Raw genomic sequence first — 57,671 nt, forward strand, 5'->3', positions numbered from 1 at the left:
CTCCTTCCAACTTCCTTATATATAATCTACCCAAAAGCAGGCAGTACTCCTTCAAACTCTATCACGTAACGGATTAAGACAGCAAGAAGAACAACAATCGTTCCTTAATCCCCCCAACACATATCTTTAGAAAGGAATATTCATTATTTTCTAACCTTATCGTTCCATAATTCTGAATCTCTTTTTCTTATAAAATAAAATCCTTCAGATAAAATAGGTCTAAATATACTAAATCTTTCAATAATTATTCAACAATAACTTTACAACTACATCTACTAGTAGGTATAATAATTTTTATAGTTTTGAATGTTCACTAGATAGATAATATTCAGAATTAAACAACATAAACAGGGGGAATACTTCATGAAACGAAAAAATTGGTTATTACTTCTCACGTTTGCATTTGTGCTAAGTGTATTAGCTGCATGCTCTGGCGATAATACCGACGTTTCTACCGACTCAAAGGATAAGGACGGTAAATCAGACGAAAAAGTCCTTAACTTTATAAATCCAGAGGCAATTCCGTCAATGGACCCAGCATTAGCTACAGATGAATCTTCATTTGTTTATCTTGGTGCTACAATGGAAGGGCTTTACCGTTTAGATAAAGATACACAGCCATCACCAGGTATTGCAACTGATCACAAAGTTAGTGATGATGGATTAACTTGGACGTTTACATTAAGAGAAGATGCTAAATGGTCAAATGGTGACCCAGTTACAGCAAACGACTTTGTGTATGCATGGCAACGCGCTGTTAATCCGGACACTAAATCGGAATATGGTCCTTATATGATGAACGGTGTCATTAAAAATGCTGCTGCTATCAGTTCTGGGGAACTAGCTGTTGATCAATTAGGTGTGAAGGCGGACGGTGATTATACACTTGTTGTAGAATTAGAAAACCCAACACCTTATTTTGAGACATTAACTACTTTTGGTACATTCTTGCCATTAAACCAAAAGTTTGTGGAAGAAAAAGGAGATAAATTTGCAACAAGTTCAGAGAACTTATTAGCAAACGGGCCTTATAGCATTACTGAGTGGGATAGTACAGGTACTTCATGGGTTCTTGCAAAAAATGATAGTTATTGGGATGCAAGCACCGTTAAAATGGATAAATTGACATTTGAAGTAGTAAAAGACCCACAAACAGCTCTTGGTTTATATGAAAAAGGAACAGTCGATCGCATGGATCTTACATCTGATTTAGTTGACCAGTATTCAACTGATGAGAATTATAATGTTTCAGCAGACACATTTGTGTATTTCCTTAAATTTAACCAAACAAAATCAGAAGCTTTAGCAAACAAAAATATTCGTTTAGCTCTTAGCCGTGCATTTGACAAAGATGCTTTAGTTAATGAAATCTTAAATAACGGTTCTATCGTAGCAAATGGACTTGTCCCAGCTGACTTTACTCCAATGCCAGAAACTGGTGAGGACTTCCGCAAAGTTAGTGGAGATCTTGTTACTTATGATTTAAAAGCAGCAAAAGATTACTGGGCAAAAGGCTTAAAAGAATTAGGTACAGATAATGTTTCGCTAGAGTTTTTAGCAGATGATGATGCAACAACAAAAACTTTAGTTGAATATGTGGCTAACCAGTTATCTACAAACTTAGAAGGCTTGAATGTTAAAATTAAACAAGTTCCAAAAGAGCAACGACTTGATCTAGATTCTAGCATGGATTATGAGCTGCAACTTTCTAGATGGGGCCCTGACTTCCTTGATCCATTCACATACATGAATTTGTGGATTACAGATGGAGGAAACAATAAAACAGGCTATTCTAATAAAGAATATGATCAATTAGTTGGCGATACAGCAACTAAACTTGCAACTGATAACGTTGCTCGTTATGATAACTTCTTAAAAGCTGAAAAGCTATTATTTGAAGATGCTCCAATTGCACCTGTTTACCAAGCATCAAGAGCACAATTGATTTCACCAAAAGTAAAGAATGTATTTGTAAATCCATTCGGAGCAACTTATGAATATAAGTGGGCAGATGTAGGAGAATAAGAATTAACTTAAAAAGCGGGAGTATACCTATATCGGTAAACCCCCGCTCTTTACTTTCTAACCATCATGCTTCCTTCATTATGCGGATAAATTCCTCATACATACTTGCCTTTAATATTTTATGAACACTTGTGTGGTCCTCAATAAATTTACCGAGGACATCATACATTTCCTGCAAATCCTCTTGACTGTTCTTTTTTACACATAGCAAAAAGATAATCTGAACCGAGTTATTATTCCAATCGATAGGTTTTTCTAAGGTGCATACACATACAAATGTTTTTTCTGTTTGGGGCGTAATCGGATGCGGGATAGCAACCAAGTTCCCATAAGCGGTTGGCGCTACCTTTTCTCTTTCATATACCGCGTCTAAAAATGGTTTTCCCACTAAACCTTTCTTCATTAACTGTGTATGTAAAAAGGTTAAAACCTCTTCTTGGGAATGGAATGTTTTCTTTAAAAAAATAAGATCTTGGCGAAAAAAGGATTCGATTGGCTGATGATTACTTTGGTTTAGAATAAATTTTTCAATTGCCTTTAAATCACTTTCCTTCAATATTGCATTTACCTCAATGACTGGAATGTCAAAGCTCTCCTTAAACGGAATAGAACTAACGATAAAATCAACTTCATTTAAATTATATTGATCGAGCATATAATATTCTGTCGTCCCAACCACATCTAAATTACTGCCAAAATAAGATTTAAGACGATAATAAATTAACTGGGCGGTTCCAAGCCCAGAAGCACATACAACTAAACAGCGTTTTGGACCTGAACGTAATTTAGTTCTTTCCATTGCTGCACCAATATGAAGCGCTAAATAACCAACTTCATTTTCATCCATTTCGATTCCTGTGTATTCTTTAATGGCCAGTCCTGCAATAATCCCTGCCTCATAGGCAAGTGGATAGTTATTTTTAATTTCTTGCAACATGGGGTTCCTTATATTCATTCCATATTTAATGCGGTTAACTGCAGGCTTTAAATGCATACTCATTCCAAAGATAAGTTCTTCATCCTTTTCAATGCCTAAGTCTAATTTTTCTTCTATTTTGGACAAAACAAAATGAACCAGCTGAAGAATATCATCCTCAATTACATGATCAATATGACCCTTTTTCTGGGTAACTAACTTTGTTCCAAGTAAATGCATGGCAATATAGGCAATCTCCGCCTGTGGAAACTTAATTTGATATAGATCTTCTACTTCCTTCACTATTTCATTTGCTACATGATATTCCCTTTGTTGTTCAATTTCATCCAAATCGGCATGAAATATTGCTACATAATGACCACTAACAATCCGCTTTTGGGCGATTACAATATGAATCAATAAATTATTAATAGCGATATCCGATAAAGTAATTTGATACTTTTTTATTTGTCTTAAAATAATTTCTTGGATATTATCCATTTTCTCTTCATTAAAAATAGAAGGATGAGGACTATCTATTGTACTGATTGTTTGTTTTTTACGGTCAAGTACATACTCTGATAAACAAAAGCGAACTTTAATTTCATCCCCAATTGCTTTAAGTCCATAATTCGGTCGTGCTTCTAATATAATGTCATACTTTTGGAGGCTTTCTTTCACATGCTTAATGTCTTGTTGAATAGTAGACTTACTGACAAACAGTTCATCTGCGAGATCATCTAATTTAAGGTATTGATCATTTAATAAAAACCGGATAATAATATAAGTTACTCTGTCTTCTGGTGTTTTAGGGATACCAGTATGAGAAAGTGAGTTTTCTACAAATATAGAATGTAAATACTGTTGAAATACAGCTTTATCCCAAATCTCCAACGTGTAGCCTTTTGAGATAACGGAAATTATTTTTGCACCATGATTATTTAATATAGCATCTAGGTTTTTAATATCTTCTCTTGTTGTTCGCGCTGTCACATGATTAACAGTAGCTAAATATTCACCTGTTACTGGTGTATCCGCTGCCAATAATTCACTTAATACTTGTTTCATTCGGGAGCTTAACAAAATAAAGTCTCCTTCCATTCATTTTTTACTATTTTATCCATATACATTTTTACTCAAAAAGGTTCTGATCTTAACTCTTGATCAGAACCTATCTTGATATCTAGAAAGATTATATCAGAAACATTCATGGTTGTTCCTAAAATCCATTATTGGCTGCTACATTTTTAAACCAGTAAGCACTTTTCTTTGGTGTTCTTGTCTGTGTTTTTAGATCTACTGAAATGAAACCGTAGCGATTTTTATAAGCATTGGACCATGACCAGTTATCCATGAATGTCCATAGATGATATCCTTTAACATTACAGCCTTCTTCAATAGACTTATGCAGCCATTGTAAATGTCCTTCAATAAATTCAATACGATAATCATCTTGAATTTGTCCATCTTTCAAGAAACGCTCTTCATCTTGTACTCCCATGCCATTTTCGGAAATAAAGGATTCCACATTCCCATAGTTTTCCTTTAAATTCACCATGATATCGTAAATACCTTTTTCGTAAATTTCCCAGCCGCGATAAGGGTTCATTTTTCTGCCTGGCATCTCATAGGGATCAAAGAACCATTCTGGCATAAAAGGGCTATAAGGATTGGGTAAATGCTCTTTTGCCTTTACTCGGCGGGGCTGATAATAGTTGACACCAAGAATATCAACTGTATTTTCTTTAATTAGTTCTAAATCTCCTTGCTCACTATTCGGTAGTTGTCCATGTTCACGTAATATTTCTACTAATTCCTCTGGATATTCACCAAGAACAGCAGGATCTAAGAAACTTCTATTAAAGAATAAATCACAAATATTCGCAGCTTTTAAATCATATGGATTCTGGCTTCTTGGGTAGGATGGTGTTAAATTTAAAACAATCCCTATTTTTGTATCTTTGTCTTGACTCCATCCTCGAAAAGCTTGAACAGCTTTCGCATGTGCTAAAACTGTATGATAGGCTACTTGTGCAGCCTTCTTAAAATCTACGATATTCGGATAATGAAAATCATATAAATATCCACCTTCTACCGGAACAATCGGTTCATTGAACGTAAACCATTTTTTCACACGATCACCGAATAGCTGGAAGGATTGCAAAGCATAGGCTTGGTAAGCATCTACAACTTCACGATTTTCCCAGCCACCGATTTTCTGCATCTCTAGCGGCATATCAAAATGATACAGGGTAACGAATGGTTCGATTCCATTAGCTAGTAGCTCATTAATTACATTATTGTAAAAAGTTACAGCTTCTGGGTTCACTTCTCCCCGTCCGTTTGGAATTAATCTAGACCAAGAAATAGATAAGCGGAAAGAATTATGCCCAATTTCCTTCATCAATTGAATATCCTCTTTATATTGATAGTAGAAATTAGAAGTAGTTTCTGGCCCTACATTGTTAAAAAAGCGATTTGGTTCTGCCTCATACCAATGGTCCCAAATGTTTTTTCCTTTTTCTGCTTCATTCGCTGCTCCCTCTATCTGTGTTGCAGATGTGGCACTTCCCCACCAAAAACCTTTAGGAAATTTGTATTGAACAGTCATTTTAAGAAACCTCCAAAATTATTTATTACGATAAATCTCAATTATTTCAGTAGCTAAATCACGAACAGTAATAGCTGTCATCAAATGATCTTGAGAATGAACTAAAATCACATTCACACCCGCACCATTTCCGCTCGCTTCCTCTTGGAGTAGTCTCGTTTGAAAACCATGCGCTTTACCAAGTTCGGAACTTGATTCTTCTAGTAATCGATCCGCTTCTTCAAAGTTTCCTTCTTTTGCTTCTTGTATTGCTTCCATTGCACATGAACGTCCATTTCCAGCAAAAAGAATTATTTGAAAAGCTATTTCTGTCATTTTGTTATCTGTTTCCATCCCTGTCACTCCATTTCTAAAACTAAAGGGGGTTTACACTTAAGGTTAACTAAGGTAAATCCCCTTCCTCTTAATGTAAAACTTATTTCTATCTTGCTGACTGCTTATCCTTTTTTCTCTGTTTCATAATAATTTTTGTCTAGAACTTTTAGGAATGGCCACCAAATCACCATCACAACAAGTAAGTTAAAGATTTGCAGTGCTGCCCCTCTCCAATCATTACCAGTTGCTAAGAATCCACTAATACCAATCGGTGTTGTCCACGGAACAATGATACCTGCTGGTTTCGGAACGATACCTGCTGACATTGTCAGATACGTAATGATTGTTACTACTACTGGCGCTAATAACCACGGAATAAGAACTAATGGGTTCATAATGATTGGTAAACCAAAGATAATTGGTTCATTTACGTTGAAAATTCCAGCTGGTCCACCTAGTTTTCCAAGTTCTTTTGTTTGTCTGCTCTTACCGATTAAGAAGATAAGAATAACAACCCCCAATGTCATCCCAGTACCACCCATACCTACTAGGAACGTATCCATAAATTGTTTTGTGATAACGTTTGGAAGCTCTGTTCCTGCTTGGAAAGCAGTAAAGTTTTGGTCATTCAATGCATACCAGATTGGGTCAAGGACAGAGTTCATAATAATTTGTCCGTGTAAACCGAAGAACCAGAATAATTGAATTAATAATACCACTACGATTGTTGCTGGAAGACTACTACCTAGAGCAGTTAATGGCTCTTGAATAATTGTATAAATAAAGTTTTGTACTGTTTCAAATGGTGTAAAGCTGAAAAGAATACGAATGATTAAAAAGAATGTTAATGTTAGTGTAATGGGAATCAATGCACTAAAGGATCTAGATACAGAGTCCGGTACACCTGGCGGCATTTTAATCGTCCAATTTTTCTTCACAAAGAAGCGATATAGCTCTGCGGAAATAAATGCTGTGAAAATCCCCAAGAACATACCTTGTGCGCCAAGAATAACTGTTGGGATAACCCCAGTTACTTCCCCTAATTCTTGTGGGTTTAAAATAAGGAATGATGCAACCCCTACAACAGCTCCATAAATTGCTTCAAGACCATAATGCTGTGTCAGCTTATATCCAATTCCCATTATGACAAAGAGTCCCATAATACTTAGCGTTGCTGCGGATGCTGGACCTAATGCATTTTGATAAGCTGCATAAGCATCTTCGCTTATCATCTTATCTAGGAAAGGAAAGTTTGCAATTACAACAAAAATTGATCCAAAAATGATTAGCGGCAAGGCAACCATAAATCCATCACGTAATGCTGCTAAATAACGATTGTTGTTCAATTTCTCAGCAATTGGCAATAGAATATTTTCCAAAACCTCCATAAATTTATTCATAAGGTTTTTCCTCTCTTCCTTCTTTTAGTAAATGCTTTCATTTGGAAATAAACGATTACTTGTTATTCTCGATTAATTCTAACGCTTTGTTTAAAACAGCCAATCCATCAATTCGTCCATAAGCAACTGGATCAATAACATCTAATGGAATTCCAACTGATTCTGCTTGAGTAGCTAGTTTCTTTTTTAAAAAGCGCATTTGCGGACCAATTAAAAGGACATCTGCACGTTCCATATCTGTCTGTGCTTTATCTTGAGCAACAGCCCAAATTTCTGCTTCAATGCCTTTTTCCTTTGCAGCGTCTTTCATTTTAGAAACTAATAGACTAGTAGACATTCCTGAAGAACAAGCTAATAATATTCTTTTCAATTTAATGACCTCCGAGTAATTTATTTTAAGTAAATTATTTATGATGATTACTACGCTTTTATCTTACAATGAAAACTCTTACAACTTAACATATTGTTTTTCCGTCTAAAGGGGGAAATGAAATGTTAGCACTTTCATTTTACTTCCGCATATATAAGAGAATATTATGTGCTAGAAAAGGAAAAAAATAAAAACCCAGGAGCTAATTTCCTGGGTTTTACCATTATTCATTTTCTTGATAGCGGAAATATTTAAAGTCTGCTGGTATATTTTGACCACTTGTATCTTGACATTGTATTCCTACAAATGCTCCAGTAAAGAAACCGCCACCGCGAATATAGTCATCAGATAGTTTTTTTGATTCAAATACTATATCTAGTGTATTCCACTCTACTTTATCAAATGAGTAAGAGTAGTAGTAGTATTCATTTTCGACTGTGACTCTTAAGTAAATATATTCTATTTCGGTTGGAACAATTATTTTCTCCTTCAATGGTTGAGAGAAAGAAAAGTTGTCATTAACCATTAAATCAAGGATGCGTCCAAGATTTTCATCATATGTCACTTGCAATGCTGTCCAGTTTTCAGTGTTATAGTAATTTACTAAACCTGCAGCCTGCTGTATATTCTCTGGCGTAAAAGCTACGGCTGTTTCCGCTTCAAATTGAAGGCTTTGCCAACGTCTAGCAACAAAAGATTGTGTAAAGGTTGATGTTAATGATTCTTGGCCAAATAAGCGTAAATGATGAGGTCTTTCTGATAAAGAACCTAATTTCTCTGTAAAAGGAATGCGCAATGTTTGGAAATTGATATTGAGCTTATCTTCCTCAAATTCATCGACAACTGGATAAGTTGGAGGAAATTTTGTTTCTGGAATCTTTGGAGCTTCTACTTCCAAGCTCCCTTCTTTTCCGCCAACTACATATGGCCAGCCATCTCTCCATTCCAGCTTCTGAATCGCTGTTTCCCTTCCTAAAGGACAATATCCCCTTTGTTGGATTATAGAATCATCATCTGGATGAATAGGACGGCCAGTTAAATGAGCTAAATACCATTCATCCGTATGGGTGTGAACAATAGAAGCATGCCCACATTTTTGCAATGGATTTCTAGGATCATGCCAGGAAGTTAAAAGTGGGTTATCCGGATGAACCTCATAAGGTCCTTCTATATTTTTGGAGCGTGCAATTGTTGCAGCATGCTCATATTTCGTTCCGCCTTCTGCTGTTAATAAATAATAGTATTCACCAATATGATAAAGATGCGGCGCTTCTGTTAATTTAATATCCGTGCCTTTAAAAATTATTTGCGGCTTATTAATTAGCCTTTTCTGCTTGGTAGAGTATTCCTGCATAACAATTCCGCCGAAAGGATGACGGCCAATACGCTGATCCCACAGCATATTTAATAAATATTTCTTGCCATCCGCGTCATGAAACAAGGAAGCATCAAAACCAGAGCTATTTAATTTAATCGGCTCTCCCCAATCCCCATCTACCGTTTCGGAAGTAACCAAATAATTGTGACAATCTTTCCAAGCGCCATCCACTACTTTTACATCAGTATAAATAAGCCAAAACTTCCCGTCGCTATAGCTTAAGCAAGGAGCCCAAACACCACCAGAGTTAGGATTTCCTTTCATATCTAGTTGAGAAACTCTTTGTAATGGGTGTGCAACTAATTCCCAATTCACCAAATCCTTTGAATGATGTATTTGTACTCCTGGAAACCACTCAAAGGTAGATACTGCGATATAGTAGTCTTCACCGACTCTGCAAATGCTTGGGTCTGGATTAAATCCTTTCAGTACAGGGTTGATAATTTTCATTTAAAAAATCCTCCTTATGAATAATGATTTAAATAGACTAGTATTTTTCTAATTTGCAATTTTTCAAAATTCCCTCCAACTTTCAAACTTACCCAGCTAATAATTTGTAATCCAAAAGTTAGTTTGTTTGTTGTATAAACAAAGTTAACCATTTTTTGAAAGCGCTTGTCAATCATTTCGCAAAATTTAAATCATTTTTCTATACATATAGAAAAAACATAGGAATAGCGAAGCTTCTATCGGTTTCTCCAAAAGAAAAACTTCCATCCCATGATGAAAGTTTTTTTAAATAAATGTATCTGATTTTGTATTACTTGTTCGAAAAAAATTTTTTCTCTCCTAGTTGAATGTATTAACAATCTAATTTCGATTAGTGATGAATAGGGCTTTTTTCAGACAATCGCAATGTTTCTGCTGTTAATGTATGAACGTCATGCAATAGCTGGGGGTTTTCTTTTAGGGATAATCCATACGATGGGATCATTTCCTTTAATTTCGGCTGCCATTCTGGCATTTTTTCTGTAAAACATTTCTGGATTACTTTCAGCATAACGTGAACAGCAGTAGAGGCACCAGGTGAGGCACCAAGCAATGCTGCTATAGAGCCATCTGCCGCACTTACAACCTCTGTTCCAAATTGAAGTGTCCCTTTTCCGCCAGCTTCTGTATCCTTTATTACTTGGACACGCTGCCCAGCTACCACAAGATCCCAATCCTCCGCTTTGGCATTCGGGATAAATTCACGTAATTCTTCTATTCGCTTTTCTTTTGAAAGCATAAGCTGCTGGATTAAATAACTTGTTAAGGACATATTTTTTGCACCAGCTGCCAGCATCGTTAACAAATTATCTGGCTTAACAGATGTAATTAAATCAAACATGGAGCCTGTCTTCAAAAACTTAGGTGAAAAACCAGCAAAAGGGCCAAAAAGCAATGATTTCTGATTATCGATGAATCGTGTATCTAAATGGGGAACAGACATGGGTGGTGCTCCGACCTTTGCTTTACCATACACCTTTGCATGATGTTTTTCGATTATTTCTTGATTTTTGCAGACTAAAAATATACCACTGACTGGGAACCCACCCATATGTTTACCTTCAGGAATACCAGATTTCTGCAGTAAATGTAAACTGCCGCCGCCGCCGCCAATAAAGACGAATTTAGCAGCATGTGTTTCCATTGTGCCACTATTTAAATTTTGTACCTTTGCTTCCCATAAACCATCTTTCGTTCGTTTTAAATCATTTACACTGTGCTTGTAGTTAATTTCTACCCCCTTTTTCAATAAATCAGCAAACAGCAAGCGTGTTAAGGCACCAAAATTCACATCTGTTCCAGAATCAATCTTTGTCGCGGCTATCGGCTCTTTTAATTCGCGATCTTGCATAATGAGAGGTATCCATTCTTTTAGTTTTTCAGGATCCTTTGAAAATTCCATTCCTTTAAATAGCGGATTACTTACCATTGCCTCAAAACGTTTTTGTAAAAATGCTACATTTTTTCCCCCTAGCACTAAACTCATATGTGGCAATGGTCTAATAAAATCTTGTGGATTATGTAATACTTGATTATTTACAAGATGAGACCAAAATTGCAAGGAAACTTGAAACTGTTCGTTAATTTCTACCGCTTTACTTATGTCTACAGAGCCATCTGGTTTTTCTACTGTGTAGTTCAATTCGCATAGTGCCGCATGACCTGTTCCCGCATTATTCCATTCATTCGAGCTTTCTTCACCTGCACTAGCCAATTTTTCAAACACTGTAATTTTCAAATCTGGGTCTAATTCTTTTAAAAGCGTTCCTAGAGTTGCACTCATAATCCCGGCACCAATTAAAATAACGTCTGTTTTCGTCTCTCGTCTGCTCATTTTAACCTTCCTTATACTTTTATTTTCAGAAAGAATGTAAGCGTTCCCTTTTTGATGCATTAAAGTAACCAAGGAATTATTTAAGCTATCATCTTTTCTGGATCAAGCATCACCTTGTTACAGCCCAACTTATTTTCAAAAAATTTTAAATAGTTACCTATAATTATACGCTAATTATTCATTTTTTTAAAGCCAGAATTTCCCCAAAAAGAAAGCCCTATCCTTATAAATAGTTAGGATAAGGCATTGATATGCTATTTATCAGTGAAATATGACTGTCTTTAGACAACCTCTTATTTAAAATGCAGGAATGGCTGTTTCGTCATATTTTTTCTCTAAAAATTTACGAACCTCTGGACTAGTCATTGCTTCCGCTAGCTTTTGAATAGGTTCCCAATCTGCATTATCTTTACGAGCAACTAATGTAATCGCAAAATCATTTTCTACCCCTTCTACTAACAAGGCATCACTTTTTGGTGTTAAGCCAAGTGGGGAAGCATAAGCTGGTGTCATCACGACTAGATCGGCATCATCATACATTCTTGCAAGCATTAATAAATCAACTTCTTCAAACTTATAGTTTTTCGGATTTTCGATAATATCCGCTTTGGTGTAATAAGGACCCGTTTTCTCTTTTAGCTTAATGACATCATGTTGAGCCAATAATGCCAAAGAACGGTCTACATTGGATACATCATTAGCAATTGCGATTACAGCACCTTCTGGCACATCATCCATAGAATCATATTGTTTTGAATAAACACCATAATTTGCAAAATAAATAGCTTTTACTGGCACTAATTCAGCGTTATTACTTCGGTTAAACTCTTCCATGTAGGGGACATGCTGGAAGAAGTTTGCATCCACTTCTCCTGCCGCAAGTGCCGTATTCGGCTGTACATTATCACTTAATACTTTAACATCAAGGTTAATACCTTCCTCTGCTAATGTTGGTTTTACTAACTCAAGGATTTCCGTCATTGGTGGTATTAAAGACGCTACTTTTAGCGTTACTTCTTCTTTTTCCTTGGTATTCGTTTGCTTTTTATCTGTTTCTGTCTTTTCTTTTCCGCAAGCTGCTAACAGAAATAGGCCTATTATCATTAAAAATAATATTTTTTTCATTTTCTTATCTCCTCATTTATCTTTTATCAATTACTTTTGCTATTGCTGTACCAGTAAACTGAATAGCCTGTACTAATATGACCATAATAATAATCATATAAATCATTAAATCTGTTTTAAATTGTTGATATCCATAACGAATCGCAAAATCTCCAATACCGCCGCCGCCAACAACTCCCATAATGGTTGAATAAGAAATAAAGCTGATAATCGAAGTTGTTAGTCCTAGCACAAGTCCAGAACGAGCTTCTACGTAAAGAAATTTGAAGATAACTTCCCTGACAGATGCTCCCATCGAAATGGCTGCTTCTATTACGCCTTTTGGCACTTCTAGTAATGATTGCTCCACTAAACGAGCATAATGAGCGATGGCAATAATCGATAATGGGACCGTTGCAGCTGCTGTACCCATAGCCGTTCCAATGATGATTCTCGTAAATGGAATAAGAAAGACTACTAATAATAAAAATGGAAAAGAACGAATAATATTTACTATTAAGTTCAGTGTAGAAAAAATTATTCGATTTTCGAGCATCTTTCCTTTTCTACTTAAGAAAAGCAATGTTCCGACTGGCAGTCCGATGATAATCGCTGCTAGGATAGACATGCCTACCATTATAAAAGTCTCCCCAATAGATTGCCAAATTTCCAATCTATATTGAATTAATATCTCAGGCATGGTCTACTTCACCATCCTTTTTCAGCTGTTCTACTAACCTTTTGGAGGTGTTATTTATTTGTTGAATTCCTTTTGGCTGGATTGCAACGGTATCATAAATTTCTCCATCTTCCAAAACTGTCACACGGTTACAGATGCTTTTGATTACCTCCATCTCATGACTGACGATTACAATCGTTACCCCTAGACGCTTATTAACGTCCTCTAGAACATGCAAGATTTCCCCTGTCGTTTTTGGATCAAGGGAAGAGGTTGGTTCATCACATAATAATACTTGCGGATTATTCGCAATTGCGCGTGCTATCGCTACACGCTGCTTCTGACCTCCGCTTAATTGTGCAGGATATTTATCCATAAAGCTATCCAATCCAACAAATCGGAGACACTCTATTACTCGATTTCGTCTGTCCTTTCTTGAATAGTTAGCCAATTCTAAAGACACTAGCACATTATCATAAACGGTCTTATTTGCAGCAAGATTGAAATGTTGAAATATCATCCCAATTGATTGACGGGCTTGTCGAAGTTCTTTATAGTTAATACTGGTCAGCTCTCGGCCGTCCACTAGCACTTCTCCTGCTTCCGGAACTTCTAATAAATTCATTAACCGCAGCAACGTGGATTTACCAGCACCACTCGCTCCAATAATTCCGAAAATTTCTCCTTTATGTATCGCTAAAGAAATAGACTTAATGACTTCATCATCCGCAAAACGTTTACTAACATTACGCAATTGAATCATTACATAACCCCCTTTTTCATTTGAAGGGCACTTACAGCCCTCTCATTATAGCGAAATATAAAGGAGATGTCATTCTGAATGCCCAAAGCGGGATGTCATTTTAAGATTATTAGATTTAGACCTAAATAAAGTGCCATCGCCCAAATAATAACTGCTGATACTTGGTTAATGCGTTTAATCAGCTTTCCACGCCCGGTGATTTGTCCAATCTTTCTCCCTGCTATTGCCAATAAACAAAACCAAATCCAAGATACACTTATACAAGCAGCAGTAAACAAGATTTTCTCCTCTCCAGTATAGGCTAAGGAGCTTGTGCCAATCACGCCGATTGTGTCGAGAATAGCATGTGGATTTAATAGAGAAACAGACGCAGCAAATGCTATTTGGCGGCGTGGAGAAAAGAATAGCTGTTCTTGCTTGCTCCCCACCATGGCTGCTGTTTTCCACATAGACCATCCCATATACGCTAAGAAAAAGAAGCCAACAGTAAAAAGCACTGTTTTCACCCATTCAAAGGTAAAAACTACTACTGAAACACCTGCAACTGCTAAATAAATAAGTAAACTATCACAAATACTAGCCGTAATTATGGCCGGTAACACATAACTAAATTTTTTATGCGTTGCTCCTTGATTAAATATAAATATATTTTGAACGCCTAATGGTAGTATTAACCCAAATGCTAATAAAATTCCATGTAATATTGGTTCCATCCTTATTCCCCCTTGCTTTTATTGAGCATAACGAAGAATAGGCTATCTGTCTCCATCCAATTGGATGGTTACAAACCCAACCATTTTGTTAAAATAAAAGAAAAAGCAAAGGGAGTATACAATTAATGGCAGAAATGGAATGGAAGCCACAAAAGGATTCAACCGTTTCCTTACACCAACAAATTACTACCTATCTGAAAAAGAAAATAATTCATGGAGAATGGACGATTGGTATGAAACTCCCTTCCCAAAGAAGTTTGGCAAAACAATTCGAAGTCAACCGGAGCACCATTGTTACAGCACTTGAAGAATTAGCTGCTGATGGGTTAATTGAAACAAAAGTAGGAAGTGGAACAAAGGTAATAAATAATACATGGAGTTTACTTGCCTCCACTCCACCTCCTGATTGGACTAGTTATGTTAAATCGAGCATTCATCGACCGAACATATCTATTATCCAAAAAATTAATAAAGCCGAAGCAAATCCGAATATTATTAGACTTGGTACTGGCGAGCTTTCTCCAAAGCTATTACCTAAAGCACGGATGGAAGAAATCTTTCACCTTAAGGACAATCTAAGCTTTTCACTTGGATATACCGAGCCTAAAGGAAGTTTAGCTTTGCGACAAGCGGTTAGTTCTTATTTAAAAAAGAAGGGAATAGTCGCTACCTCTGAATCGATCTTAATTGTTTCAGGCGGGCTCCAAGCACTTCAATTACTATCAATTGGTCTCTTAAAGCGAGGAGCAGCCATCTTTCATGAAACACCATCCTATTTAAGTTCCATCCATGTCTTCCAATCAGCAGGAATGCACTTATTAGGCCTGCCGCTCGATGAAGAAGGAATTACCTGTCATACCATTGGACGGCTAAAAAGACAGCATCAAGCCGGGCTGCTGTATACAATTCCTAACTTTCATAATCCAACTGGCATTGTCATGTCTGAAAGGAGACGAAAGGAGTTAATAGCAATTAGTCAAACAGAAGCAATACCTATCATTGAGGATGATGTATACGGAGATTTATGGTTAGACACTCCTCCGCCCAAGCCCTTAAAAGCACTTGATACACAAGGAAACGTTCTCTATATCGGAAGTATGTCCAAAACATTAAGCCCAGGGCTCCGAATTGGTTGGATTGTAGGACCTGAACCAGTTATCGGGCATTTAGCCGATATTAAGATGCAGACAGACTATGGTTCTAGCAGTTTATCTCAATTTGCTGTAGAAAGATGGCTGCAAAACGGATGGTACGAGGATTTCTTAACAGAAGTAAGAGCAGAGCTAAGACTGCGAAGAGATTTTACAAATAATCTATTAAAGAAAAATTTCTCTGATATTGCTGAATGGACAGTACCTAATGGCGGATTCTACATCTGGCTGAAATTAAAACCAATGATTTCTTCACGCAAGCTATTTGAGATTTCTCTTAAAGAAGGAATTCTTATCAATCCAGGCATCGTATACGATAAAGCAGATGACCGGCATCTGCGAATATCCTACTCCTATGCCTCATTAGAAGAATTAGAAAAAGGATTAATAACCTTAGCACAGCTTATCAACAGGGTAGCAGAGGGATGATTCCACCGAGGACGTTCTCAGTAAAATCGACCCTCTGCGGTCAGTAAAAATTCTTGCAAATATGCGGTATTGTCCATGTTCTTATTGCATTCGCTGCTATCTGTACAAATCAGGTTTCCGATAGCCTTGTAATAATCTGCATTTTTAGGTTTCTTGTCTTTGGTAATCGTTGAAAAATAGGCAACCTCTCCAAAGCTATTGCAGAAGGAACAAATATTTTTTTTATTAGTCGGCGTCATCTTCCCTTCCACCCCTACTAATTTCCCATCTAATTCATAAATGACAAATTTTCTATTAGACTTTCCATCTGTCCAGCTTAAATAGGTTAATTGATGAAGGTCTATTGTTGCAAAATCAGGTAATCTTAATTTCTTTTGCTTTGGGAATAATTTTTTTAGCTGCTGTTCTGTAATTTTTGGAAACGGCAATACATACTTAGCAAGTCGCTCTATATATTGTTCATATTCATCCTTTGTTTTCCATTTGGAAATATCCAATAACTCTTGCTGATCACTTGTTGCTTGGGGAAAAAGCTCGAAAATTTTTGCCTCAGCTAACTCCATTACTGCAGCTAACACTGTTTTAGGTAAACTTTTATTCATACTTTCTTTAATGTTGGAAATTTGCTTTTTGATAAAATTTAATTGTTCATTTTTTATAAATGCTTCTGTCATATCATTCTCTCCTATTAATGGATTATCCTCTCTTCCTATTTTAGTAAAGACACTCTATTTCTAAAATGGAAAAGATGACTAAGAAACGATTTTTACATAAAAAAACACTGATGAAAACTCACCAGTGCTATTCTTTATTTTTATGTGAATAGACGATTTTTTTAATTGTTTCTGTGGAGAGATGATATTCCTTCGCCAATGCTTGAACGGTGCTTCCATTTGCAAAAGCTGCTTTTATCGCATTATTTCTGCGATCCAGCATTAATCTTCCCCCACTTGAAGTTCCCCACTTCTTATGAGCATTTTCTTGTTTTGGAATATATAGAGTCTCGCCCTGGACATATTTTTGAATTTCCAAAATAAGCTTTTCAGGTAAAACATTCATTGCGTTTGTATACTTCAAATTTGCCCGCTCCCTTATTTTTATTTTTGTCTAAAATAAGGTGCAAAGCCAAAATATTAGTCAGCGATAAAATTAGTTGTTTCGCCCCATGCAAAGTATCGCCTTTCCAATAATAGGCTTTGCATGAGTGGAAGTAGTATCAGACAATCGTATATGATTCTCCAACTGTAAGCACCCCCTTTTTTCATTATTATAGCTAATTTTATCAAGTGTTTACATGAAAATTTCAAAGAACTGCTTCTGCCAGCAGTGTATAGGATTGCATTTTTTCTTCAAAATCATAAATGTTCGTAATAATCATCATTTCATCGGTTTGGTAGACTTTACTTAATTGGAGCAGTCCTTCTTTTACTTTTCCCGGGGTTCCAATGATTGCCCGTTTGCGATTTTTTCTTATGATTGCTTTGTCTTCTTCCGAAAGCCTTATACTTTCCGCCTCTTCCTTTGAAAGAAGGAAAGTATCTTGCCCTTTTTCGATTGCTAACAGCCATAGATCTTGACTTAATGCCATTTCTTCGGCTTCTTCTTGGGAAGGTGCACAAACAACAAATACACATACATTTGCCTGCGGATTTGCAAGAAAACTAGACGGCTGGAAGTTCTCTCTATAATGCTGCATGGCAATACTTCCGCTAATGGGGTTTATAAAGTGGCCATAAGTAAAAGCAGTTCCCTTTTCAGCGGCTAATCTAGCTCCTCGCTGTGAGACACCGAGCATCCACATTTCCGGCTGCGTTTCAACAGAAGGATAAGCTTGAACCTCGTGATTAGGCGAAGAACCTATGAGAAATTCTTGAAGTGCTGTTACTTGGCGAGGAAATTCATTTAAGCTTTTTCTAACCCCATCCGTAAGTGCCAAGCGGGTTGGGGTAGACCCCCCTGGAGAACGACCCATTCCTAAATCCATTCGATTCGGATAAAGTGCTTCTAACACTTTAAAGTCTTCTGCAATTTTAAAAGGACTATATTGGGGCAGTAAAACACCGCCTGATCCCACACGAATTCTGTTTGTCTGAGCGGCAATACTGGAAATAAGTATCTCTGGGGAGGTACCAGCGATGCCATTTGAGTTATGATGCTCCGCAACCCAAAAACGAGTGTAGCCAAGCTCCTCTGTTCGTTTTGCCAATTTAATGGTATTTGCGAGAGTCATGCTTGCATTCCCATTCTTACTTATTACAGATTGATCAAGTACACTTAACTTCACTTAAATACCTCCTTTCCTTTTCATCTAAAAAACTTTTTCACCAAACTTCCTTGGCAATTAGCTCATATGACTTTCTTCGACTCTCATAGCTATTAGTAATGGTTACAATCATGATTTCATCAGCACTGTAGACAGCTTGCAGCTCAGCCAATTGTTGTTTCACTTCTTTTGGGTTTCCAATCATCATCTTTTTGCGCATTTCTTGTATTCTTTCTTTCTCATCGCTTGTAAACGAATAATTTCTTGCTTCTTCCATAGTAGGAATGCGGTTATTTATTTCACCTTTATCCGTTTGGATTTTTGATAGGAACCAGCTTAAAGCAAGCTCTTCTGCTAGTTCGGAGGTTTCAGCGCAGATAACCGATACAGTTATGATAGCTTGTGGTTTTTGGAGACCGCTGCTCTGTCGAAATGCATTCCTGTATGTATTGACAATCTCGATTCCATCTTTGTCACTCATAAAATGGCCAAATGCATAGGCAGTCCCATAACTTGCTGCTTGAATAGCACTTTTTTCACTGGTTCCAAGGATCCATGGAACAGGAGGTATATCTGGAAGAGGATGTGCTGTTATTTTTGAAAACATCTGATCTGTTGGATAATTATTATATAAAAAATGGAGAAGATCTTTAATTGAGTTAGGCATATTTCGGACATTTTCTAAAAAATTCCCAGAAAGAGCTATCGAAGCTTCGGCCGATCCACCAGGTGCCCGTCCTATTCCTAGATCAATCCGATCGGGAAATAACGTTGCAAGCATATTAAATGTTTCTGCTACTTTATATGGTTTATAGTGTGGCAATAGTATGGCTCCTGCCCCAATTCTTATCTTTTCTGTATTGGCTCCGATATACCCAAGCATCACTTCTGGGGCAGAACTAGCAAGACCAGGGAAATCATGGTGTTCCGCAATCCAATATCTTGTGTATCCCAATTTTTCACCAGATTGAGCAAGCTTCATCGATTCCTTAAGTGCCTCCTGCGCACTCTTCCCAGATAATACAGGTGCTTGATCTAAAATACTTAATTTCATATAGATAACCGCCCTTTCCGTTTATAGAAGAAAAAAAAACAGATCGCTCTATCCACTTAACGGTGATCTGCTTTGCCAAACCCCTTCTAAATTTATTCCACTTCCATTAATTTTAAAGAGAAATCACTAGTACTGCCTTCATCAGAGAAATTGGTATAGGAGGTGGAATACTGATTAATTTCCCCTCTAAATTCCAATGACTTATCAGGAATGCTGACATCGAATATATTCTCATATAAAAACTTCGTAACTACGTGGTATTCTTCCCCACCTCTTACTTTAAACTCAAAGCTTACTACCGTTAACAGCTTCTCTGATTTTTTACTTTTCACCTTTTCCTCTTTAAAATTTGAAACCGTTAATGCAAAATCATTTAAGAAAACCTTATTGACCATTCTAATCGCTCCTTGTTTAAAAATGAGGGACGGGTTTCTACTGAGGTCGGGCTAATTGATCTCCGCAGAGCCGTCCCTCTGCTTTCCTATTTTTACTGTTATCTCTGTTCCTTTTCCTATTTGGCTTTTGACTTGGATTTCGCCTTTATGCAAGTCTATGATTTTTTTGACAATAGAAAGACCGAGGCCGTTTCCTCCTATATTTCGATTTCTTGATTTATCTGCTTTATAAAAGCGTTCAAATATATGCATGAGCGAATCCTGTTCCATGCCAATTCCTGTATCTCTTATTTTAACAGTAATAACCTTATTCTCCGATTTAAATGCCTCGACTGTTATAGTACCTCCTTTTGGCGTGAATTTTATACTATTATGAAGTAAGTTAATCCACACTTGATCAAGCATTTCTTCATCTGCCATAATTGTTATGTTCGCAAGGGAGATATCCATATCTATTTCTTTTTCTGTCCATTGTGGTTCATTGGCAAGAATAATTCGACGAAGCTGTCGATCTAATCGGTACTCTTTTTGCTCCAAAGGTAAATGCTCTGATTCTAAAGAGGTAAGTTTTAATAGGTTTTCACTTAATTTGGACAAGCGGATGCTTTCCATTTCAATGATGTCCAAATAGTGATTGCGTTCTTTTGGACTCAAATCATCATTTTTCAAAGCATGAGCAAACCCACTAATAGAGGTTAAGGGAGACTGAATTTCATGAGACACATTGGAGATAAATTCCTGACGCATTTCCTCCATTTCTCCTAATTTTTCTGCCATATGACTAATATTTGTTACTATTTGATAATAAGGATGATCATTGCCACCTTCTCTAAACTGATTTTTATAATAGGAAAGGTCAATATTAAAATTTCCTTCTGCTATCATTTTGATTGCTTGAATGATTGGGTATAAGTGTTTATCCTGTTTGGATCTAATCCACGGAATTTTTGAGATAACTGCTATTATGCATCCAAAGAGAAAGAATCCGGCAATTGAATTAATTAATTGTCTGATGAATTCGCTTGGAGATACTTGGATTGCTTCATAAAACCATGCTGTTAACCAATAGGAGAAGGACCAGCATACCATTAGAAAAATAATAATTGCAAAAATGCCTGCTATTCTTTTCATCCATTGTGAGAACTTCACTATTTAACCTCCAATCGATAACCAAGACCGCGAACTGTCGTTATTTTAAAGGGACAGTCCTCTTGGGCAAATCGCTGCCTTAGACGTTTTATATGAACATCAACGGTGCGCTCATCCCCCTCATAATCATAGCCCCATATATCTTCAATTAATTGTTCTCGCGAAAAAATTTTCTTTTGATGGGTTGCAAGCTTAAATAATAATTCAAATTCCTTTAAAGGTAATGTAATTTCAGCAACTCCAATAGAAATTTTATAGGTCTCTCGATTAATCACGACATTTCCTATCTCAATCTGATTGGAAACATTAATTTGGTAGCGCTTGAGAAGTACCTTCACCCTAGCAACTAACTCAGCAGGAGCAAAGGGCTTTACTAAGTAATCGTCCGCTCCTAGTTCAAACCCTCTCACTTTTTGCGTTGTTTCTCCTTTTGCTGTCAACATCAAGATTGGCATTGTCTCTGGGTAATAGGTTCGCACTTCACGGCAAAGTGTCCAGCCATCCATATTCGGCATCATAATATCAAGAATAATTAAATCTATTTTTGCTTGCTCGAGTATAGACATCGCGGCTTCTCCATCTTCTGCCTCCATAATAGAGAAGCCTTCCTTTATTAAAATGACACGGATTAATTCTCTAATATGTGGATCATCATCTACGACTAGTATTTTCGCCATATTATCATTCCTTTAAAAAAAATAAGGAGAACCGCTAATTTCATAGCCGTTCTACTTCATAGATTATTCTCTTTATTCTACCATTTAATCCTTCAAAAACTTATGCGCGTCTCATATAAGCCCGTACTGTAATCGGTGCAAAAATAGCTACTATTACGGCTGCTCCAACAAGAGAGATAGTGAAATCCAAGCCAATTGTTCCCGCGTTTGTTAAATCCCTAACTGCTGTAACTAAGTGAGAGATAGGATTAATTTTTACAAACCACTGAAGGAAATTAGGCATAGTATCAGCTGGAACAAAGGCATTGGACAGAAATGTTAATGGAAACAAGACAATCATAGAAATTCCTTGTACACTCGAAGCAGTTCGTGAAATAACACCCAAGAAAGCAAAGATCCAACTGATTGCCCAAGAACAAACAATAACAAGAATTCCTGCCAAGATCACAAAGCCTATACCACCATCTGGTCGATAACCCATAATATATCCCATCGTAAACGTAAGAGTTGTGGCAATGGTATAGCGAATAGTATCAGCAAGCAATGCTCCTGCTAAAGGAGCAATTCTGGCAATCGGCAAAGACTTAAAGCGGTCAAACACCCCTTTATCCATGTCCTCCCTGAGCTGGACACCTGTTACCACTGATGTTGTAATAACAGTTTGAACGAGAATTCCCGGAATAATAACCGGTAAATAGTTTTGCACATTGCCAGAAATAGCTCCGCCAAAAATATACGTAAACATAAGAGTAAAAAGAATCGGCTGTAAGGTAACATCTGATAATTGTTCAGGTGTACGCTTTATCTTAAGCAAACCTCTATAAGCCATTGTTAATGAATTTTGCACTGCTTGACGAAAAGTGGAGTTTCTGTAAATTTTTTGTTCTCTGGTTGGTTTTAATGTAGTAGTGCTCATACTAATCCCTCCCCTTTACTAGATTTATCTACATTTGCATTAGAACCAGTAATAGCTAGAAATACTTCATCTAATGTTGGCTTTTGCACACTTAATTCAGCCAATGGAATGCCCGCTGTCTTTAATGTCATAAGCAAATCGGTTACTTTATCCGCATCAGCCATTGGCGCTGTAATTTTTCCACCTTCTGCTGATACAGCTGATTGAACGTTAAGCACACGTTCCACAATCAGGCGAGCTTCCTGCATATTTTGTTCGTTTTGGATACTTAAGTGTAAGGAGGAAGTCCCGATAGATCCCTTCAACTCATTCACTGTACCTTCTGCGACCACTTTTCCATGATCGATGACCGCAACTCGATCTGCAAGTTCATCTGCCTCTTGCAAGTACTGTGTTGTCAGCAGGACTGTTGATCCCCCTTTTACTAATTTCCTGATTGTCTCCCACATTTGATTACGCGTTCGTGGATCAAGTCCAGTAGTTGGTTCGTCTAAAAAAATAAGTGGCGGCTGTGCAATAAGGCTCGCAGCTAAATCCAGTCGTCTCCGCATTCCTCCTGAAAAATTTTTCAATGGACGTTTTGCTGCTTCTGTTAAGCCAAACTCTTCTAATAATTCCATTGCTTTACGTTTTGATTCGATACGCCCTAAACCTAATAACCGAGAAAAAATGATTAAATTCTCTGTCGCGCTTAGGGATTCATCAACAGAGGCATATTGACCTGTTACACCAATTAATTGGCGAACTTGCTGTGGCTCCTTTCCTATATCGTAGCCGAAAATCTTTGCAGAACCTGCATCTGCCTTCAACAAAGTTGCGAGCATTCTAATCGTAGTTGTTTTCCCTGCTCCATTAGGACCCAGCACCCCATAAATAGAACCTGTGCGAACCTGTAAATCCACTCCATCAACAGCATGATTGTCTCCAAATACTTTTACCAGCCCTTCCGCTTCCACAGCCAATGCTCTACTATCTATAATCTTTTTATTATTAGTCACTTGATTCAAAGTAAATCCTCCCTCTTTCATCTTATGAAGTGATAATAAATTATAAATATGAACTAAATATGAACTGGAATAAAGAGATAGGTCGAAGCAATGACAGAAGTCTTTTTGTGAATGAAAATAGATCTCTATTATCAATAATCCTATCTATTTTTAGTGGCAATATTAAATTTATCTTTTTTGAAATAAGCGCAAAAAGACGGTTCTACCGGGGACAATAATATTAATTGCCCTCTAGTAGAACCGTCTTTTGACTGCCTTGGCCTTAAAAGTCTATACTTTCTTCACAAATTCCGATTTTAATTTCATTGCTCCAAATCCCGCAATTTTACAATCAATATCATGATCGCCGTCTACTAAGCGAATACTTTTTACCTTTGTTCCTTGCTTTAAAACTGATGAACTCCCTTTTACTTTAAGATCCTTGATAACCGTAACGGTATCTCCATCATTCAAAACATTTCCATTTGCATCTTTGATAACTTTGCTATCATCATTTGCCTCCATATTACTATTGAATGTCCACTCATGTGCACATTCCGGACAAACTAAAAAAGTTCCATCTTCATATGTATATTCAGATTCGCATTTTGGACAATTAGGCAAGGTGCTCATTATTTTATTCCTCCACTGGTTAATTTGTCTTTAAAAATATTATTATAACAAAAAGAAGGAAGCACCCCTATGCTTCCCTTTTCATTAATCTACAGAGGCAGAAGATGTAGCAGCTTGGTCTGCTTTTACACAATCAATTGCAACAACCAAAGCAATCAGTATCGCTTCCATTTCTTCCTTCAGTATTTGCACTTTATAGCTATCTCCCCAGGTAAACCACTCTTTGCTTACCCTGCCGACTTCTTCCCCATTCTGAAAAACGCGAAAATCCATATCCCACCAATTCCCACTTACTTCAATGCCAGCAGCATCAATGGTATAGCGGGATTTAAAGAAAGAAAACTCTTTGTTAATCGTTAAAACATTTTCCCCATTGATTTCTATATAAAACTTCGGTAAAAAGCTAAAGACCTTTTTGGTAATTAGGGCAATTTCATTATTGTTTGCATCCTTTATGGAAAAGGTTTTAGGGATTTTAAAAAAGCTTCCTTCCACATAATAAACATCTTTTTCCTGTTGATCCTTGACTGTAAATTTTTCATTAAGGCTAAAAATCTTTTGCTTCATATAGAGTTGTTTCATTCAGTGCCTCCATAATTAAAATAGTATCCTTTTCTCTACGAAAAGCCATCGGCTAAATCTACTTTCGTATAAAAGAGATGTTATCCTTATATTCAACACTTTATGACATAATACCTTTCTTATTCACTCATAAAAGCAGCGGCATACAACCAGTTATCTTCTAGTTAAATTCTTGTTTATCTTTTCCTATGATTTATTTTAATTTTTTGATAAAATTCCCTAATCCAATTCATTTATTTGTTTAGTTAGCTAACATTTCAGCTGAATGATTTATTTCATTTGTTGCTTGATAAAGTTGATTGACAATTAAATCACTGTTTTTTATCTCGGTAAATATTATTTCTGTTTTTTCTTTTGATTGCTGAACCGCATGGACAATTTGATTAAAAAACTCGATTGTTTCTTCCGTGATTTTTTGGTTTTTTACGATATCCTCATTAAAATCGGTAACTGAAATATGCACTTGTTTCACTTGTTGAGAAATATCCTTCACTAAAGAACCAATTTCTTCTGTAGATTGTTTAGTTAAACTCGATAATTTTCTAATTTCCCCTGCTACAACTGCAAATCCTTTGCCTTGTTCTCCTGCACGAGCGGATTCAATCGATGCATTTAATGCCAGAAGATTGATTTGATTAGCAATAGAAGTTACTACGTCTACTATACTATCAATCCTTTGGCTAACCATACTCATTTTCCTGATTTCATCTTGCAGAACAAGAATCTGATTTCTTATTAAACTGGCGGACTCTTTTTCTTGGCTCATTCTCCCTTTTCCGTCTTCAGATAATTCTTCTACCTTTTGAATGGCTTGCCCTCCATCTTTAGTGAGTATTTGAATTTTTTCAAATTGGCTGATGAGCTCTTTTAAAGAGGCACTTGTTTCTTCCGAAATTGCTGATAACTCATGAGCGGTTTCTTTCATTGTTTCCTGTATTTTTTCTTTTTCTGCTTCTTTTACTTTACGAAGAGACTCTTCCCTCAATTCATAGGATTCTAATACCAATTGTTGTTCTAAACTAAAGATTTTTTGGAGAGAACTAACAGCTTCAAATAATTCCGCTTTATTTTTAATTTCTTTGTAGAAAACTTCTATAATTGTATTCAGCAGCTGTTGAAAGGCATTAACATACCACTTCGTTCCTAATCCGATTTTGACATGGACATGGGCAATTCTTTTTCTCTGCATGACGTAAGATTCATTTACCTTCCCAGAAAATATTTCTTTAATATGGTGATATAATGTTTTTCCAAGTTTTTCAACATTGCTATAGGTATTAATAATTGTAATTAAGGAAGGTTCCTTCCCAATAGTTTCATAAAATGAATTTACTAGTTGCTGTGCTTCTCTTTCTATAATTGGCTGCAAAACAAATAATCGCTTCACATCTAGCTCTGTTAATCCAATCATTTCAATTTGGGTTTGTAATTCTTTGGGCAAATTAAAATCAACTTGTATGGTTCCTAAAGAGGAAAAATATAATTCTTCCTTTTTCTTTCCTAATAAGAGCATAATGAGGTCTCTCCTTGTTTGTTAGAAAATGTATATTTATAACTATTATACCATTCATTATATATATAGGTAAATGGACTTATTGATGTATATTGATATAATTAAAGATTCCATTTTTTTATAAACCTTATTTATAATTAACTATTTATTTAAAAATAAAATTGACTCATCCAATATGAAAAACACCATTAAATTATTATACAAAAATAACATTGAAACTATAATTCCATTTATAAATGGCCATAAAAAAAGAGAAGCCCATTGACTTCTCTTTATCTAGTTATGTTATCTAATCAACCTTGTCACTACTGATGCCATGCTTCACCATTTTTCTCTCTAAATCACCGGAAACTATTTCTCATCATAGAAGAAATTAGAAAATTATACTGCTTTCTTTCGATTCTTTTAACAGATGATTTACAATTTACAAAAGAGAACCACTATAACAAGTCTTTCCATGAAAGTACTATAGGCTGACTTGTGGCTGTACAATGGTGCGCTTTAAGAATTCTTTCGTACGTTCTTGTACAGGATGGTGGAAGATTTGTTCCGGACTTCCTTCTTCCGCAATAACGCCCTTGTCCATGAAGATAACTCTGTCTGATACTTCTTTTGCAAATTCCATTTCATGTGTTACCACTATCATCGTTAAGCCAGAATGTGCAAGCTCCTTCATGACCTTCAGTACTTCTCCTACCATTTCTGGATCAAGAGCTGATGTAGGTTCGTCAAATAGCATCACATCAGGATTCATGGATAAGGCTCTTGCGATTGCCACACGCTGCTTTTGACCGCCTGATAATTGTTTTGGCTTCGCATTAATATACTTGTCCATTCCCACAACATTTAAGTAATGCATTGCTACTTTTTCGGCCTCTTCTTTAGAGCGTTTTAAAACTTTTATTTGGCCTACTATACAATTGTTCAGTACATTATGATTGTTAAATAAGTTAAATTGCTGAAATACCATCCCTAAATTTTTTCGGTAGAGCGCAACATCATGTTTTTCATCTAATATATTTTCGCCATGGTAGAATATCTCCCCGCCACTTGGCTTTTCTAATAGATTTATACACCGAAGAAGCGTTGATTTACCAGAACCAGAGGAACCAATGATCGAAACCACTTCACCTTTATTAACGGAAAAATCAATATCTCTTAATACCTCATGTTTCCCATAGGATTTATTCAAATGCTTGATATCAATAATTTTGTCCAACCTTATTCACCTTCTTCCTTATTTTAATTTACCCCTTAATGGTTGTGCATCTGTTCCGATAACAGTGTAGCTATCGGACCCTTCTAACTTTCTCTCCATATATAACAATATTCTCGTAACAATAAAGGTCATTACAAAATAAATTAGACACGCTACGAAGAATGATTCAAAATACTTAAAATTATTTCCAGAAATTGATTTTGTCACAAAATATAATTCAGTAACAGAAATAACGTTTAATACAGAGGTATCCTTAATATTAATAACAAATTGGTTACCAGTTGCAGGTAAAATATTACGGATGACCTGTGGCAATACAATGTTCCACATTGTCTGCACATGATTCATTCCAATCGCATGCGCTGCTTCAAACTGCCCTTTATCAACAGAAATAATCCCCCCTCGAACGATTTCTGCCATATAGGCACCTGTATTAATGGAGACTACAATGATTGCTGCAGCAAAAACATTCATGTCTATACCAAATGCTAGCGCAGAACCATAATAAATAACCATTGCTTGAACAATCATTGGTGTTCCACGGAAGAATTCAATATAGATAGACAGGATGATATTAATTACTTTTAAAATAAACTTTTTTATGCCGCGTTCCGGTGTTGGAATAGTGCGGATAACCCCCGCAATCAATCCAATAGCAGCTCCAATAATGGTCCCTATCAAGGCAATGATAAGTGTTAACCCAGCACCACGAAGAAACATCGGCCAGTTTTCTGAAATTATTTTAATGATCCACTCAAGACTCATTTTTTCTCCTCACTTACTGTATAAAACCGCCTGTATTAAGATATACAGCCGGTTTTGTTCTTTTTTATTCTGCTGCTGGTTGATTTTTGATTGCATTATCCATCAAGCTTGTACGTTCTTTCTCTGGGATATCTGCTAAGATTTTATTAATCTTCTCTGTTAAATCACTATCCTTTTGCAGCCCTACAGCAATGGATGTGTCTTCTTCTGATGTTTTAAATCCTTCCTTAAATTCAACCATTGCAAATTTATCATTTGCAGTTGACGCACTAACTGCTTCAGGACGTTCTGATACGTAGCCATCAATAACACCAGACTCTAAAGCAACCCTCATGGCTGGGAAGTTATCCATAGCTGTCTTTTTTTCTACCCCTTCAATTTGGTCAATGACAGAATAGTGAAAGGTATTTAGCTGTGCTGTAACTTTAGCACCTTTAAAATCCTGAATAGAAGAAGCCTTTTCATACTTGCTGCCTTTTTTTACTACCATTACTAAATTTGATTTATAATAGCTATCTGAAAAGTCAACAGTTTCTTTACGGTCTGCAGTTGGTGACATCCCTGCAATAATAGCATCTATTTTCCCTGAAACTAACGCTGGTACTAGCCCGTCCCATTCTGTTTTTACAATGACTAATTCTTTTCCGAGACCTTCAGCCACTTTTTTAGCAATTTCTACATCATATCCACTAGCATATTCTGAAGATCCTTTGATTTTAACAGCCCCATTGGAATCATCGTTTTGTGTCCAGTTAAAAGGAGCATATCCTGCTTCCAGTCCTACTCTAAATGTATTGTCATCTGATGATCCAGAAGCTTGCTTATCACTTGCTCCACAGCCTGCCAATAAAAGCATGGCTGAGACCATTAAAACCATCATCATTAATAATTTGTTTCTCATGTTGTCTCTCCTCCTATTTTTCTTTCAATCTACTAAAACAAAAAAAACGACCTGAGATCAACTCAGGTCGTAGTATATGTAATAGCCCTAAAGTCCTCTCTTTATCCCAAATGAGATAGCACAACTCAATAAACTAGGCGTTTATTGAGACAGTCCTGCAGCTCTTAACTACAGACCCAGCATGTAATACGGAGAAATATTACAAACTTCGGCGACATTTCCTTCTCCTTAGCATCATAGCTTCTCAAACTCCACTAAAGACTGTTAAATATCGCGCCTCTACCTCACTGTAAAAAAGTGAGGTCTTATTCAATTAATTTTAATAGTACCGTATTTGGTCGAGTTTAGTCAACCCGTTTTTCAATTCTAGTTTTTCCCATATTCACTTTGTCTCTTTAAGAAAATTTTTCCTGTAGATTATTTATTCTTTAAAGCTTCTGCAAGTTTCTTTAAAGACTGATAATCCTTTATTTGATAATTTCTTCCGTTCTTTTGCAAATATTGTTTTTCACAAAATTTTGTAAGCATGTATAACAAATGGCGATAGGATACCCCTAAATAATCACAAACAATCACATGTTTCTCCTTATAAATTCCATTGTCTGCCGTTTGCAAGATAAAGTCTGCAAGTCTATTTTCAAGGGGAAAAGCAAGGGTTTGCGAATACTTAGCTGCCATTACTGTTGCCTTTTCACTTAAAAACCTTGTAAGCTCACGCAAAAACTTAGCATCCTCCAACAATTTTGTTCGATAATAATAAAACGGAAGAGCAAAACAAATAACTTTAGTTGATGCTTGTATGCCCTTTGTATAATACACATCATGCAGTAATTCCATTTCGCCAATATAATCATTTGCATTAATGAAATTTATTAAAGATACCTTTCCATTTTGATGTGTTACATATATTTTCGCTTTTCCTTCCATTACAAAAAATAAATAATCCGGTCTCATTCCTTCTTTTATAATCCATTCATCCCGCTGGTATTCATGAATTTCTATATACTCTTCTACTTGGAAAGAAAATAGATCAGCAATTGAATTCCTTGTTAAAAATTGCTGCTTTTTATCTCCTTTGTAAATTTGCATCTTCTGCCTCCATAAATAAGAGATATCTCCTATTATTTATCTTTACTTCTATGATACCATGCAAATGAATGAGGAGGATAAGAATGAATACACAACGATGGATGAGTACACGTTTTTTTAGTTTTTTTATGACTTGGGGAATATTCCTGCCTTATTGGTCTGGCTGGTTAATTTATACAAAGGGAATCTCCGTCTCACAAGCCAGCTTCATTATGAGTCTTGGCTTAATCGCTAGAGGGCTGTCAACATTATTTGCCTTTCCTTATTTGTCGGAGAAATTTAGTAGTAAAACGTTATTAAATATAATGGGCGCCGGCACACTTGTCTCTATTAGTGGTTATATGCTAACAAACTCTTATTCCGGTCTATTAATCGTAACGGTTATTTTACATCTATTTTATCCAACTCTAATGCCAGCTTTAGATAGTGCCGCGAGTGTCCTTGTGCAGAATAAACAATTAAAACACTATGGGAGAAGCCGCCAATGGGGATCTATTGGGTTTGTTTCAGTAGGAGTCATATTAACTATTTTTACAGGTAAGTTCGGGGATGAGATCATTTTTTGGGCTCTCTTACTAGGGATTATTAGCTTTGTAGGTCTTAGTTTTATGAATGCACCTGCAATTTTAGCGAAAAAACCACAAGTTAAGCCAGCAGAAAAAATAAGTTTGCTGCAACTATTTCGCATCAAACATTTTATTTTAGTACTTATTATTGTCATTTTGCTTCAAGCAGCCCATGCTGCTTACTATAATTATGGCTATATTTTTCTTCAGGATATACATGCACCTATTTATCTCATTGGAGTAATCATTAACATAGCCGTCATTGCAGAAATCATCTTTTTTTCCATAGCAGATAAACACTTTAGTAGATTCTCTGTCGGTACGTTATTGGCAATAGCAGCAGCTGGTTCTTCTCTGCGATGGATAATCATTTTTGCGTTTCCTAATGTCATTGTTTTCTGCCTAACGCAAACTTTACACGCCTTTTCATTTGCGATGGGACATTACGCCTTTATGAAATATTTGATCAACAATATTCCACAGGCACAAATCCCAAAAGCACAAGGCATATACTCAGCTCTCGCTCTGAGCTGGAGCACTGCCGTATTCACCATGCTTGGAGGCTTTTTATACGAAATAGAACCAAGATATGCCTTTCTTGGTATGCTAGCTTGCAGTCTGCCAGCAATGATCGTTGCACTGATTTATCAAAGGCTAGAGCAGCGAAAACAAGTTCGGATTTCTAATTGATATACCCTTCAAAACAGCTTCACTGTTCCTTCACTTAAAAAGGATTGGCCGCTATGATGGACCAATCCTTTTAGTCATTATTTTGCCTTTTTAGATACTCTTACAACGTTAAAGATGCTGGCTGCTAAACCACCCCAGAGGATGATCATTCCCACTATCATCATAGTGATTGCACTAGCTGACATATTAAGCAACCTCCTTATTTTTGTCTAGAGCTATTTTCGCATTCCATTTTTTCCTGGATAGAAGAACTCCAATAATGATGCTTAGCGCAACCACAAGCACACCGGCAGACAGAATCAATTCTGTTGGATATCCTCCATAATTTTCTCTTAAGTTTTGGCGAATATTATCAAACATCATATAGCCTAGAACAATAGGTGTTATAACACTTAAACAAAATTTCCACCATGCACCAATACGCAAGTCAGAAATAGCATTCGTATGTGACTGTAATCCGTTTAATCCTCTAAAGAACCATGCAATTAAGATTACTTCTACAAATCCTGCCGTAACAATTCCAAAATTATTAATAAAGTAGTCCACTACATCCAGTAAATATAAACCGCCATTTGTTGCGAAAAGCAGGGAGATAACTGTTGCAGCAATTCCGCTTGTTAATACTGCTTTTGTTCTTGATACATTAAATTTCTCTTGCACACCTGCTATAAAGGTTTCGACGATTGAAATCATGGATGTCAAACCGGCAAAAACAAGAGAAAGGAAAAATAATACCCCAAATAATCCGTTCATACTAGGAAATTCATTGATGATGCTTGGGAAAACCACAAATGCTAGTCCAATTCCACTGCTGACTACATCTTGGACCTCCACACCTTGTTGGTTAGCCATAAATCCAAGAGCAGCAAAAACACCGATCCCCGCTAATAATTCGAATCCAGAATTTGCAAATGCTGTAATAAACGCATTATTATTGATATCTGATTTTTTTGGTAGATAGCTAGAATAAGTAATCATGATGGCAAAACCAATCGATAAAGAAAAGAAAATTTGCCCATATGCAGCAATCCAAACTTTTCCGTCCAAAATCATATCCCAGTTTGGCTTAAAGAAAGCATTCAAGCCTTGGGCAGCTCCATCTAATGTTAAGGCACGAATAACGATTACCAAAAACATCACAATAAGAACAGGAAGGAATATCCTATTTAATTTTTCAATGCCTTTAGAAACTCCACGATACAATACAAATAACGCTACAACCCATACAAAAAGTACTGGAATGACAATACCAGGAACTAACCCGCCAATCGTTCCAGCTGTATCTGCTCTCTTTAAAACATCATTGAAAAAGAAACTTTCCGGATTTGAACCCCATTGGGTCCCAAATGAATAAATAGTGAACTTAATAGCCCATGCGACAATGACAGAATAATAAGTACAGATAACAAAGGCAATTAACAACTGCCACCAGCCAAGCCACTCTGCTTTTTTATTTAAACGGAATAGAGAAAGTGGTGCGGAACCACGAAATTTTTGTCCGATAGTGAATTCTAATATTAATATTGGGATACCTGCTGTTAAGATCGCAAATAAATAAGGTAAGAAAAATGCTCCTCCCCCATTCTCATAAGCAACTGCTGGAAACCTCCAAATATTTCCTAAACCAACTGCTGAGCCTACAGCCGCCATGATAAAGCCATAGCGCGACCCCCATTGCTGACGTTGTTCCATAAGATGACCTCCAATTAAACTATTTTTTGAAAAGATTCAGATAGTTTAGTTTTTTGCATTCTATTAATATAGGGGTTATTAAGATGAATGTCAAACTACTTTTTGAAGTTTTTGTCGAAATTTAGGTGGTGATTTTTCCCAGGCTTTTATAGTGTGATATTTTCCCTCTTTTTAAAAGAAAAAGTAGTATAAATACTTTAGTAATCTGTGTAAATTTGATTAGGACAATTGTTCGCGTTTTTTATTCATTTTAAGAAAGAAGTTAGTAGTAATCATCCGCAGACTGAATACACTTTGGTTTCATGGGACGAGCTTTGTAGGGGGGCTCGAACTATCTCACAGCTCCCCTAAGAGTCTATGCGTATTCAGTCTGCTCCATTTTTTTTAAATTAATCTTGACTGCGAACTGTTCTAAAGCCTTTGTCAGTCCTTCTTTGCTTCATATACCTTTAAGGATTTACCCTTAATTGGTGTATTCTTCATCTTTTCGAGCACGACACGTCCTTTATCATTCAAAATCTCTACATACGAAAAAGTATCCATAATCGTAATAATCCCAATATCCTCTGCTGATACCCCTTCAATTTTTGCAATTGTTCCAACAAAGTCCACTGCTCGAATCTTCTTTTTTTTACCGCCATTAAAGTATAATTTCATAATATGTTTATTTAATTTCTCATTTTTTGCCTTTTTAATCGCCGGCTCAACCTTCTTTTTTGCCTCAAAGTCAGATCGCTTATCGGCAACTTCCTCCTCTGCAGGAACAGCCCTTGTAGGAATTTTAAAGCCGATATATTCTTCTATCTCCTGTAAAAACTTCTCTTCAAATGGTGTCATGAAGGTAATGGCTCTTCCTTGTTTACCTGCTCGTCCAGTTCTTCCAGTACGATGAACATAGCTTTCCTTTTCTAAAGGAATATCATAGTTGATCACATGGGATATATTATCAATATCAATTCCTCTAGCTGCTACATCTGTCGCAGCTAAGTAGCGGAATTCTCCCCTTTTAAAATCATTCATAACATCCAGTCTATCTTCCTGTACCATCCCGCCATGAATTTGATCACAGTTATATCCTAAGTCCGTTAATTGATCACTCAGCATGTCCACCCTATCTTTTGTCCGACAAAAGATAATACAACTATCAGGATTCTCTACAATCGTTATAGCTTGAAGAAGAGAGAATTTTTCTTTTTCCTCTACTTTTATAAGCGTATGGTCAATTTTATCGGTAGTCAGTCCATTTGCCTTGATTTCAATGTCAATAGGTGTCTTCATATAGCGCTGGGATAGCTCTTTAACTTCCTCCGGCAACGTTGCTGAAAACAGCATAGTTACTCTTTTTTTTGGTAAAGCCCTGATTATTGCCTCTACCTGTTCAATAAATCCCATGTTTAGCATCTCGTCCGCTTCATCGATCACAAGATAGTTCAATTTTTCTAAGGTCAATGTTCCTCTCTCGATATGATCTAATACGCGACCTGGAGTACCAACTACTACATGTGTTTTTTGCTTTAATTCTGTTTTTTGGATGGCAAACGGCTGTTTTCCATATACAGCTGTTGCTTTAATCCTCTTCAGTCTTCCTATATCAATAAAGTCATCTTTGACTTGAACAGCAAGTTCTCTTGTTGGTGTTAATATTAACGCTTGTGGTTTATTCTCTTCCCATTCCACTAATTCACAAATAGGAATTCCATAGGAAGCTGTCTTACCACTTCCAGTTTGGGATTTTACAACAAGATCAATCTTTTCTAACACAAGGGGGATAACTTTATTTTGAACCTCTGTTGGATTTTTATATTCTAAACTATCTAGAGCTTTTACTATTTGATTACTTAAATTAAATGCATGAAAACCTTTTCCACTCATAACAAAGCCTCTTTTATTTTGGATTATTCTTTTATTATTTCCGTAAGCTCCTATTATACGCTATTTTTCACTTGATTCTCCTTGAATATTTAAAATGACGGCCTTAAATGAACTATATTGTCATTCATTCATCTTAATTTCAAAATACACTTTGTCGAAATAGAAGAAGACGATCCACTTCATACGTGAATCGTCCTAATGCTATTCAAGGAATCTTTGCATATCCTCACTTACATAAACCCAGCCCTTCCAGCCAATATGAATCGTATCCCTCATAAAATAGGGATCGTGCTCATGGCCGGAGTAATCAGCATAGTTAAAGCCGTTATCGCTTATCTGTTTCTTTATACGATTGTAATAACCTTGCCGCCCTTTTTTAGGAAAGCCTGTGTAATCATAATAAGCACCATTAACTGGAATGATAACAAAAAGCGGTTCAGCTTCTGCCTTTTTTAGAATATCAAGCATCAGCTGAAAATCATCGTACTCCAGCGATTCAGCATAGGAATGGCCTTTGTTCTTTCCTTTCATACTCTTCATATAATCATTCTTATGCTTATATACTTTATCATCAATGTAAAATTTAGAATGCTGTGTCCGTTTTTTGCCATAGGCATCAGCTTGTGCACGTAATTCTTCCCAAGTCTTATCCTTCACTTCAGCTGACTGATGTCGATTGGTTGGTTTATCTTTCAAAAGTGTAAAATATAAATCCTTTTTCTTAAGGATGGATATATACCCCTTTGCAGGAACGGATAACATTTTAAACATTGTCTTCTTGTCATTTAGATAGGCATCATAAAGTTGATAGAGTACCGTATCATTCTTGACCGCATTATATGACATCAGCCGCTCCATCAATTTTCGTTTCACCTGCTCATCCACATCCTTATTAAACGGAAGCTGGTACGCTTGCAGGGCAGAATAATTTGGTGCAAAATGCTGTTCGTCTGTCCCATGCTTTACAAACCATTGCGGCGATACTATGATGACCATTTGCTTGTTCTTCAATTGAGCAGCATGTGTTGCAAAGTTTAAATCATGAATAATAGATGTCATTCCGCCTTTTCCTATTAAATAAGGTGTGAATGGGGCGGAATTCATTTCGAAATAATTTGATGGATGAAATGGATCCCAGCGTGACAACTCCGAAGAGCCATAAATCGGAACATAGGTCGAACTTTTGAGCATCTCATTTTGTAAGTATGTTCCTTGGAACATACTTGGCTCTAAACTGATTGCAGATTCCTCTAACCGATCAGCAGGAACTAGCTTAGCCAGCCATGATGTGGGTATAAATACAACCCCGGCAAACAGGACCAATGCAAGAATGATTGGTCCAAATAAATATTTCTTCTTCATTATTTCAGCTCATTCAGACGTTCAACGATAGCATTTGGTGTATTCCATGTATCTCGGTCGAACTCTGTAATTGGTACATTGATATCAAGTTGTTCCTCAAATTTAACAAGTAATTCTACAGTCCCAAATGAATCGATCAATCCTGAATCGAATAAATCCAAATCATGCTCTTCTTTCACCACATCATCTTGACAAACTTCTGCAATAACTTGTAGTACTTTTTCTTTAAAATTCATAGATAGATCCCCTTTTTATTGAAATGGTTTGCCGGAAAACAGATAAAAACCGAAACAAACGACATGGAAAGTAATAATGATAGAAACCACTGTCATCGCTTTTCCTGTTGGCCAGCGTTTATGTTTTTTATTCCAAGTCTCGAAGAAATTAAAACCGCTCATCATCAGGGCATGATATGCTCCATAAATGATGTATTGAATCTCTAATCCATGCCATACACCCATCAAAAGGAACAGGAGAATATACCCTAAATTTGAAACGAGCATATTGTTCTTTATCCATTTTTTCTTCTTTATTAAGAAAACAAAGCGCATAAACACATAATCACGGAACCAAAATGACAAAGACATATGCCATCGATTCCAGAAATCCTTTATATTACGGCTCATAAATGGCTTATTAAAGTTCTCCGGTGACCGGATACCCATTATATAACTGACTCCGACTGCAAATGCCGTATAGCCGGCAAAGTCAAAGAATAGGTATAGGCTATAGCTGTACATGTATAGCAGGTGATAAGAAAGCTTACCATCAGCAATATAAGTTAAATTCATGATGAAATACGCATTAATGCAATAGCCGATTATAAATTTATACAAAAAACCAAGGAAGATTTTGTTAATCCCTTTATAAAGCAGATCTCTGTATTCCTCTGGTGTCCAACGCTTATTCTCATCCTTCTCAAATCGACGGAAACGGTCAATCGGCCCCGATGAAATGGTCGGATAAAATAACATAAAATTAACAAGCTGATAAATCGAAAGCTGATTTTTAATCAATCCATCTCTTGTTTCAATAATAATTTGGACAGCTCGGAATGTCAGATAAGAGATACCTAGAAAACTCGCCCAATTATCCACTGCCAAAATAGGCAAGACTTTAGATAAAATTAAAGGCAGAATGGATAGAAAGCTTATTACATAAAATACGAGACTACTATTCTTTTCCTGGCGATAATGAATATAGCCTTTTACCAATATCACTTGAAGGATAGTGAAAACTACTAACGAGAAAAAGCCTGCATTCCCACCAGAAAAGATAATGGCCAATACAACAATAGAAACAAATACATTGTAAAAACGCAGGTTCTTGCCCTTTATACCGAGGATTATCGTCGGCAGCAGCAAGATACCTAGAATTATGAAGAAAAGGAAAGAGCTATACGGGGTCATGCGAGTACCTCTTCCTTCATCTTCTTACGGTCTGCTTTTCCATTTATCGTCATTGGAATAGAAGAATGATACGTAAATTTACGAGGAATCATATATGCTGGCAAGCGCAAAGCAAGATCCTTACGGATAGCAGCTGTCAGTTTGAATTCCTTATCAAAATCATGATCCTCTGGAACAACTGCCGCAATCAAGTATTCAATTTCTTCATTTGGTGCATAAGGAATAATAATGGCATTCTTAATATATTCAGACTGATTCAGGTGGAACTCAATTTCTTCCAGTTCCATCCGATAGCCATGCAGCTTGATTTGATAATCCATTCTTCCTTGGCAGTACACCACACCGTCTTGAATGAAGCCTGCATCTCCAGTACGATATACATTCATTCCGTTTATCATGCCAAATGCCTTTTCTGTCAGTTGCGGCTCACCGAGATATCCTTTTGATACACTTGGCCCCGCAAGAATAAGTTCACCTTTTTCTCCTTCTGGGAGCGGATTATCCAATTCATCTAAAACGAAAACCCTCATATCCGATTTTGGATAGCCTACTGGCAGAGCCTTCTCTTTCGTAAGCAATTCTTCCGTGATTTCAATAGACGTCACCGCTACTGTTGCTTCTGTAGGTCCATAGGTATTAAAAATTCTCGCTCTTGGGAAACGCTCCTTCAGCTCCTTGGCTACAGCAAGTGGCAATACTTCCCCACAGAAAAGGAATAGTTCAAGCTCTGGAAGCATCTTTTGATCAAAATCAGGATTAGGAAAACACATTTGCACAAAGGATGGTGTCGAGGTCCATATTTGTATAGACGAATGACTTAAGTTCTCAAACAAAAGCTTCGGTTTATTGCTTACTTCTTTCTCCAGCGTATGAATGGTACCCCCACTCTGTAAGGCTGGATAAAAGTCCATTACAGACAAATCGAATGAAAAGGGTGCCTGGTTCAAGAATACCTTTCCTTCCCCTAACGGAAAGTCCCCTGTCATCCAATCGGTAAAGGATTGTAGATTCGCTGCAGTTATTTGAACTCCCTTAGGATTTCCAGTACTGCCGGACGTATAAATGATATAAAAAACCTCATCACTTTGGACCCAGTACTCTTCTCCAATATGCTCTATTTGTTCCAAATGCATTTCTAGCATTTGTAAAACTATAACACCATCAAAATCCAGCTTGCTAGTTGTCGTATTAATTACCACTCCAGCACCGGACTTTTCGACAATAAGACGTACCCGTTCGATTGGAATCGACGTATCTACCGGTATATAAGGATGGCCGGCCTGAACACAAGCGAGAAACGATACCGGCATATCTATTCCCATATGTCCATACACTACAATTGGCGTCTGCCTCTCAAGCTTAATAGCATGTAATAAGCTTGCCAGCCTTCTTGATTTATCCCAGAGCATTCCATAAGTCAGCATCTGGCCTTCTGTACGATATGCTATCTGTTCTGATTTTCTTACCGCATGCTGCGCAATACGAGTTAAAAGTTTCATTTTATTATCTTCTCCATTTAGAAATCATTATAAATATAGTTGCCTGTATTGGCCGTATGGAAGCCATACATCAAGAATAAGGTAATGAGGATGGCAAAATAAAAACAAGTCTGTAAAGCAAACCGGACGCCAGTATGCCTATACAACTGTTTAAGCTTATTCATCTTCTCTCTCCTTTCTTTTATTCAAACTTATAGCCTGTTCCAATAACAGTCCGGATATGATGGGATTCAAAGCTTAATTTAGCCCTAAGCTTTTTAATATGTGTATCCACAACTCGACTATCACCATCGAAGTCGAATCCCCATACATGATTCAAAATTGTTTCCCGTGAAAGGACATTATTTTTATGCTGAAGCAAGAAAACTAATAATTCATATTCTTTTGGCGTCAATTCGACTTGTTGGCCTGCAAGCTGAAGCTGATGAGACTTTGTATTAACAATTGCCTCACCGAAGCTTATCATATGACCGGTCGGCAGATAATGCTCTTTTGCCCGTTTCATTAAAGAATTAGCGCGTGCTACTAACACTTTTGGACTGAACGGCTTGGTAACATAATCATCAGCTCCAAGTTCAAAGCCATGGATTTTATCATCATCACTGGATTTCGCTGTCAGCAGAATAATGGGTACGCCAGAGTTCATGCGAACCTGCTTGGTGACAGCAAACCCATCCATTTGCGGCATCATAATATCAAGAATAACTAAATCAGGATATATAGCATCAAACCAATCTATTGCACTGCTGCCATTATCCGTTTCATATACTTCCCAGCCGTCCTTTTTAAAATAATCAGCTACGACTTCTCGAATTCTCACTTCATCCTCGACAAGCAATACTTTCTTCCCCATCGTGAATCTTCCTTCCAATTTAAAGATATTAACAAGGTTATATGTCTTTCATGTGTCCTAATAAGAAATTATTACCATTAACAAAAGTAAATATAGAAACGCACACCGCCTGGTATGTTTTCTGCTCCATAATGAAAGCCATGCAGGCTAAGTATTTGCTGAACAATGGCCAATCCTAATCCTGTCCCACCCGTCATTCGGCTGCGAGAAGATTCAGCCCGATAGAAACGTTTCCAGATTTTATCCAGCTGTTCTTCTGGTATCTGTGCACCTGTATTTTCGATTTGGAACACACTGTTGCCATTTTCCTGATCTAATTCGATACGAATCCTAATGACAGAGTCAGGTTCGCTGTGGCGGATTGCATTAATAAGAAGATTTTTCATTACCCGTTCCATCCACTCATAATCTGCCAAAATATGCTGTTCATTCTTCGGCATAATTTCAATTACCACATTTTTCTCTTTGGCTATGCAAAATAGTTTATTTGCCAAATCCTCAATCATTTCACTAAGCAAGAAAGATGTTTTCCGTAGTTTGATTGCACCATTCTCCAACTTAGCCAAATCCAGCATATTCTTAATCAGCACTTCCATCTTTTCTGATTCCTCAATAATTACTTCTATATAGTGATCTTGTTTATCAGGACTGATTCCATCTTGCAGTCCCTCTGCAAAGCTTTTAACAATACTAAGAGGGGTCTTCAGTTCATGGGAAGCATGTTCGAAAAATTCACGTTGCTCCTTCTCCATTTGCAGTCGTTTTTCCATATCTTCCTTCAGCTTTCCGTTGGCTTCTTTCAAACCATTTAATGCAATATCCAAGTTTTGCGCCATAACTAGCATGTTGTTCGCCAAACTCCCCAGCTCATCCTTCTGCTTAATCGGCTTCAGCGATGTGAAGTCTAGATGCACCATTTTTTTTGCCATTTCATTTAGCTTAATTAATGGTCTACTAACAAGACGAGAGAAGAATAACGACAATAAAAGAATGAGAATAAAGCCAGCAATCCCGATATATACATAAAATATTCGGAGCGATTCATTGGTATCTCTGATTTCCTGAAGAGATGTGACAGAGAACATAATTTGCATTTCTCCGTCTTTCTTAATTGGCTCCATTAATACTAAATAATGTTTTCCACTCCATGACTCCACCCAGTCTAGCTGCAGGCTTTCTCCTTCAGAAAGCTGCTTTATCTGCTTCTCTTGAAGAGGAAACCATTCCAATAGTGCATCATAGAGAATTCCTAACCCTCTACTTGCCACTTTCCCCTTAGGCAGCGAAATACTTTTTACCTTCCCTTTGATGGTCACTTCATTCTCAGCCTGACTTTCTCCGACACTAGAGCTATCCTTCGTAATAATAGATGGATAAATGACTGAAGGAACTAGAGCATCTACTTCCCCTTGCACAATCACTTTATCTCCCTTTGCAATATTTAATGCTTGTACTTGTTTTCCGTAATCTGTGATGAGTAACGAAAGCGATACTTCCACAATTTCGCCATCCTCTGTATCCAACATGATATTAAAAGGATCTTGTACCAACTGATAACCTTCTGTGTCCACAATCGTCAACGGACTTTTTGTCTTCTTTATGTAGGACAAGGTCTGTTTTGTCAGTTCTGCTTCACTCCAAGAATTTTGCTCATATCCCTCTGCTAACTGATGGATGTGCCTTGCTGCTTCTTTCGTTTTATGATGTTGATAAAAACGGTCAAAGAATACTAACTGAAATATCATAATCATGGCGTAAAACACCAAAAAGAATATAGACGTTACAGCGAATAACTTGACAGTAATACTGCGTTTTCTCATGTTATACTCCTTTGTTTCATACGGCAGTTTATTCCTAACTTAAACTTAAGCTATGGATATGTTTTTTGTGTGTCCACATGTAATCCTCCATATAGTAACCACTTTTTTCAAGTTAGGGAACCCCCTTTAATTTGGATCTATTATTTGAAAAGAAGAAATCCTAGTTTAAATGAATATGGATTACAGCAATGGCGATATGCTATTTTTTAAGGAAACATATATTTATGTTGAACATTAACTATAAAATGAAAAGGAGAGACCAATTGTAGTAGTTAAAATGCCTTCTGCAATAGTAAACGGTAAAGCTATAAAAAGATTGAAGGAGCATCATATAATTCTCATGGAAGCTTAAAGAATTATCAAACTAAGGGTCAAAGTTATTCACTTAACAAAGATGACATTGTTAGTCTTAATTGGCCAATAATTGGTACTAATCCGACATGAACAGGTTAGCGATTTCTTACTTACAAAATGCCCCAAAGACATAAACCGAAACATAAGAAATAAAGAAATGAGGTTGTAAATGATGGAGATTGAATGGAAAAAAGAAACTATTATTTTTGAAACTTTAAGAGAATCAGAGGTATGGGCTGATTCTATAGCAAACGAAATACACGGTAGAACAATAAATGGATATATAACTCCAGATTATAAAATAGCATACGCTCTTTCATTTTTTCTAGCTACTAATCCTGATTTTGTTGTTCATACAGAAAAAAGTTTCAGTATTCGTCAAGGATTAAAGGTGGAGGATTCATTTATTTATAAAGTCTGGGTAACTATAAATAGTTAATAGATCTATAAATGATCCACTTGAGACTACAAGAAAGGACTTAATGTTATTAATGGTAGAAACAGCGAGAACTTAAGTTTTATACCCAAACAATAATTCGGAAAGACCAAAAGTAATCCATAGATTGTTTGGGTTTTTATTAAAAAGGAGGTTGTAAGTATAACCCTCCTCCAGGTCATTAAATTATCAGATTAACAACTTCATCAGAAAAAGAAAAAATGTATTTTTCCTTTTTCTGATCTTTCTATCTTTATTTATCTTAAATCAATATTTTTTATTCTATCTGAGGGTGATGTCTTTTTTGATATCGGAGCATTTTTCCCAACGATTACCGAAACGACTACAATTATTGCTGTTACGATCGTTACAAGCGTTATCGACTCATCTAAAAAGATTGTTGCAAAGATAATCATAATAAAAGGTTGTATATATTGAAGCTGGCTAACCCTTGCAACACCTCCTAATGCCATGCCGCCATACCAAACAATGTATGCTAAAAACTGGCTTACAATAGCTAAATAGAATAAGCTAACCCAAGCTTGAAATGGGGCAGTTAACATTTCAACAGAAAAATCCATTACAACTGGAATGACGAAAAATGGCGCTCCAATAACGATGGCCCATGCTATTACTTGCCAACTTCCTATTTCTTTGGAAAGCTTGCCCCCTTCGGCATAACTAAAACCTAAAATAATGACTGCTGTCAAAAGTGCCAAATCTGCAAACTGAAGTTTGCCAAAACCTAAATTAACTGCATAAAAAATTACAGCACCGGCACCGATTAAACTGGCAATCCAAAATCTCACTGAAGGTTTTTCTCCAGCTCTTAACATCGCAATCCCTGCTGTAGCTAATGGCAATAAAGCCACTTCAACCGCTCCATGCGAAACTGGTAGTGCTTGCATTGCCCATGAAGTTAGTAATGGAAATCCTAAGACAGCGCCCATGGCGACAATTACGATACTTTTAAATTGCTGCCGATTAGGAACTCTCTCCTTTCCAACAACAAGCACGATACCAGCTATAATTGCTGCAAGAACCGTTCTTCCTAATCCAACCACGGTAGTACCAAAATATTCAACAGAAATACTGGTAGCTGGTAAGGTTAAACTAAAACAAATTACTCCCACCAAGCCTAATAATAACCCCAATTTTTCCTTTTCCATTCGTTTTCCTCCTACTATTTTTTTCTGTCTTAAGAAACCTAAATATACAGTGACAGTTTTGCTATAATTTAGATAATACCTGATACAGAAACCAAATATACATATCTATTTTCTAAATCTGTCATGGTACAGTTTGAGGAGGTTGGCCATTATTTTGAGCACAAAATACAAAAAAATTGTAGAGGAAATTAAGAATCAACTTACAAATGGGACACTTGTCGCTGGTAGTAAATTACCTTCTGTTCGCCAGTTGTCTGAAATGTTTTCCTGTAGTAAAAATACGGTGATTAAAGCTTACAGTGAGCTAGAAAAAGAACACTTAGTTTATGCAATACCTCAAAGCGGCTATTATATCGTAAATGAATTTGCCCTCTCTGCCGAGGATTCTACCATTGTTGATTTTTTATCAGCTGGACCAGACAACCATTTAATTCCTTATCTAGAATTTCAGCATTGCTTAAATCAAGCTATCGAAATATACAAAAAGGATGTATTCACCTATTCAGATCATCAAGGCTTTTACTCCTTACGTACAGAAATAGTTAAAAATCTTCAAGATTCACAAGTATTCACCGATCCTGATCGTGTTGTAATTGTTTCAGGCTCACAACAAGCTATTCATCTGCTTACAGCACTCCCTTTTCCAAACGGCAAAAAAAATATTCTTATTGAGCAGCCAACCTATTTTGGCATGATTGAATCACTGCAAATACATCAAGTTTCCACCTTTGGGATAGAACTCTCCATGAACGGTATCGATTTAGACCGTCTTGAATATATTTTTAAAAATAATAACATTAAGTTTTTCTATATCATTCCAAGATTTCATAACCCCCTTGGACATTCTTATACGAATAATGAGAAGAAAAAAATAGTGGAGCTGGCAAATAAGTATGACGTTTATATTGTGGAAGACGACTTTTTGGGTGAATTAGACCGCAACAAAAAATCTGATCCATTATTCTCTTATGACACTTCTGGAAGAGTCATTTATATTAAAAGTTTCTCAAAGGTATTTCTTCCAGGGCTGCGTATTGCTGGAGTGGTATTGCCAAAAATAATGATAAATAACTTCTTACGCTATAAATTTAGTTCGGACTTTAATAGTTCCGTCCTTTCACAAGGTGCGTTAGAAATCTATTTAAAAAGCGGGATGTATAAAAGTCATATAAAAAAAATAAAAGAAGTTTATTTTCATAGAATGCAATTACTAAAAAGTGCTTGTGAAGAATTACTTCCTGAGGGGACACATTACACGCAACCGGATAGCGGTTTTTATCTCTCTATTTATTTACCTGAAAATGTATCAGCCAAAAGACTAGCTCTTTTATTATCTGAAAAACTGATATTAATTGATGATGCGGATAGAATGTTCTTGACCCACTACAAGAAGGATAATCTCATCCGTTTATGTATATCACAAGTACAAGATCATCAAATAAAATGGGGAGTAAAAATGATAGCTGAAACCATTACCCTATTGAGTAATAAAAGGAACTATTATTACTCTCTTCTATAATAAAAATAAAAAATCCATACCAATCTTTAATGATTGGTGTGGATTATCATTAACATTTCAATTACTTGTGATACGTTTTCTCATGTTGAAGCAGCCATTCTTTCCTCCATAAACCTCCTGCATAGCCAGTTAATGTCCCATTTGATCCGATTACTCTGTGACAAGGAATGACAATGCTTAACTTGTTTTTTCCATTTGCACTTCCTACAGCTCTAATCGCTTTTTCATTCCCGATAGAAATGGCTATATCCTTATAGGACCCCGTTTCAGCATACGGTATTTTTATTAAAGCGTTCCATACCGCGCTTTGAAAATCTGTTCCTTCCAATTGGTATGGGATGGAAAATTCATGACGCTTGCCTTTAAAATATTCGTCGAGCTGGTTATAGCATTCTACTAAAACGAAAGGAGTTTCTGGTTGTAATGAATTCACGCTCTTATCATTTTCTTCAGAAAATAAAATAGAAATAATTGCTTCATGGGTACCAATTATTTCTATCTTTCCAATCGGCGATTCATAATCTAATTTATGTATTTTTGTCATATAATGACCTCCAAAGATAAAAAGTTGCATATGCCTGCCAGCCTTTCCAACCTTCTGCTAATTCTTCTGTTTTTTCTATAGTCGGTTTACTCTTAAGCTCTAGTACATTCTTTAATGCATTATGAAGGCCGACATCTGAAACTGGGAAGGAGGAGGTGTAGTGGAGGCATTTCATCATGACATACTCTGCCGTCCATGCTCCTATCCCTCTTATCAACAGAAGAGATTTTTTTACTTGATGATCATCTTGTTTCATAAGTAATAATTCTTTTGTTAATTTGCCACTTTGCATATCTTTAGCAATGCCAATGATGTATTCAGCCTTCCTTGTAGTAAATTGAAGTTCCCTTAAATCATCGACATGGATGGACGCAATTTTTTCAAATGAGGGGAATAACCAAAAGGTTTCCTCTTGGAATGTCAGGCTTTCTCCGTATTTTTCAACAAAACGTTTCTTTAAAGTATAAGCAAATGTTAAATTAATTTGCTGACCCATAATTGCCCACACGATCGCCTCAAATAAATCGGGAATGCACATAATTCTTAAACCATGATATTTATGGGTAAGTGTCCTTAACACCTTATCTTTATCTGCGACTTGGTAAAAGCTCTCCAAATCCTGATCCAAATCAAACCATTCCCAAATATACTCCGCCACTTTTTCGTGGATGTCATTGGATTCAGGATTCAATGGAAATTCGACCTTTATGGCATGATTGATTGATCCAACTTTACATAAAATCAACGATTCATTCACTTTTATCAATTTGTATAAAAATCCCTCTTCCATCCGATGAAGCACTTCCTGATTGGATCTGCCTAAAAAAACTAAACACTCTTCAAAATTAAATTCCTTTGGAGGATAAATCTCTATATAAGATTCATAATCAATCCAATTCATGTTGGTATCCCTTGCGATATTCACTAGGAGAACAGTTTTTTATGCTTCTAAATACTTTGTAAAAATTAGAGGAACTCTGGAAACCCACCTCATAACAAATTTCTAGGTTTGTCATAGCAGTGCTTTTGAGAAGGTGGGCCGCTTTATCAATGCGTATTTTTTCTAAATAAGCACGTGGAGTTTCAGCAGTTTCCTTTTTAAACAATCGTTCCAAATAAAAGGGACTCAAACCGACATGGGCTGCTATATCCTTTAATATCAAATTTTGTTTATAATGATTGACTAGGAAGGTAATGATATTTCTGACAAGTTCAATATGAGGAGAATGCTCAACTTCTGGCTGGCACCTTTTGCAAGGACGGTACCCAGCTTTTTCAACTTCATTCCTATCATGGTAAAATTCAACATTTTTCTTTTTAGGCTTCCGTGATCTGCAGGAAGGACGGCAATATATTTTTGTTGTTTTTACTGCGGTAAAAAATATCCCATCATACTTACGATCACAACTGATGATCTTCTCCCACATCTCTTCAAATGAAAGATTGAGATTAGTCGACATATAAACCACTATCCTTTCATCCTAGTGCTTCTTTTTCATACAAAGAGGACGTATCCTTAAGCTCTAATAATTTGCCTGCCTTTTTTTCTAAATAAGCAATTACACTATCAGATAGGGCATTTCCAAAACTAAATCGTCTTACTCCTAATTCTTTAAGCATATTACAATTCGTCAGCCCAGGTAAAGATAATAGATTTAGTGGAGCGCTAACATTCTTTGTAATTTCTTTAATTTCCTTTTCCTCTCTTAACCCAGGAACAAAAATCCCGCTGGCACCACTCTCCACATATGCATGAGCTCGTTCCATTGTTTCCAGCAAGGGATTTTTCCCCTTTAAGTAAGTATCCGTTCTGGCATTGATATAAAAGTCTTTATAACCACTTCTATCTAAGGCTGCCCTCATTTTTTCCATTAGTTTACAATGCTGCGTTATTTCTCTCAATTCATTTGATTTTTTCAATGAATCCTCTATATTGATACCAGCGACTCCAATCTCAGCTGTCCTTAATACATTATTAATAATCTGATCAGGATCCTCACTGTATCCAGCTTCAATATCAGCGGAAACAGGGATTTTTACATTCTCTGTAATCGTTTGGATTATAGCTAAGTGTCGATCAAAATCAATTAATTCTCCATCTGAATATCCTAATGAGTTAGCAATTCCCCAACTAGTTGTACCAATTGCTTTAAATCCAGCCTTTTCTAGTGTTAAAGCTGAAAGAAGATCCCAGGCGTTTCCAAGAAATAATAAATCATCTGAAAAGTGTAGTTCCTTGAATTCCTTCATCTTATTCATTTTTATTGTCCTCCAAATCTTTTATTGGACCTATTTTAACAAGTAATCTACCACCATTTCGTCCTCATTCTTGCTTTTATGGTCTGTCTTTGGAAAAGAAAAGTGAAGGAATATTATGCTCTTCTTAGCTCTATTAAAATGAATCATGAGTGGCTGTCTTCTTTAGATTTACAAGCGTATACTACGAAATTTATCCAATTTACAAATACAATAACAAAGAAGTCCTGCCTAAAGTATAGACAGGACTTCTTTGTTATTTAAGCATCGTAGCTTTTAAAAATTCTTGTGTTCTTTCTTCTTTTGGATTGTTAAAAAATTGCTCAGCTGTACCGTGTTCAATAATTTTTCCATCATGCATATACACAATACTATCTGCTACTTCTTTAGCAAATCCCATTTCGTGGGTTACAACCACCATGGTCATTCCTTCTTCTGCTAAGTCTTTCATCGTTGTTAATACCTCTCCCACTAGCTCGGGATCCAGTGCTGATGTCGGCTCATCAAAGAGCATAATATCTGGTTCCATTGCAAGTGCTCTGGCAATGGCTACCCGCTGCTTTTGCCCACCTGATAGTTTACTAGGATAAACATCTGCCTTATCCTCTAAATCTACTTTTTGCAGTAACTGTTTTGCTTTGGAGATAGCTTTATCTTTGTCTACACCCTTTACCATGATAGGTGCTTCAATAATATTTTCCAGTACGGTTTTATGTGGAAATAAGTTGAAATTTTGAAATACCATTCCTACCTTTTCCCTAATTTTGTTCAAGTTGTCCGTGCTTGGGTTAACCTCATTCCCCTCAATGATAATGCTGCCGTTATCCTTTTTTTCTAAAAAATTCAAACAGCGAAGGAGGGTACTTTTCCCTGAACCACTTGATCCTATTAAACAAACGACATCACTTTCATAAACAGTCAAATCAATATTTTTCAATACATGTAAGTCTCCAAATGATTTATTCAATTGGTTTATTCTGATCATTTCTTTCTTGTCCAATTTCTTCGCCCCTATCTGTCGCTTACTGCTAATTTTAATTCAATTCGGTTTACTACAAATGTCAACAGTGCTACTAGTACTAAATAGTAGACAGCTACAATGAGTAAATAGGTCATTTCGTCAAAATTATTGGATCCTAGTGTTGTTGCTACATTGAACAGCTCATTCATGGAGATGAATGCAGCTAGCGAAGAATCTTTTAAACTAATGATAAATTGATTACCTAAAGGTGGCAGCGCGCGTCTAAATGCCTGTGGAAGAATAATTCTCCTTAATGTCAGTGCCTTTGTCATTCCCAAAGAACGTCCTGCTTCTAACTGACCTTTGTCAACTGCCTGAATTGCTCCACGAAGAATCTCAGAAATATAAGCTCCATTATGGAATGCTAACGCAAGGGAAGCAGCCCAAAAATCAGGAAGAAGGAAAATTCCACTTATTCCGAAATAGAGAATAAATATTTGAACAATCAGCGGTGTCCCGCGAACCAAATAGACATATGCATCGGAAATAAGCTCCAGCACTTTGATTTTAGAAATTTTTAATAAGGCAAAGATCAGCCCAATGACGATTCCGAGTACGATCGAAACAGCTGTCAGCTCTAATGTCAAAAGCATAGCTTTTAGGAATACACCTTTTGTTTCCGCTAGTATGTTAAAAAAATGTGAAAAACTTGGCAAAGTATTACTTCCTTTCTATTCTGGTATAAATTTATTCTGGTTTAGTGGTAATGTCCTCTCCAAAATATTTCATACTAATTCGAGTAAGTGTCCCGTCCTCTCGGAGTTTTTCCAAGGCTTGGTTTACTCGCTTCAATAGTTTTGGATTATCTTGGGGAAGAACTATCGCTTGTTCACTGCGATCAATTAACTGCTGTGCTTTAATCTCAAACCCTTCCTGTGCAGCACTTTTCCCTGTTACAAAATCTGTGATTACTGCATCATGGCGACCGCTGCTTAACGCTTGTAAAGCCGTAATATCACTGTCATATGTTTTTATTTTGTCTGTATACTTGGAGGCAGTATCGGCATATGTAGAACCTTTTGCAACGGCTACTTCCTTTCCTTTTAAATCTTTGACCGTCTTAATTGAACTATCTGGTCTGGTGAAAATTTGCGGGCCCGAGTAGTAGTAAGGGGTACTGAAGGCAACATGTTTGCTCCGCTGCGGATTTATGGTGTGACTGGCAACGGCTGCATCTGCACGTCCTGTTTTCACCCCTTCTACAATCCCTTTGAATTTAATTCGCTTCTGAACTGGTTTAAGCCCCATTTCTTTTGCAAGTGCTTCGCCAACTTCAATATCGAACCCTGACATGGTGAGATCGTTATTTATATAACTAAATGGCTTAAACTCACCAGAAGCAGCAAAAACAAATTGATTTTTATTAATCAGTTCAGATCCATCTGCAAGCTTCTCCTTTTCGGCACAAGCAGATAAAAGGCAGAGCCCGATTAAACTGAAGAACAGCAGTATCTTTTTATTCAACAACATGTTGGCTATCCATCCTTTTTCTTTCATTTACTTTTTACCATTACTTCTAACTTGATATATTGCTTATGGAAATATATACCCTTTATCCTTCTGATAAAACAAAAAAGTCAGGTAGATTCAATAGTAGGTAGTTCTGTTTTTGTGGAGAAACACTATAATTTGCTAGCTTGCAATATAGCAAATAACACCCTAACCGCTTCTTAGCAATAGATATTGTCATCGTGCAATCGGGGTGTTATTTTGCTTGTTATTTGGTATGTCATTTTTATTTCATTCAGGAAATTTCAATAGTTTTAATTCTGATGCCTGCTACAAGAAATATATTTTTACACTTAAATAAATGTGTTCACATAAAAGACAAAATCCAGAAGAAAATCCATTTTGTTCAATTCCTATTCAAAAGGGATTTTTTGTGTTTGCTGTTAAATAGGAATTGATGTGATATTTCTGAGAAAGATGTCCATGCCTACTACCAATATTCCAATGTTTTACTATATTAAAATTAGCAGAATAACTGGCTCAAAATCTCTGAGTATGGTTTTGTTATGTAGATTTAGGTTATTTACTGTACTAACCTAAAAATTTGGTGGGATTAAAATGACGATTAGTCTAAGTCTTGTTTTTGTAATTGGATTTATTTTTATTCACTTCTTTTCTAAAACAATGAAGTTTATCAAAGATTCACCTAGAAGTAGATTTCTCTCAATCGCTGGTGGTATAGCAGTTTCTTATGTATTTATCCATCTAATGCCCGAGTTAAGCAAACATCAAAGAGTATTAGAGCAATTAGGAGATAAAGGAATTTTTCACCTATTTGAAAATCACGCCTATCTGATAGCTCTGCTGGGATTAACTATTTTCTATGGACTAGAAAAAATGGTTAAAAACTCAAAAAAAGAAAGTGGGACGAAAAAATCGAAAACCGGTGTATTTTGGATTCATATAACATCTTTTTTTGTATATAACGCGCTAATTGGTTATCTTTTGATTAGAGAAACATATAGAAGCAACTGGGGAATGTTATTCTACTTCTTAGCAATGGCGGTTCATTTTGTTACCAATGATCACAGTTTAAGAAAAGATCACAAAGAAATATATGACCATTTTGGTAGATGGTTACTAACATTAGCAATATTATTTGGATGGATGGTTGGCTTATTTACTGAATTAAAAGAAATTTATATTTCCATGCTCACAGCATTCTTGGCAGGGGGGATAATTTTAAATGTACTGAAGGAAGAGTTACCAGAAGAAAGAGAGAGCAGTTTCGTTGCTTTTTTCCTTGGTTTGGTGAGCTATTCTGTCTTGTTATTGCTTGTTTAGCTAGAAAGTTTTGAAGTATTTAAATAGCCAAAGCATAAGTAAGAAACAAGAAAGCTTGTAAATAATACTACTTAAACAAAAAGATCCGTCTGTTAAATAAAGGGATACATTTTTACTAATAGGAAAAAATAGGAATATCTATAAAACGACATTCCTAAATTATTACTGATAAACTTATTTCTATTAACGCTTAGAAATTGTAATGAGAAATAATATTACCTAAACCTAATATGCTTGTATATATTTCCATATGTGATTTGAGAATCCAAATAGAACCAGTAAAGAATGGTTCACTAATTAATGATAGTTCGGCCAAGACAATATGTTTTATATTATAAGGAACCATCACCATTTTTTCTTTACTGCAAATTTCCCTTCTAGAAACAAGATATACACTCATTGTTAGAGCAGTAAGTACATATTTCTTAATTGTTTATTTGCCTATAAGCGGAATAGATAACCAAGGTAAAGTAACTATTAGAATGAGAAGCCATTTTTTTCACAGCATAATATTTACAATCTAACTATCTACAAGTTCCCTTAAAATTTTGCTTAACTGGTAAATTCCCTTTTTCAAGTCAGCGATGGAGGCATAGCTATAAGAAAGGCGAAGATAACGGTTAGAATTTTGACCATATATACTTCCAGGGTTCAGTAATATGCCTCTGTCTAAGGCTTTTACATAAAGTTCTTTCATGGAAATTTTTGAAGTTATTTTTAACCAAATAAAGAATCCACCCTTTGGTGTATACCAAGAAGCTATATCGCTTAAATAATATTCTAATGTTTCTAACATGACTGTCCGTCTTTTTTTTAACTCTTCTCGTACCAAGCCAAGGTGCTGTTCATATAACCCACTTTTAAACCATTCAGCTGCTACTCTTTGAGATATGGAGCTGGAACCATAATCTGTCTGCATTTTAATATCGGATAATCGTTCAATGACTGGTTCTGGCCCAACAATCCATCCAATCCTTAAACCAGGGCTTAACGATTTAGATAGACTGCCTAAATACAATACATGACCATGTTTATCATTTGCCTTAATAGGAGAAGGTGGGATTTCATCAAGCCATAATTCTCGATAAATATCGTCTTCAATCATAGGAAGCTGTTCCTTTTTACAAATGCTAAGGAGCTCCTGGCGTCGTTTGTCAGGCATTAAGATACCTGTAGGGTTATGAAAACAAGGAATTGAATACAAAATGGCTCTGTTGCGTTGTTTATTTGTGATGGAAATAGAGTTAGGTATAAGTCCATCTTCATCAATTGGTAGTCCTGTAAGCTTCATCCCAGCAGATTGAAAAACACGAAGGGAATAAAGATAGGAAGGTTGTTCCAGTAAAACACTTGAACCTCTATGGAGTAGCCCCACTGAAATTAATTGCAGAGCCTGTAATGCACCAGACACAATTAAAATGGAAGAAGGGGAAGCCTGAATACCGATAGTTTTAAGATAATCACTCAAAGCTTCTCTTAAAGGAAGAAACCCTTTTGGTTCTTCATACCCAAAAGCCTCTAATTGGTCAGATACTCTTCTTAACACAGATTTCATTGTATCTAAGGGAAATAAATCTTTAGATAACTCCCCTTTGCTAAGTTGGATAAGATCAGCATTAGATTCGGCCAGATTTATTTCCTGTACAGTTGATTGACTTGGTCTAAGTAATCCAGATTTAACGTGTTCATCCCAATCAGGTGGTGGGTTTGTAGCCAATAAAGTCCATGTGTTATTCGCTACGTATGTGCCTAATCCAATTTTAGCCTCAATTAATCCATCAGCCATTAACTCTTCCAAAGCAGTAATAATTGTACTTCTATTAACCTCGAATCTTTTTGCTAATACCCTTTGGCTAGGTATTTTACTTCCGATCGGCCACTCTCCATTAGATATTTTCTCTTTAATAAAATCGATTATTTGTTGATATTTTGGAGTTTTAATTTTCAATACCAATTCCGTTTACCTCCTTATAAAATTTCCTAATCCCTTAAGTGGTTGGTTTTTTTCTTTTTTAACTGGTTGCAGACATTTTAACAAATCTTAAATACTATGGAAAAGAAAAATAGAATTGGTTGGAAATTTTATCGAGGATGTGAACATATGCCGTATAAATTGAATATTAGGATAGTAGTGGCAAATTGTCTTATAATTTTTCTTTGGGCATCAGCTTTTACAGGGATTCGGGTCGGATTACAATCTTATACACCTGAACACCTTGCCCTATTTAGAATGTTAGTGGGTTCTATATTACTCATAGGAATTGCTATTATTTTCAAAATGAAATTGCCTGAATTTAAAGATATTCCCATTATATTTTTGTTTGGATTTTTAGGCTTTACTGTATACCATTGGGCATTAAACATAGGAGAAAAGACAGTTAGTTCAGGAATTGCCAGTTTACTGGTCTCAACTACACCGATTATTTGCGCTTTTTTAGCTGGTTGGTTTCTCCAGGAAAAATTCGGAATATCAAAATGGATTGGATCTATTATTAGCTTTTTTGGAGTAGCTTTGATTTCCTTAGGAACATGGGGTTTTGGAACTGGCAGTGGAATTTTATTTATTCTTATTGCATCAATATCAGAAAGTTTTTATTTTGTTTTTCAAACGTATTATATTAAGAAGTATGGTTTTTTCGCCTTTACTGTTTATACCATTATTGCTGGGACTATTTGTATGCTTTTTCTTCTCCCAGGTTTAGTAGGAGAAATTACAAATTCTTCATTAGCGTCCACTTTAAGCGTCATATATTTAGGGATTTTCCCTACCATTATTCCGTATATAATATTAGCTTACTTAACTTTACGTGTTGGGTCCTCTGTAGCAACTAGTTCGCTTTATTTAACTCCAGCACTTTCATTTGTGATTGGGTGGTTTTGGCTTGGTGAAAAACCAACACAGGTATCTCTATTAGGGGGACTACTAATATTAGCAGGGGTATCGTTTATTCATCTTAATTTAGAAAAATTACAAATTAGATTTAATTTGAGAAGAAAGGGATTTCAAAAATAAGTAAAGGAAGTTAAGTGAATTTGGATAATAAAAATAATCTGATGTTGATATATCTCTTTAGAAATAGGAAGATTTCCATAATAATTGAATTAAAAAGGAATTAGCCTGTTAAGAAATATACTTAAAGTAATGGGGGCTTCGTTGAAGAAGACAACTTTGCAAATAAAACGATTGGTAATAAATCCAATCGTTTTGTTTGTTATCATATATTAGTTCATCTGGTATTTAAACTACAAGTTAACCTCATCTATTCCATCCCTATGCCTTAGCGGCAAACGATTATTTGCCGTATAAACTTTCCCTTTGGGACTTCACACCGATCTACTATTTCAAAACCTGCTTCACCCAGTATTCCATCTATATCTTCAGTCGTTACGATAACCATTTTTTTAGCAAAGCGACGGGCGCTTTGCAGCATTGCAAATTTTTCCTCATCGGAAACAACGGAACAAAGGTTATATGGCATGTCGATAATTGCCACATCATACATTTCTGTAATGTCTCTGATATCCCTTAAAAATACAGGACCAGAAAGTCCAAAATGGGCGAGATTGTTCCGAATTCCCTTCAGGACTAAAGGATTATAATCACTGCCTGTTATGCTAACTCCCATCGATAAAGCCTCTACCAATACTGTCCCGATGCCACAGCATGGATCAATCACCTTCACTCCTGTTAATTCTGGAACTGCAATATTCACTAGCGCTCTAGCCACTCTGGTAGTTAGCGCAGTTGAGTAGTTATGAGGTTTCTGTTGGTGAATAAGCCAAATACCCTGATTTTCCGAATAGTATCCGAAATACCATTTTCCTTTTAACTTGGTAATGGCGAATACTATCTCTGGATCATGAAGACTCGCTGCACCTGGAATCAAGCATCCAATTTGTCTAGCAATCCCTTTCCTTTCATCAAAATCCATTTTATCAAGGGGATCGATGTCCCGATAATTGATGCCGATTACCTTATAAGTACTAGGCAAAGAAGGCATTGCCTCTACCCTTTGTTTTAGCTCTTCTAACGTATCACCTGTAAATAGAACCGCTATTTTCTCTTTTATAAAAGGACTCCTGCTTGGGTCTCTATCTATTCTGCTCTCTAATACAAAGGCATGTAAGTCAGCATGAAATAGAGAACGAACTTCTAATTTACATAAATGTTCTTCTTCCTCCGCATAATTAAAGGTATATAAGAAGGTATTGGGGATCAACCTATTTTGACTCAAGTCCTTTCTCCTCCTTTTTGGATAAGCCCTTGAGCTGTTCCATTTTTTCATGAAAATAGTAAAACGCCATACTCTTACATATGGAGTATGGCTGCATTGTTTTTCTACATATTTAAATGGAAGATTTATTAAAGCCTTCTTCCCTTAAGTATTCACAAGCTTCCTCGTAACTGGAAAAACTATTTTCTAGATTGACTCCTGCATATATATTCCAAAACCCTTCTTCTTGAAAAAGGAGGAGCGTATTATTTTCCGTATCAATCCATGTTTCTTCTTCCACGATTTCTTCCTCGACCATCTCTTCTTCTTGTATATTCGGTCTTAATGATTGAATGGATTTTTCAATAATTTCTTTTAGTTCTTCTTTTGAAAAATCTCTAATATTGACCATCCCTTTTTCGTCTGTCTCATACTCATTCAGCTTATTCGCATATACAAATCCGTTTCCATTGGGATGTAAGTGATACACGACGTTCTTTTTGTCACTTCCACTTTCCGCATAATGAAAATTAACGCGTTTTAATGAAACATTCTTTCGTTCTAATTGAGGGAACGACTCGATAATGTTTAGTTTTTCTTCAAATGATAGCATATTTGCCTCCAGAATTTTTATTATATTATTATAATTAGTCTCCGTTCTAATTGTGGGTAAAACTAATATACCACGTTTTATTAGTATGAATATAGTTCAACTTATTAGGATGTAATTTCTAAAATATTTCCATCTGGGTCTATAACATAGAATAGAGAATGGATAGAACCTCTTCTTACCTTAAAATTTTGTGATTCTAATAGTCGATAAAGATAAAATATTTGCATCGGTTTCGCTTCCCGTATTGCTTTAGTGAGTGCAATAATCATTTCTTGATTAGAAGAGGGGATTTTCATATTATTATTTTGCAATTTTAGTTTCTTTCTAGACCGATGAAGTGCTGTTTTAATCGCCTCATTACTTATTCTTAACATGGATGCCATTTCTTTTGAAGTGTAGCCAAATACATCCTTCAATATAACCAGCATAGCCTGTTTTAAAGGTAAGGTAGTAAGTAAAATTTCTATTAAACCATCGTAATCTATAAAATCGCAAGCCTCTCCGAAAATGTCCTCATTAAATAAAATACTCTCTTTATATTTCCTGTTCTCATCGATAAACTGATTTTTTGCCACCGTACATAAATAAGAAAATGTAAACTCCCTTTTCGGCTCTGCTTTTTTTATTTTATAAACCTTTAGGATTGTTTCTTGTACTAGATCCTCGGCTG

The 57,671-nt window shown here is 36.2% G+C and carries 56 protein-coding genes and 1 riboswitch (1 of these 57 cut by a window edge); of the genes, 7 read left to right on the forward strand and 49 right to left on the reverse strand.

The genetic code is table 11. The features are described 5' to 3' along the window. Positions 1 to 363 precede the first annotated feature (363 nt). Positions 364 to 2,025 (forward strand): peptide ABC transporter substrate-binding protein, encoded by a 1,662-nt coding sequence (locus NSQ92_RS21875; RefSeq protein ID WP_047940952.1) that lies wholly within the window; start codon positions 364 to 366, stop codon positions 2,023 to 2,025. 64 nt (positions 2,026 to 2,089) lie between these two features. Here NSQ92_RS21875 and NSQ92_RS21880 read toward each other — a convergent pair whose 3' ends face one another. From NSQ92_RS21880 to NSQ92_RS21930, 11 genes are all read right to left on the reverse strand, one after another. Next, positions 2,090 to 4,024, reverse strand: coding sequence for a BglG family transcription antiterminator (locus NSQ92_RS21880; protein ID WP_095258306.1), 1,935 nt, complete (start codon positions 4,022 to 4,024; stop codon positions 2,090 to 2,092). Positions 4,025 to 4,160: 136 nt separating this feature from the next. After that, positions 4,161 to 5,552, reverse strand: coding sequence for a glycoside hydrolase family 1 protein (locus NSQ92_RS21885; protein ID WP_341116857.1), 1,392 nt, complete (start codon positions 5,550 to 5,552; stop codon positions 4,161 to 4,163). Between the two features lie 18 nt (positions 5,553 to 5,570). Beyond that, a complete protein-coding gene (locus tag NSQ92_RS21890; protein WP_047940955.1) occupies positions 5,571 to 5,885 on the reverse strand; it encodes a PTS lactose/cellobiose transporter subunit IIA in 315 nt (104 codons plus the stop codon). A 104-nt stretch (positions 5,886 to 5,989) separates the two neighbouring features. Further along, entirely contained in the window at positions 5,990 to 7,267 is a 1,278-nt protein-coding gene (gene celB / locus NSQ92_RS21895; protein ID WP_047940956.1) for a PTS cellobiose transporter subunit IIC, read from the reverse strand. A gap of 55 nt (positions 7,268 to 7,322) precedes the next feature. Continuing rightward, positions 7,323 to 7,637 carry a PTS sugar transporter subunit IIB gene (locus NSQ92_RS21900; RefSeq protein ID WP_061797114.1) on the reverse strand — a complete coding sequence of 105 codons (315 nt, stop codon included), beginning with the start codon at positions 7,635 to 7,637 and terminating at the stop codon, positions 7,323 to 7,325. 223 nt (positions 7,638 to 7,860) lie between these two features. Further along, on the reverse strand, positions 7,861 to 9,465 hold the full coding sequence (gene xynB / locus NSQ92_RS21905; RefSeq protein ID WP_144544975.1) for a xylan 1,4-beta-xylosidase: 1,605 nt from the start codon (positions 9,463 to 9,465) through the stop codon (positions 7,861 to 7,863). Positions 9,466 to 9,835: 370 nt separating this feature from the next. Next, positions 9,836 to 11,398: a malate:quinone oxidoreductase gene (locus NSQ92_RS21910; protein WP_082138246.1), complete on the reverse strand. Its 1,563-nt coding sequence runs from the start codon at positions 11,396 to 11,398 to the stop codon at positions 9,836 to 9,838. Between the two features lie 237 nt (positions 11,399 to 11,635). After that, positions 11,636 to 12,463 (reverse strand): MetQ/NlpA family ABC transporter substrate-binding protein, encoded by an 828-nt coding sequence (locus NSQ92_RS21915; RefSeq protein WP_341153229.1) that lies wholly within the window; start codon positions 12,461 to 12,463, stop codon positions 11,636 to 11,638. Between the two features lie 16 nt (positions 12,464 to 12,479). Beyond that, the gene (locus NSQ92_RS21920) at positions 12,480 to 13,142 is read right to left on the reverse strand and encodes a methionine ABC transporter permease (RefSeq protein WP_047940960.1); all 663 of its coding nucleotides are present in this window, start codon (positions 13,140 to 13,142) and stop codon (positions 12,480 to 12,482) included. Next, positions 13,135 to 13,884, reverse strand: coding sequence for a methionine ABC transporter ATP-binding protein (locus NSQ92_RS21925; RefSeq protein WP_047940961.1), 750 nt, complete (start codon positions 13,882 to 13,884; stop codon positions 13,135 to 13,137). Before NSQ92_RS21925 ends, NSQ92_RS21920 begins: the two co-directional genes overlap by 8 nt. A 95-nt stretch (positions 13,885 to 13,979) precedes the next feature. Further along, a complete protein-coding gene (locus NSQ92_RS21930) occupies positions 13,980 to 14,597 on the reverse strand; it encodes a LysE/ArgO family amino acid transporter (protein WP_341153230.1) in 618 nt (205 codons plus the stop codon). 125 nt (positions 14,598 to 14,722) lie between these two features. Here NSQ92_RS21930 and NSQ92_RS21935 point away from each other — a divergent pair, with 125 nt between their 5' ends. Then, positions 14,723 to 16,177 carry an aminotransferase-like domain-containing protein gene (locus NSQ92_RS21935; protein ID WP_095258309.1) on the forward strand — a complete coding sequence of 485 codons (1,455 nt, stop codon included), beginning with the start codon at positions 14,723 to 14,725 and terminating at the stop codon, positions 16,175 to 16,177. Between the two features lie 17 nt (positions 16,178 to 16,194). Here NSQ92_RS21935 and NSQ92_RS21940 read toward each other — a convergent pair whose 3' ends face one another. From NSQ92_RS21940 to yeiL, 16 genes are all read right to left on the reverse strand, one after another. Beyond that, positions 16,195 to 16,851, reverse strand: coding sequence for a FusB/FusC family EF-G-binding protein (locus tag NSQ92_RS21940; protein WP_047940964.1), 657 nt, complete (start codon positions 16,849 to 16,851; stop codon positions 16,195 to 16,197). 127 nt (positions 16,852 to 16,978) lie between these two features. Continuing rightward, positions 16,979 to 17,254, reverse strand: a complete 276-nt coding sequence (locus NSQ92_RS21945) for a CD3324 family protein (RefSeq protein WP_061797124.1) — start codon at positions 17,252 to 17,254, stop codon at positions 16,979 to 16,981. Between the two features lie 226 nt (positions 17,255 to 17,480). Beyond that, a complete protein-coding gene (locus NSQ92_RS21950; RefSeq protein WP_095321932.1) occupies positions 17,481 to 18,461 on the reverse strand; it encodes an LLM class flavin-dependent oxidoreductase in 981 nt (326 codons plus the stop codon). 37 nt (positions 18,462 to 18,498) lie between these two features. After that, positions 18,499 to 19,494 (reverse strand): LLM class flavin-dependent oxidoreductase, encoded by a 996-nt coding sequence (locus NSQ92_RS21955; protein ID WP_251687800.1) that lies wholly within the window; start codon positions 19,492 to 19,494, stop codon positions 18,499 to 18,501. 92 nt (positions 19,495 to 19,586) lie between these two features. Next, on the reverse strand, positions 19,587 to 19,889 hold the full coding sequence (locus tag NSQ92_RS21960; RefSeq protein ID WP_095258312.1) for a DUF3219 family protein: 303 nt from the start codon (positions 19,887 to 19,889) through the stop codon (positions 19,587 to 19,589). 51 nt (positions 19,890 to 19,940) lie between these two features. After that, positions 19,941 to 21,038 carry a sensor histidine kinase gene (locus tag NSQ92_RS21965; protein ID WP_341153231.1) on the reverse strand — a complete coding sequence of 366 codons (1,098 nt, stop codon included), beginning with the start codon at positions 21,036 to 21,038 and terminating at the stop codon, positions 19,941 to 19,943. After that, entirely contained in the window at positions 21,038 to 21,715 is a 678-nt protein-coding gene (locus NSQ92_RS21970) for a response regulator transcription factor (RefSeq protein ID WP_341153232.1), read from the reverse strand. Before NSQ92_RS21970 ends, NSQ92_RS21965 begins: the two co-directional genes overlap by 1 nt. A 100-nt stretch (positions 21,716 to 21,815) precedes the next feature. Further along, positions 21,816 to 22,631: an ABC transporter permease gene (locus tag NSQ92_RS21975; RefSeq protein ID WP_251687798.1), complete on the reverse strand. Its 816-nt coding sequence runs from the start codon at positions 22,629 to 22,631 to the stop codon at positions 21,816 to 21,818. Next, on the reverse strand, positions 22,628 to 23,638 hold the full coding sequence (locus NSQ92_RS21980; RefSeq protein ID WP_341153233.1) for an ATP-binding cassette domain-containing protein: 1,011 nt from the start codon (positions 23,636 to 23,638) through the stop codon (positions 22,628 to 22,630). The genes NSQ92_RS21975 and NSQ92_RS21980 overlap by 4 nt, the downstream gene beginning before the upstream one ends. A gap of 270 nt (positions 23,639 to 23,908) precedes the next feature. Further along, positions 23,909 to 24,250, reverse strand: a complete 342-nt coding sequence (locus tag NSQ92_RS21985; protein WP_047940971.1) for a zinc ribbon domain-containing protein YjdM — start codon at positions 24,248 to 24,250, stop codon at positions 23,909 to 23,911. 84 nt (positions 24,251 to 24,334) lie between these two features. Next, positions 24,335 to 24,832, reverse strand: a complete 498-nt coding sequence (locus NSQ92_RS21990; RefSeq protein ID WP_047940972.1) for an LURP-one-related/scramblase family protein — start codon at positions 24,830 to 24,832, stop codon at positions 24,335 to 24,337. 241 nt (positions 24,833 to 25,073) lie between these two features. Beyond that, entirely contained in the window at positions 25,074 to 26,345 is a 1,272-nt protein-coding gene (locus NSQ92_RS21995) for a globin-coupled sensor protein (protein ID WP_328283391.1), read from the reverse strand. Positions 26,346 to 26,811: 466 nt separating this feature from the next. After that, positions 26,812 to 27,564, reverse strand: coding sequence for an amino acid ABC transporter ATP-binding protein (locus NSQ92_RS22000; protein WP_144580542.1), 753 nt, complete (start codon positions 27,562 to 27,564; stop codon positions 26,812 to 26,814). A gap of 18 nt (positions 27,565 to 27,582) precedes the next feature. Then, a complete protein-coding gene (locus tag NSQ92_RS22005; protein WP_047940974.1) occupies positions 27,583 to 28,329 on the reverse strand; it encodes an amino acid ABC transporter permease in 747 nt (248 codons plus the stop codon). A gap of 64 nt (positions 28,330 to 28,393) precedes the next feature. Further along, a complete protein-coding gene (locus NSQ92_RS22010) occupies positions 28,394 to 29,230 on the reverse strand; it encodes a transporter substrate-binding domain-containing protein (protein ID WP_144544981.1) in 837 nt (278 codons plus the stop codon). 108 nt (positions 29,231 to 29,338) lie between these two features. Next, positions 29,339 to 29,520: riboswitch (Lysine riboswitch) on the reverse strand. Between the two features lie 127 nt (positions 29,521 to 29,647). Beyond that, on the reverse strand, positions 29,648 to 30,319 hold the full coding sequence (yeiL, locus tag NSQ92_RS22015; RefSeq protein ID WP_095258317.1) for a transcriptional regulator YeiL: 672 nt from the start codon (positions 30,317 to 30,319) through the stop codon (positions 29,648 to 29,650). A gap of 83 nt (positions 30,320 to 30,402) precedes the next feature. Here yeiL and NSQ92_RS22020 point away from each other — a divergent pair, with 83 nt between their 5' ends. After that, entirely contained in the window at positions 30,403 to 31,575 is a 1,173-nt protein-coding gene (locus tag NSQ92_RS22020; RefSeq protein WP_336044785.1) for an MFS transporter, read from the forward strand. Between the two features lie 77 nt (positions 31,576 to 31,652). Here NSQ92_RS22020 and NSQ92_RS22025 read toward each other — a convergent pair whose 3' ends face one another. The 10 genes from NSQ92_RS22025 to NSQ92_RS22070 all read right to left on the reverse strand — a co-directional run bounded on the left by NSQ92_RS22025 (position 31,653) and on the right by NSQ92_RS22070 (position 42,082). Then, positions 31,653 to 31,760 carry a methionine/alanine import family NSS transporter small subunit gene (locus NSQ92_RS22025; RefSeq protein ID WP_123258587.1) on the reverse strand — a complete coding sequence of 36 codons (108 nt, stop codon included), beginning with the start codon at positions 31,758 to 31,760 and terminating at the stop codon, positions 31,653 to 31,655. Between the two features lies 1 nt (position 31,761). Beyond that, positions 31,762 to 33,267: a sodium-dependent transporter gene (locus NSQ92_RS22030; protein WP_163187303.1), complete on the reverse strand. Its 1,506-nt coding sequence runs from the start codon at positions 33,265 to 33,267 to the stop codon at positions 31,762 to 31,764. Positions 33,268 to 33,690: 423 nt separating this feature from the next. Further along, positions 33,691 to 35,139 carry a DEAD/DEAH box helicase gene (locus tag NSQ92_RS22035; RefSeq protein ID WP_336044786.1) on the reverse strand — a complete coding sequence of 483 codons (1,449 nt, stop codon included), beginning with the start codon at positions 35,137 to 35,139 and terminating at the stop codon, positions 33,691 to 33,693. Between the two features lie 201 nt (positions 35,140 to 35,340). Continuing rightward, positions 35,341 to 36,501, reverse strand: coding sequence for a D-alanyl-lipoteichoic acid biosynthesis protein DltD (gene dltD / locus NSQ92_RS22040; RefSeq protein WP_061797140.1), 1,161 nt, complete (start codon positions 36,499 to 36,501; stop codon positions 35,341 to 35,343). After that, positions 36,501 to 36,737, reverse strand: coding sequence for a D-alanine--poly(phosphoribitol) ligase subunit DltC (gene dltC / locus NSQ92_RS22045; protein WP_047940981.1), 237 nt, complete (start codon positions 36,735 to 36,737; stop codon positions 36,501 to 36,503). Before dltC ends, dltD begins: the two co-directional genes overlap by 1 nt. Before the next feature lie 15 nt (positions 36,738 to 36,752). Then, on the reverse strand, positions 36,753 to 37,910 hold the full coding sequence (dltB, locus tag NSQ92_RS22050; RefSeq protein ID WP_047940982.1) for a D-alanyl-lipoteichoic acid biosynthesis protein DltB: 1,158 nt from the start codon (positions 37,908 to 37,910) through the stop codon (positions 36,753 to 36,755). Further along, positions 37,907 to 39,409 (reverse strand): D-alanine--poly(phosphoribitol) ligase subunit DltA, encoded by a 1,503-nt coding sequence (dltA, locus tag NSQ92_RS22055; RefSeq protein WP_341153234.1) that lies wholly within the window; start codon positions 39,407 to 39,409, stop codon positions 37,907 to 37,909. The genes dltB and dltA overlap by 4 nt, the downstream gene beginning before the upstream one ends. A gap of 17 nt (positions 39,410 to 39,426) precedes the next feature. Then, positions 39,427 to 39,573: a teichoic acid D-Ala incorporation-associated protein DltX gene (locus NSQ92_RS22060; protein ID WP_082138248.1), complete on the reverse strand. Its 147-nt coding sequence runs from the start codon at positions 39,571 to 39,573 to the stop codon at positions 39,427 to 39,429. A gap of 17 nt (positions 39,574 to 39,590) precedes the next feature. Next, positions 39,591 to 40,262 carry a response regulator transcription factor gene (locus NSQ92_RS22065; RefSeq protein ID WP_047940984.1) on the reverse strand — a complete coding sequence of 224 codons (672 nt, stop codon included), beginning with the start codon at positions 40,260 to 40,262 and terminating at the stop codon, positions 39,591 to 39,593. 77 nt (positions 40,263 to 40,339) lie between these two features. Beyond that, positions 40,340 to 42,082, reverse strand: coding sequence for a sensor histidine kinase (locus NSQ92_RS22070; RefSeq protein WP_251687794.1), 1,743 nt, complete (start codon positions 42,080 to 42,082; stop codon positions 40,340 to 40,342). A gap of 532 nt (positions 42,083 to 42,614) precedes the next feature. On the opposite strand from NSQ92_RS22070, the gene NSQ92_RS22075 reads away from it, so the two are divergent. Next, entirely contained in the window at positions 42,615 to 42,875 is a 261-nt protein-coding gene (locus tag NSQ92_RS22075) for a hypothetical protein (protein ID WP_047941052.1), read from the forward strand. Between the two features lie 254 nt (positions 42,876 to 43,129). Here NSQ92_RS22075 and NSQ92_RS22080 read toward each other — a convergent pair whose 3' ends face one another. After that, the gene (locus NSQ92_RS22080) at positions 43,130 to 44,041 is read right to left on the reverse strand and encodes a DMT family transporter (RefSeq protein WP_047940986.1); all 912 of its coding nucleotides are present in this window, start codon (positions 44,039 to 44,041) and stop codon (positions 43,130 to 43,132) included. 154 nt (positions 44,042 to 44,195) lie between these two features. Here NSQ92_RS22080 and NSQ92_RS22085 point away from each other — a divergent pair, with 154 nt between their 5' ends. Next, positions 44,196 to 45,560 carry an aminotransferase-like domain-containing protein gene (locus NSQ92_RS22085; protein ID WP_047940987.1) on the forward strand — a complete coding sequence of 455 codons (1,365 nt, stop codon included), beginning with the start codon at positions 44,196 to 44,198 and terminating at the stop codon, positions 45,558 to 45,560. A 61-nt stretch (positions 45,561 to 45,621) separates the two neighbouring features. Here the strand turns inward: NSQ92_RS22085 and NSQ92_RS22090 are convergent, their stop codons facing one another. From NSQ92_RS22090 to NSQ92_RS22120, 7 genes are all read right to left on the reverse strand, one after another. Continuing rightward, positions 45,622 to 46,104: a methylated-DNA--[protein]-cysteine S-methyltransferase gene (locus tag NSQ92_RS22090; RefSeq protein ID WP_047940988.1), complete on the reverse strand. Its 483-nt coding sequence runs from the start codon at positions 46,102 to 46,104 to the stop codon at positions 45,622 to 45,624. Further along, positions 46,088 to 47,005 carry a DNA-3-methyladenine glycosylase family protein gene (locus NSQ92_RS22095; protein WP_047940989.1) on the reverse strand — a complete coding sequence of 306 codons (918 nt, stop codon included), beginning with the start codon at positions 47,003 to 47,005 and terminating at the stop codon, positions 46,088 to 46,090. The genes NSQ92_RS22090 and NSQ92_RS22095 overlap by 17 nt, the downstream gene beginning before the upstream one ends. Further along, positions 46,992 to 47,564: a bifunctional transcriptional activator/DNA repair enzyme AdaA gene (locus NSQ92_RS22100; RefSeq protein ID WP_047941053.1), complete on the reverse strand. Its 573-nt coding sequence runs from the start codon at positions 47,562 to 47,564 to the stop codon at positions 46,992 to 46,994. Before NSQ92_RS22100 ends, NSQ92_RS22095 begins: the two co-directional genes overlap by 14 nt. Before the next feature lie 16 nt (positions 47,565 to 47,580). Further along, positions 47,581 to 48,363 carry an isocitrate lyase/PEP mutase family protein gene (locus tag NSQ92_RS22105; protein WP_047940990.1) on the reverse strand — a complete coding sequence of 261 codons (783 nt, stop codon included), beginning with the start codon at positions 48,361 to 48,363 and terminating at the stop codon, positions 47,581 to 47,583. A gap of 253 nt (positions 48,364 to 48,616) precedes the next feature. Further along, positions 48,617 to 49,345, reverse strand: a complete 729-nt coding sequence (locus NSQ92_RS22110) for an amino acid ABC transporter ATP-binding protein (protein WP_061797312.1) — start codon at positions 49,343 to 49,345, stop codon at positions 48,617 to 48,619. Between the two features lie 26 nt (positions 49,346 to 49,371). Further along, positions 49,372 to 50,037, reverse strand: a complete 666-nt coding sequence (locus NSQ92_RS22115) for an amino acid ABC transporter permease (protein WP_047940992.1) — start codon at positions 50,035 to 50,037, stop codon at positions 49,372 to 49,374. Between the two features lie 31 nt (positions 50,038 to 50,068). Beyond that, a complete protein-coding gene (locus tag NSQ92_RS22120) occupies positions 50,069 to 50,851 on the reverse strand; it encodes a transporter substrate-binding domain-containing protein (RefSeq protein WP_047940993.1) in 783 nt (260 codons plus the stop codon). A gap of 597 nt (positions 50,852 to 51,448) precedes the next feature. Between NSQ92_RS22120 and NSQ92_RS22125 the strand changes: the two genes are divergently transcribed. After that, entirely contained in the window at positions 51,449 to 52,174 is a 726-nt protein-coding gene (locus NSQ92_RS22125) for a hypothetical protein (RefSeq protein WP_095258326.1), read from the forward strand. Between the two features lie 520 nt (positions 52,175 to 52,694). Here NSQ92_RS22125 and pdxR read toward each other — a convergent pair. Beyond that, a complete protein-coding gene (gene pdxR, locus NSQ92_RS22130; protein WP_061797167.1) occupies positions 52,695 to 54,128 on the reverse strand; it encodes a MocR-like pyridoxine biosynthesis transcription factor PdxR in 1,434 nt (477 codons plus the stop codon). A 147-nt stretch (positions 54,129 to 54,275) separates the two neighbouring features. Here pdxR and NSQ92_RS22135 point away from each other — a divergent pair, with 147 nt between their 5' ends. Continuing rightward, positions 54,276 to 55,187, forward strand: coding sequence for a DMT family transporter (locus NSQ92_RS22135; protein WP_341153235.1), 912 nt, complete (start codon positions 54,276 to 54,278; stop codon positions 55,185 to 55,187). Between the two features lie 265 nt (positions 55,188 to 55,452). Here the strand turns inward: NSQ92_RS22135 and NSQ92_RS22140 are convergent, their stop codons facing one another. From NSQ92_RS22140 to NSQ92_RS22150, 3 genes are all read right to left on the reverse strand, one after another. Further along, positions 55,453 to 56,409, reverse strand: coding sequence for an RsmD family RNA methyltransferase (locus tag NSQ92_RS22140; protein ID WP_144580567.1), 957 nt, complete (start codon positions 56,407 to 56,409; stop codon positions 55,453 to 55,455). A 112-nt stretch (positions 56,410 to 56,521) separates the two neighbouring features. Further along, positions 56,522 to 57,001, reverse strand: a complete 480-nt coding sequence (locus tag NSQ92_RS22145) for a hypothetical protein (protein ID WP_341153236.1) — start codon at positions 56,999 to 57,001, stop codon at positions 56,522 to 56,524. A 104-nt stretch (positions 57,002 to 57,105) separates the two neighbouring features. Continuing rightward, positions 57,106 to 57,671 carry the 3' portion of a sigma-70 family RNA polymerase sigma factor gene (locus NSQ92_RS22150; RefSeq protein ID WP_144580571.1) on the reverse strand. The gene runs 76 nt beyond the window's last position, so the window shows 566 of its 642 coding nt (coding positions 77–642); its start codon lies off the right edge, out of view — the gene reads right to left on this strand; it ends in the stop codon at positions 57,106 to 57,108.

The sequence above is a fragment of the Niallia sp. FSL M8-0099 genome (assembly GCF_038006945.1).
Lineage (GTDB): Bacteria > Bacillota > Bacilli > Bacillales > Cytobacillaceae > Niallia > Niallia circulans.

Excerpts from the sequence above, each read along its gene's own strand:
- NSQ92_RS22035 (WP_336044786.1), bottom strand. The coding sequence starts at position 35,139 with ATGAGTGGAAAAGGTTTTCATGCATTTAATTTAAGTAATCAAATAGTA.
- NSQ92_RS22090 (WP_047940988.1), bottom strand. The coding sequence starts at position 46,104 with ATGACAAAAATACATAAATTAGATTATGAATCGCCGATTGGAAAGATA.
- NSQ92_RS21920 (WP_047940960.1), bottom strand. The coding sequence starts at position 13,142 with ATGCCTGAGATATTAATTCAATATAGATTGGAAATTTGGCAATCTATT.
- NSQ92_RS22010 (WP_144544981.1), bottom strand. The coding sequence starts at position 29,230 with ATGAGAAACAAATTATTAATGATGATGGTTTTAATGGTCTCAGCCATG.
- NSQ92_RS22105 (WP_047940990.1), bottom strand. The coding sequence starts at position 48,363 with ATGAATAAGATGAAGGAATTCAAGGAACTACACTTTTCAGATGATTTA.
- NSQ92_RS21910 (WP_082138246.1), bottom strand. The coding sequence starts at position 11,398 with ATGCATCAAAAAGGGAACGCTTACATTCTTTCTGAAAATAAAAGTATA.
- NSQ92_RS22100 (WP_047941053.1), bottom strand. The coding sequence starts at position 47,564 with ATGTCGACTAATCTCAATCTTTCATTTGAAGAGATGTGGGAGAAGATC.
- NSQ92_RS21890 (WP_047940955.1), bottom strand. The coding sequence starts at position 5,885 with ATGGAAACAGATAACAAAATGACAGAAATAGCTTTTCAAATAATTCTT.
- NSQ92_RS22025 (WP_123258587.1), bottom strand. The coding sequence starts at position 31,760 with ATGTCAGCTAGTGCAATCACTATGATGATAGTGGGAATGATCATCCTC.
- NSQ92_RS21915 (WP_341153229.1), bottom strand. The coding sequence starts at position 12,463 with ATGAAAAAAATATTATTTTTAATGATAATAGGCCTATTTCTGTTAGCA.
- NSQ92_RS22110 (WP_061797312.1), bottom strand. The coding sequence starts at position 49,345 with ATGATCAGAATAAACCAATTGAATAAATCATTTGGAGACTTACATGTA.
- dltD (WP_061797140.1), bottom strand. The coding sequence starts at position 36,501 with ATGAAGAAGAAATATTTATTTGGACCAATCATTCTTGCATTGGTCCTG.
- celB (WP_047940956.1), bottom strand. The coding sequence starts at position 7,267 with ATGAATAAATTTATGGAGGTTTTGGAAAATATTCTATTGCCAATTGCT.
- NSQ92_RS21885 (WP_341116857.1), bottom strand. The coding sequence starts at position 5,552 with ATGACTGTTCAATACAAATTTCCTAAAGGTTTTTGGTGGGGAAGTGCC.
- NSQ92_RS22020 (WP_336044785.1), top strand. The coding sequence starts at position 30,403 with ATGAATACACAACGATGGATGAGTACACGTTTTTTTAGTTTTTTTATG.
- NSQ92_RS21930 (WP_341153230.1), bottom strand. The coding sequence starts at position 14,597 with ATGGAACCAATATTACATGGAATTTTATTAGCATTTGGGTTAATACTA.
- NSQ92_RS22125 (WP_095258326.1), top strand. The coding sequence starts at position 51,449 with ATGACGATTAGTCTAAGTCTTGTTTTTGTAATTGGATTTATTTTTATT.
- yeiL (WP_095258317.1), bottom strand. The coding sequence starts at position 30,319 with ATGCAAATTTACAAAGGAGATAAAAAGCAGCAATTTTTAACAAGGAAT.
- NSQ92_RS22070 (WP_251687794.1), bottom strand. The coding sequence starts at position 42,082 with ATGAGAAAACGCAGTATTACTGTCAAGTTATTCGCTGTAACGTCTATA.
- NSQ92_RS21970 (WP_341153232.1), bottom strand. The coding sequence starts at position 21,715 with ATGGCGAAAATACTAGTCGTAGATGATGATCCACATATTAGAGAATTA.
- NSQ92_RS22060 (WP_082138248.1), bottom strand. The coding sequence starts at position 39,573 with ATGAATAAGCTTAAACAGTTGTATAGGCATACTGGCGTCCGGTTTGCT.
- NSQ92_RS22030 (WP_163187303.1), bottom strand. The coding sequence starts at position 33,267 with ATGGAACAACGTCAGCAATGGGGGTCGCGCTATGGCTTTATCATGGCG.
- NSQ92_RS22095 (WP_047940989.1), bottom strand. The coding sequence starts at position 47,005 with ATGAATTGGATTGATTATGAATCTTATATAGAGATTTATCCTCCAAAG.
- NSQ92_RS21960 (WP_095258312.1), bottom strand. The coding sequence starts at position 19,889 with ATGGTCAATAAGGTTTTCTTAAATGATTTTGCATTAACGGTTTCAAAT.
- NSQ92_RS22005 (WP_047940974.1), bottom strand. The coding sequence starts at position 28,329 with ATGAGTCTTGAGTGGATCATTAAAATAATTTCAGAAAACTGGCCGATG.
- xynB (WP_144544975.1), bottom strand. The coding sequence starts at position 9,465 with ATGAAAATTATCAACCCTGTACTGAAAGGATTTAATCCAGACCCAAGC.
- NSQ92_RS21985 (WP_047940971.1), bottom strand. The coding sequence starts at position 24,250 with ATGAGCACCTTGCCTAATTGTCCAAAATGCGAATCTGAATATACATAT.
- NSQ92_RS22080 (WP_047940986.1), bottom strand. The coding sequence starts at position 44,041 with ATGGAAAAGGAAAAATTGGGGTTATTATTAGGCTTGGTGGGAGTAATT.
- NSQ92_RS21955 (WP_251687800.1), bottom strand. The coding sequence starts at position 19,494 with ATGAAATTAAGTATTTTAGATCAAGCACCTGTATTATCTGGGAAGAGT.
- NSQ92_RS21935 (WP_095258309.1), top strand. The coding sequence starts at position 14,723 with ATGGCAGAAATGGAATGGAAGCCACAAAAGGATTCAACCGTTTCCTTA.
- dltB (WP_047940982.1), bottom strand. The coding sequence starts at position 37,910 with ATGACCCCGTATAGCTCTTTCCTTTTCTTCATAATTCTAGGTATCTTG.
- NSQ92_RS21925 (WP_047940961.1), bottom strand. The coding sequence starts at position 13,884 with ATGATTCAATTGCGTAATGTTAGTAAACGTTTTGCGGATGATGAAGTC.
- NSQ92_RS21995 (WP_328283391.1), bottom strand. The coding sequence starts at position 26,345 with ATGCTCTTATTAGGAAAGAAAAAGGAAGAATTATATTTTTCCTCTTTA.
- NSQ92_RS22135 (WP_341153235.1), top strand. The coding sequence starts at position 54,276 with ATGCCGTATAAATTGAATATTAGGATAGTAGTGGCAAATTGTCTTATA.
- NSQ92_RS21975 (WP_251687798.1), bottom strand. The coding sequence starts at position 22,631 with ATGAGCACTACTACATTAAAACCAACCAGAGAACAAAAAATTTACAGA.
- dltA (WP_341153234.1), bottom strand. The coding sequence starts at position 39,409 with ATGAAACTTTTAACTCGTATTGCGCAGCATGCGGTAAGAAAATCAGAA.
- NSQ92_RS21940 (WP_047940964.1), bottom strand. The coding sequence starts at position 16,851 with ATGACAGAAGCATTTATAAAAAATGAACAATTAAATTTTATCAAAAAG.
- NSQ92_RS21990 (WP_047940972.1), bottom strand. The coding sequence starts at position 24,832 with ATGAAACAACTCTATATGAAGCAAAAGATTTTTAGCCTTAATGAAAAA.
- NSQ92_RS22120 (WP_047940993.1), bottom strand. The coding sequence starts at position 50,851 with ATGTTGTTGAATAAAAAGATACTGCTGTTCTTCAGTTTAATCGGGCTC.
- NSQ92_RS22065 (WP_047940984.1), bottom strand. The coding sequence starts at position 40,262 with ATGGGGAAGAAAGTATTGCTTGTCGAGGATGAAGTGAGAATTCGAGAA.
- NSQ92_RS22145 (WP_341153236.1), bottom strand. The coding sequence starts at position 57,001 with ATGCTATCATTTGAAGAAAAACTAAACATTATCGAGTCGTTCCCTCAA.
- NSQ92_RS21875 (WP_047940952.1), top strand. The coding sequence starts at position 364 with ATGAAACGAAAAAATTGGTTATTACTTCTCACGTTTGCATTTGTGCTA.
- dltC (WP_047940981.1), bottom strand. The coding sequence starts at position 36,737 with ATGAATTTTAAAGAAAAAGTACTACAAGTTATTGCAGAAGTTTGTCAA.